Below are 55,429 nucleotides of genomic sequence, written 5' to 3' on the forward strand. Positions count from 1 at the left end.
GCTGGGCGCCACGCGCCTCATCGACAACCTCGAGATCTGACGCCCGCGGGACGGCCGCGCCGCCCCGCTGTCACCCGATCCCGCCAGATTCCGCTTACCCGCGGCGGGCCGCGCGCCCGCTCGCCTGAGGAGACCCTCCATGCAACGCCATATGCTCAAGTCGAAGATCCACCGCGTCGCCGTCACGCACTGCGAACTGCACTACGAAGGCTCGTGCGCCATCGACGAAGACCTGCTCGAAGCGGCCAACATCGTCGAAAACGAGCGTATCGACATCTGGAACATCAACAACGGCGAGCGCTTCACGACCTACGCGATCAAGGGCGAACGCGGCAGCGGCATGATCTCGCTGAACGGCTCGGCCGCGCGCCGCGCGCAACTGGGCGACCTCGTGATCATCGCGGCCTTCGCGAATGTGGAAGAGGAAGAGCTCAAGGCCGGCTGGAAGCCGGACCTCGTGTTCGTGGACGAGAACAACCGCATCAAGGGCAGCCGCGACCACGTGCCCACGCAAAGCTGGAGCTAAGGCGCGAGTGCGGCCGGCGCGGCTCATCAGGCCCGCGCCGCCGTATTTGCCCGCTTATTTGCCCGCTTATTTGCCCGCTTGTTTGCCGTCCACCCAACCGATAATCGACTGCCACTGGTCAAGGTCCTTCTCGACCCGGCTCTTCGCGACGTCCCATAGCGTGAGGCCGTGCGCGGCGAGCTGCACGTAGTTCTGGGTGTCGCGCAGATAGCCCAGCACCGGCAGCTCCAGCCCCTCGACGAAGCGCTGCAGCTGCTCGGCCGAGCGCGTGCGCGCATCGACCCGCATCCCCACGACGCCTACCTGGATGGCGCCCTTGCGCACGGCCTTTTCCTTGGCGAGGCGGTTCAGGAAGTCCTGGGTGGCGAGAATATCGAACATCGAAGGCTGCAGCGGCACGATCACCTTGTCCGCCAGTTCGATGATCGCCCCAAGCCGGTTGCCGTGCAGGCCGGCAGGCGTGTCGATGACGGCATGCTCGAGTCCCTTGGGCGGCTTCGCCGGGTTGTCCAGATCGACCTGCCAGCTTTCGATGGCCGGCAGCGTCGCGGGCCGCAGATCGAGCCAGGCGTGCGAGGATTGCTGCCGATCGAGGTCCGCGAGCGCCACCCACTCGCCTTGTGCGGCGAAATAGCCGGCCAGATTGGTGGACAGCGTGCTCTTTCCCACGCCGCCCTTGGGATTCGCCACCACGATTACCGTCATGAATGCTCCCGTCAGGATGGCTGGCGCATTGGCCAGCCGGATTGCCGTGATTTTTGCCCGATGCGTTGTTCGATACCTTGCAAGGCGACTTGCAGACGAGCCAGCGCCCCGAATCAACCGTCCGATATTATCGGCAAATTGCGCGCCGCCGAAGTCCCCCACGTGCGCGCACCCGCATTGTTCATATCAAATCAAGGAGACTGACCGACCATGAGCACGCTACGCCACGACATCACGATCGAAACCCTGCTCGAACGGCAACGCGGCCGCCTGCCCGATCTGCTGGGCTTTCGTCCGATCGCCCTCGAGCAAGGCCGGCTGCGCGCCGAACTCGACGTGCGCAGCGACCTGCTCGCCCCGAATGGCTTCCTGCACGCCGCCACGGTGATCGGTCTCGCCGATACGGCCTGCGGCTACGCCTGCCTCGCCCACCTGCCGCCCAACGCAAAGAACTTCACGACCATCGAGATCAAGAGCAACCATCTCGGCACCGCGCGCGAAGGCACGATCTCCGCCGTGGCGACGGGCGTACACCTTGGGCGCAGCACGCAAGTCTGGGACGCTACAGTGAGCGGCCCGGACGGCAAGACCATCGCGCTGTTCCGCTGTACGCAGATGGTGCTCTACTAAGCCGGTCAGCCGCGCTTTTAGCCAATCACGCCGAACATCTTCTCCAGATCGAGGCTCGCCGCGAGCGTATCCGCCAGCCGCTCCAGCGACGCCTCGCGCAGCGCCGGATAGTCCACCGTGCGCGCCTGCGCGAGCCCGGCCCAGCGCACGAGCGCCGCGCATGCCTCGGGCGTGTCAAAGAGGCCATGCACGTAGGTGGCGAGAATCTGGCCATCCGCCGAGCGCGCGCCGTCCGGGCGCGTTGCCCCCTCGTCTCCCACAGCGAGCCTCAGCGCAGGGAAATCGAGCGAGCGCCCGCGCGTCTCGCCCATATGAATTTCGTAGCCCGCCACGCGCGCCGGGGCCGCGTCCGCACCTTCCAGCGCGAGCGCGCCCGTCACGTTCTTCAGCGTCTTCTCGCGCGTGAGCACGGTCTCGTAGTCGAGCCAGGCGAAGCCCTCGACGTCGCCCGGTTCGCCCTCCACGCCATGCGGATCGGCAATCGCGCGCCCGAGCATCTGCATGCCGCCGCAAATGCCGATCACACGCCCGCCATACCGTAGATGCCGCGCGAGCGCCTTCTCCCAGCCGTGGGCGCGCAGCCACGCGAGGTCGTCGCGCACGTTCTTCGAGCCCGGCAGGATCACGAGATCGGCGGCGGCCGGCGCCTCGCCCGTGCGCACATACGTGAAATCGACCTGCGGATGGGCGCGCAGCGCGTCGAAGTCGGTGTGGTTGCTGATGTGCGGCAGCGCCGGCACAACGACGCGCAGCGTCTCGCCCTCGGCCTGTGCGCCGCTGTGCGCCGCGCCCGGCAACATGTCTTCGGCGTCGAGCGTGAGACCGTGCAGATACGGCACCACGCCCAGCACCGGCTTGCCCGTTTGCTGCTCGAGCCAGGCGAGACCGGGTTCCAGCAGCGTGCGGTCGCCGCGAAAGCGGTTGATGACGAAGCCTTTGACGCGCGCGCGCTCGCTCTGCGAAAGACAGGCCAGCGTGCCGATCAGATGCGCGAACACGCCGCCACGGTCGATGTCGGCCACGAGCACGACCGGGCAATCGACCGCCTCGGCGAAACCCATGTTCGCGATGTCGTTGGCGCGCAGGTTGATTTCGGCGGGACTGCCCGCGCCTTCCACGAACACCGTGTCGAAGCGCGCGCGCAAACGCGCATAGGACTCGAGCACGGCCTCGCGCGCGAGCGGCTTGTATGCCTGGTACGCGCGCGCGTTGAGATTCATGCGCGCCTTGCCGTGGATGATGACCTGCGAGCCGAGATCGCTATTGGGTTTGAGCAGCACCGGATTCAGGTCGGTGTGCGCCTCGATGCCGGCGGCGACAGCCTGCAGCGCCTGGGCGCGGCCGATCTCGCCGCCATCCACGGTCACGGCGCTGTTGAGCGCCATGTTCTGCGGCTTGAACGGCGCGACGCGCGCGCCCGCGCGGCGCGCGAGGCGGCACAGGCCGGCGACGAGCGTGCTCTTGCCGGCGTCGGAGGTCGTGCCCTGGATCATCAGCGTGCCGGTGGGTACGCGAGGCACGGCGGGTAGCGTGGCGGTCATGAAGCGGATGGGTGGCCTTGGGTGAGCCTGATAGACGCGGGAAGGCGAACGCGCATTATCCCATCGCCCCGCCCCATCCTGCAGGACCCGGGCGCGACGTTGGCCGAACGGATGACGGTACGGCTAACGGCAGCCGTTACAATCACGCGATGAATTCGCGCGATCTCACTTTCATCGTCGGCGGCGCGCGCTCAGGCAAGAGCGCGCACGCCGAACGCCTCGCCGCCGCGAGCGGCCTGCCGGTCACCTATATCGCCACCGCGCGCGTGACGGGCGATACCGAGTTCACTGAGCGCATCGGCCACCATCGCGCGCGCCGGCCCGCGCACTGGGCGCTCGCCGAAGCGCCACTCGATCTCGCGGGCGCACTCGACGCGGCGGCGGCGCCGGGCCAGTGCGTGCTGATCGACTGCCTCACGCTGTGGCTCGCTAACCTGCTTTGCCCCGCCGACTCCGACTCGCCGCTGCCCGACTGGCGCGAGCGCCTCGACGCCTTCGCCGCCGCCTGCGAGCGCGCGCAAGGCACGGTGCTCGTGGTGAGCAACGAGATCGGCATGGGCGTCGTGCCGATGGGCGCGGTCACGCGTCTTTATGTGGACGAGCTCGGCCGCCTCAATCAGCGCATCGCGGCGCTCGCCGAGCGCGCCACGCTCGTCGCCGCGGGCCTGCCTCTGGTGCTCAAGGCGCCGCCCGAGACCTCATGATGCTCACGCTACCCGTTACCGCCGCGCTTGCCGTGGCCGGCGTCGCCGTGGACCGCTGGCTCGGCGAGCCACGCCGCGCGCATCCGCTCGTCGCCTTCGGCCGCTACGCGAACCGCATCGAAGCGCGCCTGAACACGGGTCGCCGCGGTCGTCCGCTCGGCCTGCTCGCATGGCTCGCCGCCGTCGCGCCGACCGTCGTCGTCGCCGCGCTGCTGTGCGCGCTGCTGCCCTGGCCGCTCGCCTGGGCGTTGCATGTCGCGCTGCTATGGTTCGCGCTCGGTGCGCGCAGTCTCACCGAACACATCGCACCGATCGGCGCCGCCCTGGCACGGCGCGACCTCGCAGCCGCGCGCGAGCTGACTGGCCGCATCGTCTCGCGCGACACAGGCGAGGCGGACGCCACTGCGCTTTCGCGCGCCGCTGTGGAATCGGCGCTCGAAAACGGCAACGACGCGATCTTCGGCGCGCTGTTCTGGTTCGCGATCGCGGGCGGCCCGGGTGCACTCGCGTTCCGTCTCGCCAACACACTCGACGCAATGTGGGGCTACCGCACGCCGCGCTTCCTGCGCTTTGGCTGGGCGGCCGCGCGCATCGACGACGTGCTCAACTGGATTCCCGCGCGCCTTACCGCCGCGAGCTACGCGCTGCTCGGCGACACGCGCATGGCGCTGCGCTGCTGGCGCGAGCAGGCGCATCGCTGGGAGAGCCCGAACGCAGGCCCGGTGATGGCCGCAGGCGCGGGCAGCCTGAACGTGCTGCTGGGCGGCGCGGCCGTTTATCACGGCAAGCTGGAGGAACGCCCGGCGCTCGGCGCGGGCTCGCCGCCGCGCGCGCAACACGTGGACGCGGCGCTGCGGCTCGTCGAGCGCACCACTATCCTGTGGCTCGCGGCGCTGCTCGCACTGGCCTTCGTAAGCGTGGCGACCCATGTCTGAGAATCCAACCGCTCTAGTCGCACACGGCGGCAATCTGCACGAAGCCGCCGTGCGTTACGGCATCGCCTGGGACACGTGGGTCGATCTCTCCACCGGCATCAACCCGCATGGCTATCCCGTGCCGCCCGTGCCACCGACGGCATGGCGGCGCCTGCCCGACGACGGCGACGCCTTCGCCGCGTGCGCCGCGCGCTACTATGGCGCGCCAGACGCGCGCCACGTCTTGCCCGTGGCGGGCAGCCAGGCCGCAATCCGCGCGTTGCCTGCGTTATTGCGGTCTGCGCGTGTAGCGATCGCGCCGCTGACCTACGGCGAATACGCGCCGGCGTTCGCGCGCGCGGGCCATGAGATCGTGCCGCTCGAGCTTACGCAGGACACGCTGCCCAATACCGTCACGCATGCCGTCGTGGTGAACCCCAACAATCCGACGGCCACGCATCTTGCTGCCGCGCGCCTGCTGCATTGGCATGCGCAACTCGCATCGCGCGGCGGCACGCTGATCGTCGACGAAGCTTTTGCCGATGCCTTCGGCCACGAGCGAGCCGAAACGCTTGCGCACGCAACCAGCCGCGAAGGACTCGTCGTGCTGCGCTCGCCGGGCAAGTTCTTCGGGCTCGCAGGCGCGCGTTGTGGCTTCGCACTCGGCGCACCCGCGCTGCTAGCGGCGCTGCGCGCGCATCTGGGCGCGTGGACCGTGAGCGGGCCCGCGCGCCACGCCGTCACCCATGCGTTCGAAGACAGCGCGTGGCAAAGCGAAATGCGCGTGCGCCTCGCAACCGAGAGCGCACGCCTCGTTGCGCTGTTGCGCGCTCACGGCTTCGCGCCGCACGCCACGCCGCTTTTCGCGTGGATCACCAGCCCGCGCGCCGCGGCGCTGCAGGACGCGCTCGCGCGCCGCGCGATATGGACGCGCCGCTTCGACGCGCCGGCCAGCTTGCGCTTTGGCCTGCCCGCCTCCGAAGACGAATGGCAGCGCTTCGAAAACGCGCTCGAAGAAGCCGTACGGGCAATCGGTTGACGCGCGCCGCAATCCTGGTGTTAGCGCTTGTCGTCGCGGCGCTCAGCCCATGCGCTGCAAAAGCAACCGTCGCGGCCATCGACGACGCGGGCAACACCGTCACCCTTCCCGCGCCAGCGCAGCGGGTAGTGAGCCTCGCCCCCCACGTGACCGAACTGCTCTACGCCGCGGGCGGGGGCGCGAAAGTGGTCGGCGCCGTGGCCTACAGCGATTACCCGCCGCAAGCCCAAAAGGTCCCGCGCGTGGGCGACAATCGAGCGCTCGACCTCGAACGCATCGCCGCGCTCAAGCCTGACCTCATCGTGGTCTGGCGTCACGGCAACGCGCAGCAACAGCTCGATCGCCTGCGGGACCTGCACATTCCGCTCTTTTTCAGTGAGCCGCATAAGCTCGACGATGTCGCGACCTCGCTCACGCGCCTCGGTGTGCTGCTCGGCACCGAATCCACGGCGCAGGCTGCGGCAGGCACCTACCGCCGCGACATCGCGCAGCTACGCGCCCGCTATGCGCAGCGCGCACCCGTGAGTGTTTTCTACGAAATCTGGGATCAGCCCCTGATGACCATCAACGGTTCGCACATGATCAGCGACGTGATCGCGCTGTGCGGCGGCCGCAACGTGTTCGCGACGCTCGATCCGCTCGTGCCGACGGTTTCCACGGAAGCCGTGCTCGCCGTCAATCCCGATGCGATCGTCACGGCGTCGCAAGGCGCGACTTCTCCGGACCGCCCTCTGCCGAGCCTCGAGCGCTGGCGCGTCTGGCCCGCGCTCACCGCTGTTGCACGCGGCAATCTCTTCGCCATCGACGGCGATCTGCTCACGCGCCCCGCGCCGCGCATCGCCCAGGGCGCGGCGCAGCTGTGCAAGGATCTCGATCTCGCCCGCTCGCGCAACGCCGTGGCGCATTGATTCGGTATCCGAAGTGACTTGCTAGGCATTCCAACGCGCGAGCAGCCACTGCGCGCCCAAAGCGTCATAGCGCAGGCACACGATCGCACCCATCTCCAGCGGCCAGCGCACGCAGCGCGCGAGCGGCATGCCGAGCGCGCGCGCCGTGACGGCGCGAATCACACCCGCATGCGTGAGCGCCCAAACGGTGGACTTCTCGTGCGCGTCGAGCGTGTCGAACCACCCGCTCACGCGCGCATCGAACTGCGCAACGCTCTCGCCGCCATGTTCGCGCGCGTGCTCGAAATTCGTGGCCCATGCGTCGATCTGCGCGCGCTCGATCGCGTCCCAGCGCTGCCTCTCCCACGCGCCGAAATCCATCTCCGCAAGGCGTGCTTCTGTTTGCGGCGCGTGGCCACGCATACCGGCAAGCGCCGCCGCAACGCTCGCGCAGCGCGTGAGCGGGCTCGTTTCAATCCGTTGCGGCTCGCGCACGCCGAGCACCGCGAGCCGCTCGGCGAGCAGCGCGGCCTGCTGCGTTGCGTCGCCCGCGAGCGGCACGTCGCTCGCGCCGTAGCACACGCCCGCATCCACGGCCACGGCGGGATGGCGGATCAGAACGAGATCCACGCGAGCCCCACGAGGTAGATGGCGATCTCGAACACCTGTTGCGCGAAGCCGAGACAATCGCCCGTATAGCCGCCGATGCGACGCACGAAGTAGCGCCCCAGCCCGTAGCGCAGCACGGCGAGCACGACGAGCGTCGCGACGCCCGCGCGCCAGTCAGGCGCGACGGACCCCACCGGCCAGAACAGCCACGGCAAGCCGAACACGCACGCGCACAGCCATGCGGACAGGCTCATGCGCTGCGCAACGGGCTTGGCCTTGCCTTCGGGGCGCACATACTCGAGCGAGACGAGATAGCTGATCGCACACGCGCGGCTCGCCGCGTGAGCGGCGATCATGAGCATCGCCGCGCGCGCGGGGGGCAGCGCGGCGAGCGTCTGCCACTTGAGCGCAAGCGCCACCACGAGCCCAATCGCACCGAATGCGCCGATGCGCGAATCGTGCATGATGCGCAGCACGTCCTCACGGGTGTGCGCGCCGCCGAATGCGTCGAGGCAATCGGCGAGGCCATCCTCGTGGAAGGCGCCCGTCGCGAGGAGCGTGACAGCCATCGAAAGCAACACGGCCACGCTCGCAGGAAACACGCGCAATGCGCAAAGGTAGACGAGCGCTCCGAGCGCGCCGATCAACGCGCCGACGAGCGGAAAGTATCGCGCCGCCGCATTGAGCCACGCGGGCTCGAAGCCCACCCAGCGCGGCACCGGCACACGCGTGAAATAGCCCAGCGCCGTGAAGAAATAACGCAGTTCCGCAAGCGGCTTCACGATGCGGCGCTCAGGCGTGGCGATCACTGCGAGTGTCGACGCCAGCCGACTCGAAGCTCGCCATTTCGTTCAGGAACGCCACCGCCGCGCGCAAGAGCGGCACGGCGAGCGCCGCGCCCGTGCCCTCGCCCAGACGCAGATCGAGCGCGAGCAGTTCGCGCGCGCCGAAGTGATCGAGCATGCGCCGGTGCCCCGCTTCGTTCGATGCGTGCGCAAACACGCAGTAGTCGCGCACGTTTGGCGCAAGCGAATCGGCCACGAGCAGCGCCGAGGTCGCGATAAAGCCGTCCACGAGAATCACCATGCGCGAGCGCGCCGCTTCGAGGTACGCGCCTGCCATCATCGCGATCTCGAAGCCGCCGAACGCGGCGAGCACGTCGAGCGGCTCGCGCGCGTCGGCATGATGCGCGAGCGCCGCCGCGAGCACATTGCGCTTTTTCGCGAGGCCCGCATTGTCGAGGCCCGTGCCACGCCCGACGCATTCGTCGATCGGCACGCCGCACAGCCGGCTCATCAGGCATGCTGCGGACGACGTGTTCGCGATGCCCATTTCGCCGAAGCCGATCACGTTCGTGCCGAGTGCCGCGTGATGGCGCACGCGCTCGGCGCCCGCCGCGAGCGCGGCGAGGGCTTCGTCGCGCGTCATGGCGCGCTCGCGCGCGAAGTTGCGCGTGCCGGGCGCGATGGGCACATCGACGAGCGTGGGCGACGGCGGCAGCGGTGTCGCCACGCCCGCGTTGACGACTTCGAGCGTGAGTCCCGCCACGCCGCTAAACGCGTTGATGGCCGCGCCCCCCGCCACGAAGTTCGCGACCATCTGCGCGGTCACGGCCTGCGGGTACGGGCTCACGCCTTCGGCGGCAATGCCGTGGTCGCCCGCGAACACGATCATCACCGGGCGCTCGACGCTCGGGCGCGTCGTGCCCTGGATCATGCCAAGCTGGCGCGCCAGCGCTTCGAGGCGGCCGAGACTGCCGGGAGGTTTGGTCTTCGTGTCGATGAGGCGTTGCAGTTCGTCGCGCAACGAGAGGTCGAGCGGTTCGACGGCGAGCAGTTCGGTAAGCGATGACGTCATGGTGTATTTCGTTTCGAAGTGATGCGGGAGAAGGCATCGCACTAGTGCGCGCCGTTCGGTCCCGGCGAATGCGGTGATGAAGAGGTCGACCCAAACGTGGGCACAAGCGCGGGTACAAGCGCCTCGTGCTCGCCCTCGCGTATCAGCACGAGCGGATGGCCGAATGCGGCGCTCGCGCGCTCCGGCGTGAGCACCTCGCGCACAGGGCCCGCGTGAAAGCCGCCGCGGCCGTCGAGCAGGAGCGCGTGTGTCGCGAAACGCCGCGCAAGATTGAGATCGTGGCAGGAAAACAGCACTGCGCGCGCTTCACTGCGCACCCAGCGCGAGAGCGCTTCAAGACACGCAATCTGATGATGCAGGTCGAGATGCGCAAGCGGCTCGTCGAGCAGCAGAAGCGGCGCGCCCTGACACAACGCGGCCGCAAGCGCGACACGCTGTCGCTCGCCGCCGGAGAGCGACAACACATCGCGCGCGGCGAACGCTTCGAGGCCGAGCGTGGCGAGCGCGTCGTGCGCGGCGGCGCGATCGGCGTCGCCTTCCCAGCCCCAGCCAGATAGATGCGGATAGCGATTGAGCAGTACGGTGTCGATCACGCTCGCGCTGAATGCGTCGCGCTGGTCCTGGGGCATCAGCGCGCGGCGCTGCGCGAGGCGCACCGGCGGCCAGTGCGCGAGCGCGATGCCCTCCACTTCCACGCGCCCCGCTGAAGGCTCGCGCAGGCCCGCGAGCGCGCCGATCAGCGTGGTCTTGCCCGCGCCATTCGCGCCCGCGACGCACCAGATTTCGCCAGCGGCAAACCTTTGCGTGAGCGAAACGACCAGCGTACGCGCGCCCGCGCGCAACGTGAGCGCGTGGGCAGCGAGCAGCGGCGTGCAGTGATCGTTCGTGGATGCGCCGCTCATCGTCCACGCCTCGCGAGGAGCATCCACAGGAAAACCGGCACGCCCGCGAGCGCGGTCACGACACCCACCGGCAACTGCGCGGGCGCCGCCACCGTACGCGCGACGAGGTCCGCGCCCATCACGGCCACGCCGCCGGAAAGCACAGCGGCGGGCACGAGCATACGCTGGTCGTTGCCAAACGCGAGGCGCAGCATGTGGGGCACGACGAGCCCGACGAAGCCGATGGTGCCGCCCGTCGTCACGGCCGCGGCCGCCGCGAGCGAGGCGGCAAGATAAATGCCCACGCGCAGTCGCAGCACCGGCACGCCGAGCGCCTGCGCAGCGGCGTCGCCGCGCAGCAGCACGTTGAGCATCGGCGCGGCTGGCACGACGCACGCAAGGACCACGCCAAGCATAACGAGCGCGGGCCATGGCGTGCCCGCGCCATTGAGGTCGCCCGTGAGCCAGAACAGCATGCCGCGCAGATGCGTGTCGGGCGCGAGTGTGAGCAGCAGCGTGATCACCGCGCCCCAGCCGGCCGCCGTCACAGCGCCCGTCAACAGAAGCCGCGGCGAGCTGTCCTGCGGCTCGCCGCGCCACAACTCGCGGCGTGCGAGGCCGAGCACGAGCAGGATCGAAACGAACGCCCCCGCACATGCGCTCGCCTGCACGCCCCACCACGCCACGCCCGCAATCATCGCCACCAGTGCGAACGCGGCAGCGCCGCCCGAAACGCCGAGCACGTAGGGTTCCGCAAGCGGATTGCGCAGCAGCACCTGCAACAGCGCGCCCGCTAGCGCGAGCAGCGCGCCGCATGCAAAGCCCGCCAACGCGCGCGGCAAGCGCAGCGTGCGCACGATTTCAATCGCCATGTCGGGTGCGCCGTGTGCGGGGGTGAGCGCAGCCAGCGCCTGCGCAAACGTCACGCTCACGCTGCCTGTTGCGAGCGATGCGGCGAACACCACAAGCGCCGCCGCGGCGAGCGCGCCCCAGATCATGCATGCGCGGCGCGCGCTCATCGAGCGACGCGGCAGCGCGCGCAGCGGCGGCACAGCATGGGACTCATCGCGACTCATGGAACGCATCGAGGGAACTCAGCGGCGGATCTCAATCAAGCTCACACAGAAAGACGGCAGGGATATCGCAGGGCACGACAGAGCGCAGTATTTTTGTCGCTAAAGATTCTGCATGATGCGTGGCAGAAGCGGCATGGCAAAAGCCGTTCACAAAAGCATTGGCAAAAGGCCATGAATCCGTGATGTTATAACGCGCGGAGCATGATCGAGACGACACGCTGCGCGCGCGGCCTTGGCAAATTACGTTCCCGCCCGGCCTATGCGGCACACGTATCGAGGGATTCGAGCCTGATTCGGGTAAGAAGCCGGGTTGTTACGTCTGGAAACGACACAATTATCAAAATACACGTTAATCCGCGCTAGAATGCCTGTCTTTAGAGGACGCAGCACATGCTCAACGAACTCGAAACACTCTCACAAAACATCGGGCGGCTGATCGAGATTAATCAGCGCCAACACGAAGCACGCCTCGCACTCGAAGAGCAACTCGCGCAGCTGCGTGCGCAATGCGAAGAAACACGCACCGAACTCGAACAGGTCCGCGAGGAGCGCGCCGCGCTGCAAGCAGAGCGCGATGCACTCTCGGCCAAGATCGACGATGCGCAGGTGCGTCTGAACGCGATCCTCGAAAAGCTGCCGCGCGCACGCACAGGTAATGAGCGCGACAATCAGCTCGATCTGCTTGAGCCGTCGCAGAGCAACGACGACGACAGCAACGCGGCCCGCCACGGAGAAAATGCATGACCACCAAGCAGATCGAAGCGACGATACTCGGCCAAACCTATCGCCTCGTCTGTTCGCCGGAAACGGAACAGGCGCTGCTCGAAGCCGTAGCACGCGTGGACGCCGAAATGTCGAAGATCCGCAATCACAGCAACGTGCGCGGCACCGATCGCATCGCCGTCATGGCAGCGCTCTCGCTCGCTTCGGAACTGCTGCGCCTGCAAACCAGCGTGCGACACGGAGAAGCATTCCCAGCCGAAGAAATCCGTCGTACAATGCGCCAAATGAATGAACAACTTGGCGCTGTGATTCACCAGTACGGTGTGCAATAAGCGCAGTTTCAGGCGCCAAGGTGCGGTATGATGTTGTTCATAGGTAGCGTTGATTTGTTTAGAAACGCGCGTTTCTAAACACGCTGCCAACCAGTTTAGTCAGCTTCCCTGCCTGGTTCGCCAAGGTCATATATTCCTTGAACCAATGCCATGTGCACGGTTGCGGAAATTTGTAGCACGGGCGTGCGCGTCACACAGTCTGATGTACCCGAAGTGCTGCTAACTGCGACCAATTCTGAACCCTCGGTTCAGGATGCCGGCCTAGCGGCTATGGCGGGGACCTATTCAAACGGCATCGGACCACAGTCCGATGCCGTTTTCCATTGTGCGGCCCGCATTTGCGTTTTTTCTGGCATGCACGCTCGCCCCTCTCCCCTTTCGACGTGAACTTCGACTCATGCGCTACTGGCTAATGAAGTCCGAACCCGACGAAGCAAGCATCGACGACCTCGCAAACGCGCCGCAGCGCACGCTGCCCTGGACCGGCGTACGAAACTACCAGGCGCGCAATTTCATGCGCGACACCATGCAGCAAGGCGACGGCGTGCTGTTCTATCACTCGAGTTGCCCCGAGCCCGGTATCGCGGGTATCGCGCAGGTGTCGTCCACGGCCTACCCCGACCCCACGCAGTTCGATCCGAAAAGCCCTTACTACGACGCAAAATCGACGCAAGAGAATCCGCGCTGGATGCTCGTCGACGTGGTGTTCAAGAAGAAGTGTCCGCTGATTGCTCTGGCCGCCTTGCGCGAGCACGAGGAACTCGCGGACATGCGTGTGCTCGCCAAAGGCAATCGCCTTTCGATCACGCCGGTCACCACGGCCGAGTGGAACTTCATCACGAAACATCTGATGTGATGCGGTTTCGACGCGGCCTGGCTGGGGCTGGCCGCGTCTCGCCGATTGCGGATCGGGCACGCACACAGCATCCGCGCGCGACTTCAAGCACAATCGCGCACAGTCGCGCGTCGTTCCTTCGCCATTACATGTGCCTCGCGCGCGACGCAAGTTCTGCAAGGAGCCTCAATGAACCGAAAAACCGCCGTCACGCTCGCCGCCGCATTCGCTGCCGCCCTCCCCCTCTCCATGATGCTCGCGCCGGGCGCCGCGTTCGCGCAGAGCGACGCGCGTTTCCAGCAACCCTCGGGCGTGCTTTCGCTTTCCGCGCAGGCCAGCGCCGAAGTACCTCAAGACGTCGTCAACATTACGCTGTTCTACGAACAGGAAGCGAGTGATCCCGCCTCGCTCACGGCAACGCTCAATCAGCGCGCCGACGCCGCGCTCCAACGCGCGAGAGGCGTCGCGGGCGTGACCGCGCACTCGGGCCAGTTCTCGATCTTCCCTTCCACGGATCGCGACGGGCGCATCTCAGCCTGGCGCGGCCGCACGGAAGTCGTGCTCGAGTCGCATGATTTCGCGGCGGCGTCGAAGCTCGCCGGCGATCTCTCATCGATCATGCAGGTGGGCAACGTGCAGTTCTCGCTGTCGCCCGAGGCGCAACGTGCCGCCGAGCAAAAACTGTCGGGCCAGGCCATCGCCTCGTTTCGCGACCAGGCCCTCTCGGCCACGCGCGCGTTCGGCTACAGCACTTACACGATTCGCGACGTGAACGTGGGACACTCGGGCGTGATGCCGCGCCCCATGATGATGATGAGCGCGCGCGCCGCTACGGCTGACGCGAAGATGTCGTCGCCCGTGCCGCTCGAAGGCGGCACATCCACGGTGACGGTCAATGTCTCCGGGTCGGTGCAGATGAAGTAAGGCGCGCCATACAAGCCGATCAGGCACGCAAGTAAAAAAGGCCACGGCGAAAACCGTGGCCTTTTTCATGGGCTAAAGCGCGTGGTGCGTGTGCGCGTGTCAGCTCTTCGCGCCCGCGACCTGCGCGCCGTCGTTGCCGTTCTTGCTACGCTTCGCGCGGCGATACGCCCACGCCATCAAGCCGATACCCACGATGATCATCGGCAGCGAGAGCCACTGCCCCATCGAAAGGCCGAGCGCGAGCAGGCCGAGGAAGTCGTCGGGTTCGCGTGCGAATTCGACCGTGAAGCGCGCGAGACCATAGCCGATCAGGAACATGGCCGAAATCGCGCCAACGGGGCGCGGCTTGCGCGCGAAAAGAATCAGCACGATGAAAAGCGCAATGCCTTCCAGCGCGATTTCATAGAGTTCGGAAGGATGGCGCGGCAGCAAATGGTATTGCGCGAACACGTCGTTCAAATGCCACTGCGCGGCCAGTTGCGGATGCACGGCGAGCCACGCGGCGTCGTCGTTCGCGGCGCCCGGAAACAGCATGGCCCACGGCGAGTCGGGCGACGTCACGCGACCCCACAACTCGCCGTTGATGAAGTTGCCGAGCCGGCCAAAGGCGAGCCCCGTAGGCACCATCGGCGCGACGAAGTCCGTGACCTGCAGCCACGTGCGGCCGCGTTGCCACGCGAACAGCACCATCGCGAAAGTTACGCCGAGGAAGCCGCCGTGAAACGACATGCCGCCTTCCCACACCTTGAAGATGTCGAGCGGATGCGCGAAATACCAGCTCGCCTTGTAGAAGAGCACGTAGCCGAGGCGCCCGCCCAGAATCGTGCCGAGCACACCGTAGAACAGCATGTCGTCGATGTCTTTCGCGGTCCAGCCCTGGGCAGCCACATAAGGCAGACGCAGGCGCAGACGGCCGATCACGATCGCCAGAATGAAGCCGACGAGATACATGAGGCCGTACCAGCGCACGGCGAGCGGCCCGAGATGAATGGCGACGGGGTCGAAGTTCGGGTGAATGAGCATCGTGGATGAAGTCTTGTCGGCGATATCAGTTGAAATCGGGTTGTAAGCAGTAGCGCGCCACTTGCCAAGGAGGCCAAGCGCGTTGGACGTTTGCAAAGCGGCGAGGTTCGCCGCCAGCGTGTCATGGCGTGACATTATCGCCGACGCGAGGGGGCGCGGACCAAAATGCACGCTTGGCAATGCGCCGCGTGGGTAACGGTGACAGATGAAGTACCGTGTGCGGCTAGCCCTCGCGCCTCTCCAAGCCCACCGCCGCCGCATATGCGCGCACGATCTCGATAAACGCCGCGAGAACCGGGCTCACCTCCGCCGAGCGCCAGACAAGTCCCGTCTCGATGGCCGGCACCGCCCCGGCAAGCGGCCGGTATACGACGCCCGTGCGCCGCAGATGGCGCAGCGACTGCGGCACGAGCGCCACGCCCATGCCGGCCGAGACGAGGCTCACGATCGTCTGCATCTGGATCGCCTCCTGGCCGATGAGCGGCGCGAGGCCGGCTGCGCCGTAGCAGTCCATGATGGTGTCGTAGAAACCGGGGGCCAGATGGCGCGGAAAGACGACGAGCGGCGCGTCGGCGAGATCGCGCAGCCTGACGGGCTCATCGTGCCAGTCGTCGGTGGACGGGCCGCCAAGGCGCCCCGAAAGCGCCGACGGCATGGCGACCACGAGCGACTCGCGTGCGATCGGCTGGTAAGCAAGCTGCGCCGCGTGGCGCGGCGGCACGGGTGCGATCACGAGGCCCGCGTCGATGCGACCCGCCACCAGCTCTTCCACCTGCACGTCACTCGTAGCTTCGGCGAGCTGCAAGCGCACGCGTGGATAACGCGCGCCGAAATCGCGCAGTAAAAGCGGCAACAAGCCGTAGTCGGCAGTCGTTACGAAGGCCAGCGCGAGCACGCCCGCCTCGCCGCGCGCGAGGCTCTGCGCGAGCGGCCGCAGCGCTTCCGCACTCGCCAACAGGCGCCTCACCTCCGGCAACAGATCGGCGCCCACGGTCGTCAATTCCACCGACCGGCGCGTGCGCGCGAACAGCTCCACGCCCAGCGTCTCTTCCAGCGCACGAATGGCCTGCGAGAGCGGCGGCTGCGTCATCGAAAGGCGCGCCGCCGCGCGGCCGAAATGCTGCTCTTCGGCGACGGCCACGAAATAGCGAAGCTGGCGCAGATCGGGGATAGTCGGGTTCATCGGTATCGGTCTCACGCTGGTGTCTGCTGGTGTCTTATTGATATTTTTTTCGACTCATTAGACCACGAATAATATATTGGACAGTGTTCTCGCGAAATCGCATGCTTCGACAGACGTGCCGGCGCACCCCAAACCAGAAGACACGCCCGGCATCCGAGACAAACTCCACCGGAGGTCCCCATGTCCTATAACCGTCGTTCGAAGCACATCACGCAAGGCGTCGCCCGCTCGCCCAACCGTTCGATGTTTTACGCGCTCGGCTATGAGAAGGCCGACTTCGACAAGCCGATGATCGGCGTCGCGAACGGCCATTCGACCATCACGCCGTGCAACGCCGGCCTGCAGCGCCTGACCGACGCAGCCGTCGACGCCATCAAGCGCGCCGACGCGAACCCGCAGACCTTCGGCACGCCCACGATCTCGGACGGCATGTCGATGGGCACCGAGGGCATGAAGTACTCGCTCGTCTCGCGCGAAGTCATCGCCGATTGCATCGAGACCTGCGTGCAGGGCCAGTGGATGGACGGCGTGGTGGTGATCGGCGGCTGCGACAAGAACATGCCCGGCGGCATGATCGCGCTCGCGCGCATCAACGTACCCGGCATCTACGTGTACGGCGGCACGATCCGCCCGGGCAACTGGAAGGGCAAAGCGCTGACCATCGTCTCGGCGTTCGAGGCCGTTGGCGAATTCACCGCGGGCCGCATGGCCGAAGAGGATTTCGAAGGCATCGAGAAAAACGCCTGCCCCTCCACGGGTTCGTGCGGCGGCATGTACACCGCGAACACGATGAGTTCGTCATTCGAGGCGCTCGGCATGTCGCTCATGTACTCATCGACAATGGCCAACCCTGACGAGGAGAAAGTCGACTCGGCGGCGGAATCGGCGCGTGTGCTCGTCGAAGCCGTGAAGCAGGACCTCAAGCCGCGCGACATCATCACAAAGAAGTCGATCGAAAACGCCGTGGCGCTCATCATGGCGACGGGCGGCTCGACCAACGCCGTGCTGCACTATCTCGCCATCGCGCATGCCGCGGAGATCGAATGGACCATCGACGACTTCGAGCGCATGCGCAAGAAGGTGCCGGTGATTTGCGACCTGAAGCCCTCGGGCCAGTATGTCGCGACCGACCTGCACGAGGCCGGCGGCATTCCGCAGGTGCTCAGGATCCTGCTCGACGCGGGGCTCCTGCATGGCGACTGCATCACCATCACGGGCAAGACCATCGCCGAAGAACTCAAGGACGTGCCGTCCACGCCCCGCGCGGACCAGAAGGTGATCTTTCCCATCAGCCAGGCGCTTTACAAGGAAGGCCATCTGGCGATCCTCAGGGGCAATCTTGCGACGGAAGGCGCGGTCGCCAAGATCACGGGCCTGAAGAATCCGGTCATCACGGGCCCCGCACGCGTATTCGACGACGAGCAGAGCGCGATGGAAGCGATCCTCGCGGACAAGATCAAGGCGGGTGACGTGGTCGTGCTGCGCTACCTCGGCCCGAAGGGCGGCCCCGGCATGCCGGAGATGCTCGCGCCGACTTCGGCGATCATCGGCAAGGGGCTTGGGGAGTCGGTTGGGCTCATCACCGATGGGCGTTTCTCGGGAGGCACCTGGGGCATGGTGGTGGGCCACGTCGCGCCGGAAGCGTTTGAAGGCGGCACGATCGCGCTCGTGCACGAAGGCGACTCGATCACCATCGATGCGCACAAGCTCCTGCTGCAACTGAACGTCGACGACGCCGAACTCGCGCGCCGCCGCGCGGCCTGGAAACAGCCCGCGCCGCGCTACACACGCGGTGTGATGGCGAAGTACGCAGCGCTCGCGCGCCCGGCGAACCAGGGCGCGGTGACGGGCTAAGCACGGGGCTGAACGCGGCTCAAGTCTTGACCGGCGGTTAAGCAAAGGGCGCACGTCCAGGACGTGCGCCCTTTGCTTCATAATGCGACGACACAGCCGGCGCACACGCGGGCGGAGACCAGTATGAAAAGAAAGTCGCAAGCCTGGAACAAGATGGCGACGCTCGCCGCCGCGCTCGCCATCGGCATTGCCGGCGCACTCGGGGCAGCTCCGGCCCGCGCGCAGCATGGACCCACCGGCCTCGCGCTCGCCCAGCAGCAGAACTGCATGAGTTGCCATTCGGTGACGCGCAATTTCATGGGTCCCGCCCTGCGCGATGTCGCCGCGAAATACGCAGGCAAGCCCGACGCGCAGACCTATCTCTCACACAAGATTCTGGAAGGCAGCACCGGCGTATGGGGCACGGTGCCGATGCCGGCCAACACGCAGCTCAACCCCGGCCAGGCGGCTCAGCTCGCGAACTGGATCCTCACGCTCAAGTGAGGCGAACGGTGTGATGACGCGTGGCGCTTGGTGGCCTCTCGCCGCGCGCACCCCGCTGAATCAGGCCGAAGGCGGGTGTCCCGCGCGCGCAGCCAATTCTTCACGCACGGCGGCCTTCACCCAGTTCTTGAGTTCCGTTTCGAGCGCAAGACCGATCTCGCGCGACACCTGGCCCACAAGCCAGTTCGAATGCTCCTGCATCGCGGCGCTGCAGCGCGCCTCGATCACGGCCCGGCCTTCGCCGGTGAGCCATGTGAGGCAGCGGCCGCGCAGGCGCTCGACGAGCGCGTCGGCGTCGTGCGCAAAAAGGCCCTCTTCGCGTTCGGCCACGGCGGCCTTCACGGCGGCGGCTGTTGCGCTCTTCGCCTCTTCGACGTTGTGCGCGCGCAGCGGATTGCCGGCCACCATCACCTCGCTCAAGAGCGGAATCGCGGCATCTTCCGGGTCGTGCATGCCGGACATGTCTACCTCCATCGAACGGGGCAGTCGGCCTCGCGCCGGTACGCCTCGCGCGTCCGGCCTCAGCCGCCCTGCTTGTAGTTGTTGAGCGCGTAACCGCGGTCGCGGTAGAAACGATAGCGCTCGCGGCCCGACGCGAGTTCGTCGGGCGCATCGCCAATCACTTCGAGCAAGCGCTCAAAGCGTGCGAATTGAGGCGGGACCTGCGCGCCGAGATTGAGCAGCACACGATGATGCGGCGCACGCTCGAGATCCGTTGCCAGCACGATGGGCGATTCGCCCGCATGCGGGCTCTCGGCCATGCAGTGCGGCACGAAGTCGAGCGGCGCAAAGGTCCACAACATTTCGTCGAACGCGCGCAGGCGCGCGGGCTCGGCCAGCACAACCGCCTGCTCGCCCGCCTGATACGCCTTGCGCACGAGGCGGCACGCATAAAGCAGCGAGTCGCCAACGTTCGTGTGGAAATCGATGCGCGTCATGCCCACACCACTTTACACACGGGCAGGTCTGCAGCAATCACCATGCCTGCCTTCATTGCGCCGCGCGGTCAATGAGGAACTGGGCGAGCAGCGGCACCGGACGGCCCGTTGCACCCTTCGCCGCCCCGCTCTTCCACGCGGTGCCCGCGATGTCCAGATGCGCCCACGGGTAGCTTTCGGTGAAGCGCGAGAGGAAGCACGCCGCCGTCACGCTGCCCGCCGGGCGCCCGCCGATGTTGGCGAGGTCGGCGAAGTTCGACTTGAGCTGGTCCTGATACTCGTCGTCGAGCGGCAGGCGCCAGGCCGGGTCGCCCGCTTCGCGCGAAGCGTCGAGCAGTTCGCCCGCGAGCGCATCGTCCTTCGAGAACAGGCCGCTGTTGTGATGGCCGAGTGCGATGATGCACGCGCCCGTGAGCGTGGCGATGTCGACCACGGCGGCCGGCTTGAAGCGCTCGGCGTAGGTGAGCGCGTCGCACAGGATGAGGCGGCCTTCGGCGTCGGTGTTGAGCACTTCGACCGTAAGGCCCGCCATCGTCGTGACGATGTCGCCCGGCTTCGTGGCGTTGCCCGCAGGCATGTTCTCGCAGGTCGGGATGATGCCGATCACGTTGAGCTTGAGCCCCATTTCGGCGACCGCGCGGATCGTGCCGAGCACCGAGCCCGCGCCGCACATGTCGTACTTCATCTCGTCCATGCCCTCGCCCGGCTTGAGCGAGATGCCGCCCGTGTCGAACGTGATGCCCTTGCCGACCAGCACGATAGGCGCGGCCTTGGCACTTGCGCCCTGATAGTGCAGCACGATGAACTGCGGCGGCTCGACCGAGCCCTTTGTTACGGAAAGAAACGAACCCATCTTGAGTGTCTCGATCTGGCGCTGGCCGAGCACCTCGACCTTGAGCTTCCAGTCGCGCGCGAGCTTCTTGGCCGTGGCTGCGAGATAGGTAGGCGTGCACACGTTGCCCGGCAGATTGCCGAGGTCGCGCGTGAGGTCCATGCCGTTGGCGAGCGCGACGGCCTGCTTCGCCGCGAGCTTCGCTGCCTTCTCGTCGGCGGCGTCGATGCTGAAGACCACGCGCTTCAGGGCCCGCTGCGAGACGTCGGGCTTGCTCTTCATCTGCGTGAAGCGGTAGGTCTCGTTGCGCAGCGCGAGAATGGCGGCGCGCACGCCCCAGTCGCCCGTGCGCTCCTTCACCGGCAGTTGCGCGAGCGTGAACGTGACCTGGGCGATCTTCGTGCCGAGGATCGCGCGCCAGGCGGCCCTGACCGCGTCGCCGTAAGCCTTCTGACCAAATGTGTCCTGCTTGCCGAGACCCACGAGCAGCACGCGCGAGGCGCCGATGCCGCTCACTTCCGGCAGGAACAACGTGGAGCCTGCCTTGCCGTCGATGTCGCCGGCCTTGACGACGCGCGCGATTGCGCCGCCAATGGCGCTGTCGATCGCGAACGCCGCGCCCGAGAGGGTTTGCGCCTCGAACACGCCAACTACGACACAATCCGACTTGCCGGTCAGGAAGGAGCCCTCCCCGCCTTTGCTCCAGTCACAGGCTTTTATGCTAAAGTCCATCGCGCTTGTCCTCGGATAAAATCAGGGCTTAGGATGAAAGCCGCAATTATCCGCTATTTTTCCCGCGGCGGCTCCTGGGCGGTTGCGCGAGCTGCGCGCCTCCCGGCACGGGCCGCCCGCCCTGCCCATCAAGAATGATCTTCGAACGTTCCCTGCAGCGCGAACTCGCGTACACGGCCGGCGCCGTGTTCATGGTTCTGCTCACGATCATGCTGACGACGATGATGATCCGCATCGTCGGCTTCGCCGCGTCCGGTCAGATCGACCCGCGCGACGTGCTGGTGCTGATCGGACTGACCGTGATCGGCTACATGGCCGTCATGCTCATCGTCACGCTCTTCGTGTCGATCCTGTTCGTCCTCACGCGCTGGTACAAGGATTCCGAAATGGTCGTGTGGCTCTCCTCGGGAGTGAGCCTCACGCGCCTGATCAAACCGGTCGCCACCTTTTCCGCGCCGATCATCCTGCTCATCGTGTTCTTCGCGTTCATCGGCTGGCCGTGGTCGAACGCGCAAAGCAAGCTCATTCGCGCGCGCTTTCAGCAGCGCGATGAAGTGTCGCTGCTCGCGCCTGGCCAGTTCCGCGAATCGCCTACCACGCACCGCGTGTTCTTCATCGAGAGCATGAGCTCCGACCAGGCGCGCGTGGAGAACGTATTCGTCACGAGCACGGAAAACGGCAAGGTCAGCGTGATCGTCTCGAAGACCGGCCACACCGAAACCATGAAGAGTGGCGACCGCTTCGTCGTGCTCGAAAACGGCCGCCGCTATGACGGCGAGCCGGGTCACCCGGACTTTCGCATCAGCGAGTTCCAGCGTTATGGCGTGAAGATCACGAGCCAGCCGCTCGTCAACACGCCTTCGGCGAGCACCACGTCCACGCCTGGCCTCCTGCGCCACCCGAGCGACGACAACCTGGGCGAGCTCGCCTGGCGCGCCGGCCTGCCGCTCATTGCGATCAACCTGATGCTGCTCGGCATTCCGCTTGCATACCAGAACCCGCGCCGCAGCCGCACGATCAATCTCGTGATGGCGGTGCTGATCTACCTCACCTATTCGAACCTGCTCAACGTCGTGCAATCGCAAATCGAGCAAGGCAAGATGCCCTTCGGCGTCGGCCTCGTCCTGCTGCACGCCGTGGTGCTCGCGCTCGTCGTGTTCATCTTCTGGATACGCGTGCGCAACCGGCCGCTCTTCACACGTGCGATGTTCCGGCGCGCCTCTTCAGGAAACTGAGAGGGAAACTGACCGATGCGCATCTACGAAAAATACTTCGCTCGCCAGGTTTACCTGACGTTCATCTTCATTCTGTTTGCCTTCTCCGGCCTGTTCTTCTTCTTTGACCTCATCAACGAGCTGAACTCGGTCGGGCACGGCAACTACAAGTTCCAGTACGCGGTGCTGCGCGTGGCGCTCCAGGCGCCCTCCCGGCTTTACGAGATCATCCCGGTCGCGGCGCTCATCGCCGCGATCTACGTGTTCGCGCAAATGGCGGCGAATTCCGAGTACACGATCTTTCGTGTGTCGGGCCTCGCCACGAACCAGGCGCTGCGCTCGCTGCTCAAGATCGGCGTGCCGCTCGTGCTGCTGACCTACCTGATCGGCGAAGTGGTCGGCCCTTACACCGATCAGCTCTCCGAGCGCGTGCGTCTCGAGGCGTTAGGCTCGGCGGTGTCGAGCAACTTCCAGTCGGGTGTGTGGGTCAAGGACACGCTCACCGCGCGCGCCGACGGCGAGCAGGTCACGCGTTTCGTGAACGTCGGGGAGTTGCTGCCCAACGCGACCATCACGAACGTGCGCATCTACGAATTCGATTCGAAGTTCCAGCTCACCAACGTGCGCCTCGCGAAGAGCGGCACGTTCCAGCCGCCAGGCCACTGGCTGCTCAAGGACGTGACCGATACGGAACTGATCAGCGTGCCGCCGCCGCAGAACCAGCCGGTCGATGCGCTCAATCCGGTCTATCGCGCACAGCAGACCTCGGCGCCCGAATACTCGCTGCGCTCGGAGCTCACGCCGAACATCCTCTCGGTGCTGCTCGTGTCGCCCGACCGGATGTCGATGTTCAACCTGTTCCGCTACATCCAGCATCTGACCGAGAACCATCAGGACGCGCAGCGCTACCAGATCGCCTTCTGGCGCAAGCTGCTCTACCCGTTCGCCGTGTTCGTGATGCTCGTGCTCTCGCTGCCGTTCGCGTATCTGCATACGCGCGCGGGCGTCGTGGGCATGAAGGTATTCGGCGGGATCATGCTCGGCATGAGCTTCCAGCTCGTCAACACGCTGTTCTCGCACGTCGGCACACTGAACACCTGGCCCGCGCCGCTTACCGCGGCGACACCGGGGCTCATCTATCTCGTGATCGGGCTGATCGGGCTCAAATGGGTCGACCGGCATTGATGCCGGGCTCCCTCGTCCGCTAGTTCGCCGATTTCGTACAGGCTCGCCAGACATGGGCACACACGGCATGATCCTCTTCGGCCACGGCGCGCGCGACGCGCGCTGGCAAGAGCCGTTTCAGCGTCTGGCCGCGAAGCTCGCCGCCGCGCGCGGCGATGCGGGTCCGGTCAGCCTCGCCTTTCTGGAACTCATGACACCGAGCCTGCCTGATGCCATCGCCTCGCAGGCCGTGGCAGGGTGCGACACGATCACGGTCGTACCCGTGTTCTTCGGCCAGGGCGGCCACGTGCGCCGCGATCTGCCCGCGCTGATCGCGCAGTGCCAGAGCGAGCATCCGGGTGTGCGCCTGCGTTGCGCGGGCGCCGTCGGCGAGGACGACGCGGTGCTCGATGCGATCGTGCGGTATTGCATCGAAAACGAACGCGCCTAAGAACGCTCACGCATAACAAAAACGGGCTCGCTTTTCAGCGAGCCCGTTTTGCTTTCCTGGCCGGGTGTTTCTCGTAGCGCTTATGCCGCCGCGCGACGGCCTTGACGGTCGCCCTGTGCCTCATTCTCTTCCTGCACCTGTCCGGCCCGTTGCGCGAACGCCTCGCCAATCATGAGCAAGCTCGGCTGCGCCGGGTCGAGCCAGTCCTGGGCCTCCCCTGCTTCGAGGCCCGCCAGCGTCAGCGTGAGCGTGCGCTCGCGCGCGGTGCTGCAAGCTTCGACGATCGCCACCGGCGTCGCGCCCGCACGGCCCGCTTCGATGAGCTGGCGCGCGATCTCGGGCGCGCTGTCGCGGCCCATGTAGAACACGAGCGAATCGGCGTTGACCTGCTCGCGAATCTCCTCGCTGCCCGCCGCGCGCGAATACGTGGCGAGCGCAACGCTGCGGGCCACGCCGCGCAGCGTCAGCGAGCGTTGCAGCGTCGCCGCGCTGGCGAGTGCCGCCGTGATACCCGGCACGACCTCGAACTCGATGCCGGCCGCTTCGAGCGCGCGCATTTCCTCGTCGGCGCGTCCGAACAGCATCGGGTCGCCGCCCTTCAGGCGCACGACCACGGCGTGCTCGCGCGCGGCATCGACGAGTTGCTTGTTGATGAAGTGCTGCGCCGTGGAACGCTGCCCGCAGCGCTTGCCGACCGCGATGAACTTCGCGGTTTGCGGTGCGTACTCGAGCATGGCCGGCTCGACGAGCGCGTCGTGCAGCACGACGTCCGCGCTCGCGAGCAGCCGTGCGCCGCGCACCGTGATGAGGTCCGCTGCGCCCGGTCCTGCGCCGATCAGATATACCTTACCCATTTGCTTCGAATCCATTGTTGCGGCCGCGCGCGGCCGCAACCTCGCGCAACGCCTTACGCTGAAAACGCGCGGATCATGCCCGCGGCCACCGTGTGATGCGTCGCTTCGTCGATCAGCACGAATGCGCCGGTGCCAGGATTCGCATCATACAGGTCGCAGACGAGCGGCTTCTGCAGCGAGAGCGCGACTCGGCCGATATCGTTCATCGCGAGTTCGTGGCGGTCGATGGCGTGCGAAAGCGTATGCACGTCGAGCACCTGCTTGACCGCGCCGATCTTCGCGAACACCGTGCTCGTGGTCTGCTTGAGCAGGTACTTGCGCTGCGTCGAGAGCGGCTCGTCGTCGAACCAGCAGAGGTCCGCTTCGAGCTTCTTTGCGGGCTGGACATTGTCCGAAGCCGGCACGAAGGTGTCGCCCCGCGAGACGTCCACGTCTTCGGCGAGACGGATCGTGACGGTCTGGCCCGCGAACGCGCGGTCGACCTGCGCCGTGCCGCCCGGCACCGGCGCGATGATTTCGGCAACCGTTGCGCTGCGGCCTGCCGGCAGCACCGTGATGGCGTCGCCGAGCTTCACTTCGCCAGCTTCGACGCGGCCCATGTAGCCGCGGAAGTCGTCGGCGCTGGAACCGTCCTGGCGCGCGACCCACTGCACCGGGAAGCGCAGCGCTTCAGCCGTGCCCTGCGCGACCGGCAGTTGCTCGAGCACGTCGAGAAGCGGCTCGCCCGCGTACCAAGGCATGCGCTCGCTCGCGGCCACGATGTTGTCGCCCTTGAGCGCCGAGACCGGCACGAAACGCACATCGGAGAGGCCAAGCTGGCGTGCGAGCGCGACGTACGCATCGCGGATCAGGTCGAAGGTCGCTTCGCTGTAATCGACCAGGTCCATCTTGTTGATCGCGACGATCACGTGCTGCAGGCCCAGCAGCTTGACGATGGCGCTGTGGCGCTTGGTTTGCGGCAGCAGTTGCGTCACACCGTTCTCGACCGTCACGCGCGTGGGGTCGATCAGGATGATCGCGGCATGCGCCGTGGAAGCACCCGTCACCATGTTGCGCGTGTACTGCTCGTGGCCCGGCGTGTCGGCGATGATGAACTTGCGCTTGGCCGTGGCGAAGTAGCGGTACGCCACGTCGATCGTGATGCCCTGCTCGCGCTCGGCTTCGAGGCCATCGGTGAGCAGCGACAGGTCGATCTCGTCGCCCACCGTGCGCTTGTTCTTCGCGCGCGAGAGCGCCGACAGTTGATCCGAGAGAACTGCCTTGCTGTCGTACAGCAGGCGGCCGATCAGCGTGCTCTTGCCGTCGTCCACGCTGCCCGCCGTGATGAAGCGCAGCACGCCGAGGTCTTCAGGTTGATGCGTCGTAACCATGTTCAATTCTTCCTCTGCGTGCTTTTAGAAATAACCTTGCTTCTTGCGCTGTTCCATCGCCGCTTCCGACGCCTGGTCGTCCATGCGCGTGGCGCCGCGTTCCGTGATTTCGGTCACGGCCGTTTCGGCGATGATCTTCTCGACGTTGTCGGCATCGCTCGCCACCGGGCACGTGCAGCTGATGTCGCCCACCGTGCGGAAACGCACCTGCGCCATTTCGCTGACTTCGCCTTCCTTCATCGGCGTGAGCGGCGTGACCGGCACGAGCAGGCCGTTGCGGCGCACGATCTCGCGCTGGTGCGCGTAATAGATCGACGGCAGCTCGAGCTTTTCGCGCTCGATGTATTGCCACACGTCCAGTTCCGTCCAGTTCGAGATCGGGAACACGCGCAGGTGTTCGCCCTTGTGCAGGCGCGCGTTGTAGACGCTCCAGAGTTCCGGGCGCTGCGCCTTCGGGTCCCACTGGCCGAATTCGTCGCGGAACGAGAAGATGCGCTCCTTCGCGCGTGCCTTCTCTTCGTCGCGGCGCGCACCGCCGATCATCGCGGTGTAGCCGTATTGCTCGATGGTTTCGAGCAGCGTGACCGCTTGCGCGGCGTTGCGCGAATCGGTTTCGCGGCGCAGGCGCACGGTGCCCTTCTTGATCGAATCTTCCACATGGCCGACCACGAGCTGCGCGCCGATTTCGGCTGCGCGGCGATCGCGGAAGTCGATCACTTCCTCGTAGTTGTGACCCGTGTCGATATGCACGAGCGGGAACGGCAGCGTGGTCTTGCGGTTCGCGCCGAGGCCGAACGCCTTCAGCGCGAGTGCGAGCACGACGACCGAGTCCTTGCCGCCCGAGAACAGCAGCGCCGGCTTGCTGCATTCGGCGACGAGCTCACGCAGGATGTGGATCGACTCGGCTTCGAGCCAGTCGAGATGGTCCATGCGGTTCGCCGTGACCTGGAGCGGTGCGTTCACTGCTGAGTCGAGCGTGGTGCTCATATTCGGATCCTTCCTTTATTCGCACCCTTTTTACTGGGCACGCAGTACTCGGTATACGGTAGCGCGCCGGTTTTCACGACGACGCGACAAAACTCAATCTTAGTTCGCGGGGCTGATCGACGACACTTCGACGACCGGAATGGCCGACACAGACGTGATATGCAAGCCACATTCCTTCGTGTCGCGCGACTCCCACCACCAGCGGCCCGCGCGGCTGTCCTCGCCGGGACGGATGGCGCGCGTGCAGGGCTCGCAGCCGATGCTCGGGTAGCCGCGCGCGTGCAGCGGATTCACCGGCACCTCGAAGGCGCGCAGGTAGGCCCAGACATCGGCTTCGGTCCAGTCCGCGAGCGGATTGAACTTGTCGATGTTGCGCGCTTCGTCGCGCTCTTCCTCGTGCAGTTCCGCGCGCGTGACCGACTGCTCGCGGCGCTGGCCCGTGACCCAGGCGGAAACGCCGGAAAGCGCGCGGTTCAGCGGCTCGACCTTGCGGATTTCGCAGCAGCGCTTGCGCAGGTCCACACTCTCGTAGAACGCGTTCAGGCCGTGCTGGGCGACGTACTCGTCCACCGCGTCCTGTTGCGGATGAAACTGCTCGATCGCATAGCCATAGCGCTCGCGCACCGCATCGAGCATGCCGAGCGTTTCCGCGTGCAGGCGGCCCGTGTTCAGCGAGAAGATGCCGATTTTCACACTGCGCGCAAGAATCGCGTGGGTGAGCAGCATATCTTCGGCTGCGAGGCTGCTGGCCAGCTTCACGTTGGCGTGACGCGCCGCGATCGAATCGAGCAGCGCGTTCAGGCGCTCGATCTTCGCCTGCAGGTCAGCCGTGATTTCGGTCGCGAGCGTGCTCATGCTGCCGCGCCTTGGTGTGCCAGACGGCGGCGGAACAGCGGCGACGGCTCGTCGAACGCCCCCTGGTACTGCACCGTGAATTCGGTGAACGCCTTGAGCGCGTCGTGGATGTCCTTGTCGGCGCGCACCGCGAACGCGTCGAACCCGCAGCGCTCGTGAAAGCGCAGCTGGTCGCGCAGCACGTCGCCAATCGCTCGCAGTTCGCCCTTGTAGCCATAGCGCTCGCGCAACAGACGGCCGATCGAAAAGCCGCGGCCATCGCGGAACACGGGGAAGTCCACGCCGATCAGCGCGAGCTTGTCGAAGTCGGCGGCGATATCGGCCGGTTCGCTGTCCGGCGCAAGCCACACGCCGAGTTCGTCCTTGCCGCGCGAAGCGATGAGCGCGTCGCGCTGCGCCTGCCAGTAAGCGAGCGGAACCAGCACCTTGCCCGCGGGCAGCGCCGGCACCTCGGGCAATGCGCCGTCTTCGGCCGCACGCACGACTTGCCAGTTGTCTTCAACGATCTCGCGTTTTTTGATGATCAATGCCATTGCTCGAATCTCGTATCGGGTTGCGTGCTGCTTTTAAGCGTGGGCCGTCTGGCGCGATGCGTACACGCGTTCCTTGAAGGGCGCGATGCCGAGGCGATCGTACGTGTCGATGAAGCGCTCGCCGTCGATGCGCAGTTCGACGAACGTGTCGACCACCTTCTGGATCACATCGGGCATCTCTTCTGCCGAGAACGACGGGCCGATCACGCGGCCAAGGCGCGCGCCGTTAGCGCCGTTGCCCTGCTCGCCGCCGAGCGACACCTGATACCACTCCGAGCCGTCCTTATCCACGCCCAGAATGCCGATGTTGCCAACGTGGTGGTGACCGCACGAGTTCATGCAACCCGAGATATTGAGCGACAGGTCACCGAGGTCGTGGACGAAGTCGAGGTTGTCGAAACGCTCCTGGATCGCAAGCGCGATGGGGATCGACTTCGCATTGGCGAGCGAGCAGAAGTCGCCGCCCGGGCACGCGATGATGTCGGTCAACAGGCCGATATTCGCAGTCGCGAAACCTTGCGCCTTCGCCTTTTCCCACAGCGCGAACAGGTCGCGCTTCTTGACGTCGGCGAGGATCAGGTTCTGCTCGTGCGAGACGCGGATCTGGCTAAACGCGTATTCGTCGGCCCAGTCGGCCACGGCTTCCATCTGTACGTCGGTGGCGTCGCCCGGCGCGATGTCGCGCGGCTTGAGCGAGAGCGTGACCGACGCATAACCGGGCACGCGGTGCGGACGCACGTTGCGCTCGACCCAGCGCGCGAACGCGCGGTTTTCCAGCAGATGCTTTTCGTACGACGTATCCGTGTCGGCGATCTTTTCATACGCCGGCGGCACGAAGTACTGCGAGACGCGATCGACTTCTTCCTGCGTGAGCGTCGAGGGGCCGTCCTTCAGGTGCTGCCACTCTTCTTCGACCTGCTCGGCGAACTTCGCCGGCGAGAGCGCCTTCACGAGAATCTTGATGCGCGCCTTGTACATGTTGTCGCGACGGCCGTAGCGGTTGTACACGCGCAAAACGGCTTCGCAGTAGGTCAGCAGGTGCTGCCACGGCAGGTCGCGCTTGATGATGGCGCCGACGATCGGCGTGCGGCCAAGGCCACCGCCCGCGAGGATGCTCGCGACGATTTCGCCCTGCTCGTTACGGTCGAGGTAGACGCCCAGGTCGTGAATCTGCACGGCGGCGCGATCTTCCTTCGTGCCCGACACGGCGATCTTGAACTTGCGCGGCAGCCACGCGAACTCGGGGTGGAACGTCGACCACTGGCGCAGGATTTCGGACCACGGGCGCGGATCGACGACTTCGTCGGGCGCGACGCCCGCGAACTGATCGGCGGTGATGTTGCGGATGCAGTTGCCCGAAGTCTGGATGCCGTGCATCTGCACGGAAGCCAGCTTGCGCAGGATTTCCGGCGTTTCTTCGAGCTTGATCCAGTTGTACTGGATGTTCGAGCGCGTCGAGAAGTGGCCGTAGCCGCGATCGTGCTCGCGCGCGATCGTGGCGAGCATACGGAGTTGGTCGCTGCGCAGATTGCCGTACGGAATCGCGATGCGGTGCATGTAGGCGTGGCGCTGGTAGTACAGGCCGTTTTGCAGGCGCAGCGGGCGGAACTCTTCTTCGCTCAATTCGCCCGACAGGCGGCGGCGAACCTGGTCGCTATATTGCGCGACGCGTTCGTCGACGATGGTCTGGTCGTACTGATCGTATTGGTACATTCGGGGACCCCAGGGGTTGGTTCAATCGCAGCGTTCCGGTTACGCCGCGCTCCGACTTCTCGACTTCATGCTTTCCACTCTGCCTTGCCTTTCGCGAGGCGGCCGCGCCTTCAATCGCGCCGGTCATTTGCTAATGACCAAAACAGATATCCATATTGGAAAAGTTGGAGGAATGGTAATAAACTCGCCTTATATTTCAAACGACTCAAAAATTAGGTTGATATGCCAAGGGGTTATATATGAACCTCCACCAGTTCCGCTTCGTCCGCGAGGCCGTCCGCCAGAATTTCAACCTCACGGAAGCGGCCAAGGCACTGTATACAAGCCAGCCGGGCGTCTCGAAGGCGATCATCGAGCTGGAGGACGAGCTTGGGGTCGAAATCTTTACGCGCCATGGCAAGCGCGTGCGCTCGCTCACGGAGCCGGGCCGGATCATCCTCGCCTCGGTGGAGCGCATTCTGCAGGAAGTGGAGAGCCTCAAGCGCGTGGGCAAGGACTATGCCGCGCAGGACCAGGGCAACCTGATCATCGCCGCCACGCACACGCAGGCGCGTTACTCGCTGCCCGCCGCCATCGCCGAGTTCAAGCGGCGCTTTCCGAAGGTGCACCTTTCGATCCTGCAAGGCAGCCCCACGCAGGTCGCGGAAATGGTGCTCCATGACCAGGCCGATCTCTGCATCGCGACCGAGGCCATCTCCGGTTACAAGGAACTGGTGTCGCTGCCCTGCTTCACGTGGCATCACGTGGCGGTGATGCTGCCCGACCACCCGCTCCTCGAGCGCAAGCCGCTTTCGCTCGACGATCTGGCCCAATATCCGCTGATCACCTACGACAATGCCTTCGCTGGCCGCACGAAGATCAACGACGCGTTCCGCCTGCGCGCCCTCTCGCCCGACATCGTGCTGGAAGCCATCGACGCCGACGTGATCAAGACGTATGTCGAGCTGGGCCTGGGCGTTGGGATCATGGCCGACATCGCCTTCAACGCCGAGCGCGACCGGCACCTGCGCGCGCTGCCCGTGGGGCATCTGTTCGGCAGCAATGTCACGCGCGTGGCGCTCAAGCAGGGGGCCTACCTGCGCAGCTATGTGTATACGCTCGTCGAACTGCTTTCGCCGAGCCTGAACCGCAAGCTGATCGAGCAGGCGCTCAAGGGCGAGCACGAGAGTTACGAGCTGTAGCGTCGCGCGGCCGCGACCTCGGCCGCGCCGGAAGAAAAATCAGACAAAATCCGCATTACAACAACATCACTTCTCGCTTTACTTGTCGCCTGGAGACTTAACGGATGAAGCCGCATTCCTTCCTGCGCCCGCTCGTCGTGGCCGCCGCCCTTGCCGCCGCCACCTGCGCTTCTATCGCGCATGCCGACATCAAGGTCGGTATCGACCTCTCGAGCACGGGTCCGGCAGCCGCCATCGGCATCACGAGCAAGAACGCCATGCTGATGTGGCCCGACACGATCGCGGGCCAGAAGGCCGACTACATCGTGCTCGACGACGGCTCGGACCCGGGCGTCGCCGTGCGCAACATCCACAAGCTCATCAATGAAGACCACGTGGACGTGATCGTCGGGCCGAACATCACGCCGGCGGCGCTCGCGGCGCTCGACCCGGTGGCAGAGAGCAAGACGCCGATGATCACGCTGGTCGGCTCGGGGTCGGTGGTCGAGCCGCAGCAGGGCGCGCGAGTGTGGGCGTTCAAGATGGCGCAGACCGACGCCGCCATGGCCGACGTCATGACGCGCTACATGGCGGCGCACGGCGTGAAGACCGTGGGCTTCATCGGCTTTGCCGACAGCTACGGCGACAGCTGGCTCAACGAATTCACGAAGTACGCGAAGGAACGCAACATCCAGATCGTTGCGACCGAGCGCTACAACCGCACCGACGCGAGCGTGACGGGCCAGATCCTCAAGCTGATGTCGGCCAAACCCGATGCCATGCTGATTGCCGGCGCAGGCACGCCGACCGTGCTGCCGCAACGCACGCTGATCGAGCGCGGCTACAAGGGGCCGATTTACCAGACGCACGGCATCGCCACGCCCGAGTTCATCAAGCTGGGCGGCAAGGACGTGGAAGGCACCCTGTTCCCGACCCAGCCCGTGGTGGTGGCGCGCACGCTGCCCGCCGACCAGCCGGCCCAGAAGGCGGCGCTCGCCTTTGTCGATGCCTACGAGGCAAAGTACGGCCCGGGCACCGTCACGCAATTCGCGGGCGACGCGGCAGGCGTCTATCCGCGCTTGCAGGACGCGGTCGCGCGCGCGCTCAAGACCGCGCAGCCGGGCACGGAGGCTTTCCGCGTGGCGTTGCGCAGCGAACTGGAGCACGCGCACGAAGTCGTCGTGCCCAATGGCATGGTGAACACGAGCCCGACGGACCACGTGGGCCTCGACCAGCGCGCGAGCGTGATGGGCACGGTACGCGGGGGCAAGTTCGTGTATCTGGGGCAGTAAATTTCACGAGCGGCGGCAGCCTGCCGCCGCTCGCCGCATTGCGAAGTTGCCAGGCGCGACTTCGAATGGCCAGTCACGGCCGCACGATGCTGCGCCACGCGCCGCCCGCCGCGCTGCTCGCCAGCACGGCCTCGATGAAGCGCAACCCCTCCACGCCGTCGTCGACCGTCGTCAGGAGCCGGCTCTCGGGCGGCGCCGCAACGCCCGCCTCGCGCGCGTGGATCTGCGCGGCGGCGTCGCGATAGAGCTGCGCGAACGCTTCGAGATAGCCTTCCGGATGCCCCGGCGGCACACGCGTGGCGTGCAGCGCGGCGGCCCCCGTCACACGGCCACGCGTGAGGCGCTGCGCCTCGCCGCCCTGGGGCGTGAGCCACAGCAGGTTGGGCTCCTCCTGATCGAACGCGAGGCCCGCCTTCGTGCCATAGACGCGCAGCCGCAACGCGTTCTCCGCGCCGCTCGCCACCTGGCTCGCCCACAGCATGCCGCGCGCACCGTTCGCGTAGCGCAGCATCGCCTGGACGTGATCGTCCACGCGGCGGCCCGGCACGAAGGTATGCACCTCCGCTGCGAGCGATTCCGGCACGAGCGCGCTCACGAACGCCGCCAGCTGATACGCATGCGTGCCGATATCGCCCAGGCACCCCGCCGGACCCGCGAGCGCAGGATCGGTGCGCCACGTCGCCTGACGGTTTGCGCCGCCGCGCTCGACAGGATTGGCGAGCCAGTCCTGCGCGTACTCGACCTGCACGATGCGCACGTCGCCAATCTCGCCCGCCTCGACCAGTTCGCGCGCATGACGGGCGAGCGGATAGCCCGAATACGTATGGGTGAGCGCGAACACGAGATTCGCGTCGCGCGCGTGCTGCGCGAGCGCTTCGCCCTCGGCGAGCGAGACCGCGAGTGGCTTGTCGCAGATCACGTGAATGCCCGCATCCATGAACGCATGCGCAACCGGCGCGTGCAGATGGTTCGGCGTGACGATGGCCACCGCGTCGATGCCATCTTCGCGCGCGCCTTCCACGCTCGCCATCTCGCGCCAGTGGTCATAGCTGCGTGCGAGGCCGAGCGCCTCGGCGCTCGCCTGCGCGCGCGCCGCATCGGACGACAACGCGCCGGCGACGAGTTCGAAACCATCGTCAAGACGGGCCGCAATGCGATGCACCGCGCCGATGAATGCGCCCTCGCCGCCGCCGACCATGCCGAGCCTGAGTCTTCGTGTCATTGCCTTCTCTCCTGCGAGAAACGCGTTCAAAGGCCCAGCACGCCCTTCACCTGGGCCGCGTCGACGCCGCTGCCCGCAAAGTCGTCGAACGCGTGCTCCGCCACGCGGATGATGTGCCGCCTGATGAAATCGGCACCCTCGCGCGCGCCGTCGTGCGGATGCTTGAGCGCGCACTCCCATTCGAGCACGGCCCAGCCGGGATAGTCGTACTGCGTGAGCTTCGAGAAGATCGCGCCGAAGTCGATCTGCCCGTCGCCGAGCGAGCGAAAGCGCCCCGCGCGCTCCACCCATCCGCTGTAGCCGCCATACACGCCTTGTTTGCCCGTGGGGCGGAATTCGGCGTCCTTCACATGAAAGGCCTTGATGCGCGCGTGATAGATGTCGATGAACGCGAGGTAATCGAGCTGCTGCAGCACAAAGTGGCTCGGGTCGTAGAGGATATTCGCGCGCGGATGATCGCCTACGGCCGCAAGAAAGCGCTCGAACGTCACGCCGTCGTGCAGGTCCTCGCCCGGATGCAATTCGTAGCAGACGTCCACGGCCGCCGCATCGAACGCATCGAGGATCGGCCGCCAGCGGCGCGCGAGTTCATCGAAAGCGGCTTCGACGAGACCCGCCGGCCGCTGCGGCCACGGATAGAAGTACGGCCACGCCAGCGCGCCCGAAAATGTCACGTGCGCGCTGAGCCCCAGATTCTTCGAGGCGCGCGCGGCCAGCATCAGCTGCTCGATGGCCCACGCCGTGCGCGCTTCGCGATTTCCCCGTACCTGCGGCGGCGCGAAGCCGTCGAACAGCGCGTCGTAGGCGGGATGCACGGCCACGAGTTGTCCTTGCAGATGCGTGGAAAGCTCGGTGATCGTCACGCCTGCGTCGTCGGCCTGCTGGCGCAGGTCGTCGCAGTACGCCGTGCTCGACGCCGCCTGCGCGAGATCGACGAGACGCGCATCCGTGGGCACCTGGATGCCCTTGTAGCCGAGTTGGGCCGCCCACCCGGCCATGTGCCCGAAGCTGTCGAACGGTGTGTCGTCGCCGAGAAACTGCGCGAGGAATATGGCCGGGCCTTTGATCGTCTTCATCGCAAGCCCCGTCCTTAGAACGGCGAATCCGGGAAGTAGAACTGCTTCGCGTTCTCCTTCGTGATCAGCACCGAAGGGATGATCGTGGTAGCCGGCAGCGACTTGCCCTGCAAGCGCGCTTCGGCCGTGAGCTTGATCGCGTCGTAGATGAACTTCGGCGAATACGACACGTCGGCCTTGATGAGCGGATCGCCGTCCATCACGCGCTTGACCATCTCCTTCGATCCCGCGCCGCCGAACACGATCTTGATGTCGTTGCGCTTGGCCTGGTCGATCGCCTTGAGCACGCCCACGGCCATGTCGTCGTCGGCCGCCCACACGGCGTCGATGTGATTGAAGCGCGTGAGGTAGTCCTGCATCGTGCGGAACGCGTCGTCGCGATTCCAGTTCGCGTACTTCGCGTCGAGGATCTTGATGTCCGGATAGTTCTTCAGCACCGACGTGAACGCGCCCCAGCGCTCGTTGTCGAGCGTGGTGGGAATGCCGCGCAGCGCGACGATATTGCCCTTGCCGCCCAGCTGCTTCGCGAGATATTCGGCGGGGATCTTGCCGAACGCCGTGTTGTCGCCGGCCACGTAGGCGTCCTGCGCGCTCGTGTCGGTCAAGCCGCGATCGACCACTGTCACGTACACGCCCTGCTTCTTCACCTGCGCGACCGGCTGCGTGAGCGAAGCCGATTCATACGGGAAGATCACGAGCGCGTTGATCTTGTTGACGGTCACGAGGTCCTGCAACTGGTTCGCCTGATCGGGCGCGTTCGCCGCCGTCTTGACGATGACCTTGAGGTCCGGGTGCGCCTTCTCCAGATCCTTCTTCGCTTGATTCGCCCACCAGACGATGCCGCCCGTGAACCCATGGTCGGCGGTCGGAATGGCCACGCCCAGCGTGACCTTGTCGTCGGCACGCGCCGCGCCCGCGCCGAAGGTCGCCGCTACGCCAAGCGCCAGCGCGCCCGCACACATCGTTCGAATCATCTTCTTCATGGTGCCGTCTCCTTTTCGTGCGGGCCCACGCCCGTTCTTGCGTTGAGTTTTCGCTGCCTCCTTCGACTTCCCGACTGCCTTGCCAGATCTGCTTCGACATCCTTATCGTCTGCCGCGCTGCAGGAAGGCGACCGCGATGATCGCCACGCCCTGCACCGCCGCGTTCAGATACACGCTGATGATGCTCGTGAGATTGAGAATATTGGCGATGACCGAAAGCAGCACCGCGCCGACCACGGTGCCCGCCACGCGCCCCTCTCCGCCCTTGAGCGCCGTGCCGCCCACCACCACGGCGGCGATCGCCTCCAGCTCCCACAGCAAACCCGTCGTCGGCGTGGCGGAACCGAGGCGCGGCACATAGAGCACGGTCGCGACACCCACGCACACGCCCAGCAGCACGTACGTCGCGCACTTCACGCGATCGACGCGGATCGCGGCGTAGCGCGCGACCTGCTCGTTCGAGCCGATCGCCTGCACGTGCCGTCCGAACGCCGTGCGGTTGAGAATGAGCGCGCCGCCCGCGGCCGTGAGCGCGAACACCCACACGGGCACCGGAATGCCGAAGAGGCTCGCGTAATACACCGGGCCATATAGATCGACGAGATTGTTCTGCAGCGTGAGCGCGCCGCCATCGGCCAGCCAGGTGAGCACCGCACGGAAGATGCCGAGTGTGCCGAGCGTCACGATGAAAGGCTCGATGCGCCCGCGCGTAATCAGCAACCCATGCGCGAGCCCGAACAGCGCTCCCAGCACGAGCGCGATCGCCATGCCGATCGCGACGATGGCCAAAGGGGCAAATGCATGATCGCTCGCGGCCAGCGTATTCATGACCCAGATCATCACGCCCGCGATGAGCGCGGCCATCGACCCGACCGAAAGATCGATGCCGCCCGAAATGATCACGAACGTCATGCCCACGGAAATGATGCCGATGAACGAGGTGCGCGTGAGCACGTTGAGCAGGTTGCCGGGTGTGGCGAAATCCCGGTTGAGCAGCGTGCCGAGCACGCACAGCAGGATCAGGCCGATGAGCGGCCCGACGCCCGCGAGCCGATGCACGAATCGCGCTGCGGCCGAGCGCGCGCCACGGCCTTCGGTGGGCGCGTCAGTGGGTGCCGGTTGCATGAGCAATGAGCTCCTCTTCGTTCAGATGTTCGTGCCCGAGCGTGGCGACGAGGCGGCCCGCGCGCATCACGGCCACGCGATGCGCGAGCCCGATCAGCTCGATCAGTTCGGACGAGATCACGACGACCGCGCGCCCCGAGGCCGCGAGCCGCTGGATCAGGAAATAGATGTCGCGTTTCGCGCCCACGTCCACGCCGCGCGTGGGCTCGTCGAGCACGATCACGCGCGGGTCGGGCTGCAGGAATTTGGCGAGGGCGAGTTTCTGCTGATTGCCGCCTGAAAGCATGCGCGCGCGGCTGTCGAGGTCGCCGGTGCGGATGCCGAATTCGCGCACCGCTTTTTCCAGCGCGCGCCGGGCCGCCTTGAGGTCGAGCAGCGGATGGCCGTAGCGCTCGAGCGTCATGAGCGTGAGGTTGTCCTGCAGTGTGAGATTCATGTGCAGGCCGCGTCCTTTTCTGTCTTCGCTCAGGTACGTGAGGCCGTGGCGCATCGCGTCGCGCGGGTGGCGCAGCGTCACGGCGCGGCCGTCGATCTCGATCTCGCCCGCGTGCCTGTGGCGCAAGCCCACGATCGCCTCGAACGCCTCGCTGCGCCCCGCGCCCACGAGCCCCGCGAAGCCGAGAATTTCGCCCGCGCGTACCTCGAAGGAGAGATCCTCGACCCAGCCCGGCACGGCGAGATTCGTCACGCGCAGCGCGACGCGCGCATCCGCGCTCGCTGCGCCTTTCTCCGGAAACATGTCGGAGACGTCGCGGCCCACCATGAGGTTCGCCATCTGCTGGCGCGCGAGCCTGGCCGTCGCGCTCGCGGCCACGAAGCGGCCGTCGCGCATCACGACCACGTCGTCGGTGATTCTTTCCACCTCGTCGAGCTTGTGCGAGATGTAGACGAGCGTCGTGCCGGCGGCGCGCAGCTTCGTCATGAGCGCGAAAAGGCGCGCGGTTTCGGCGGGCGTGAGCGTGGCCGTGGGCTCGTCCATGATGAGCAGGCGCGCATGCCGCGAGAGTGCCTTGGCGATCTCCACGAGCTGCTTTTCAGCGACGATCAGCTCGCGCACCTTCACGTCCGGGTCGCGCGCGAGTCCCACCTGCGCGAGCAGTTCGCGCGCTTCGCGGCGCATGGCCGAGTCGTCCACCAGCCAGCCTTTGCGCTTCTCGTGGCCGAGGAAGATGTTCTGCGCGATCGTCAGGTGCTCGGCGAGGTTGAACTCCTGATGGATCAGCACGATGCCGGCGGCCTCGGCTTCGCGCGAGCCTTCGAAGCGGCGCGCCACGCCGTCCACCAGCATCTGGCCCGCGCTCGCTTCTTCGTAGCCCGCGAGGATCTTCATGAGCGTGGACTTGCCCGCGCCGTTCTCGCCCAGCAGTCCGTGAATGCGCCCCGGTGCAAGCTCGAAGCTCACGCCGTGCAGCACGCGCACGGGACCGAAGTCCTTGCGGATGTCGTTGAACTTCACGGCGACGCTCATGCGCGTGCGCTCCTCCAGTGGCCTTGTCTGCGGGTCCCGGCAGGCGGCTTGCGCCGCCCGCCTGTCGACACCGCTGGTCTCCCCTGCTATGTGTTCGCTGACGTTTGCTGACTTCACCCGCTCTCGCGCACCACCAGCCTGTGCGGCAGCAGCACGCCCGGCACGCTCGCACGCGGGTCCGCGAAACGCCGCAGCAACAGCCGCGCAGCCGTCTCGCCAAGCTCCCGCATGGGCTGCGCGATCGTCGTAAGCGGCGGGTCGATCTGTGCGGCGAGCGCGATATCGTCGAAGCCGACCACGGCGACGTCTTGCGGCACGCGCCGCCCCGCGCCGCGCAGGCCGTTGAGCACGCCCACCGCGAGCGTATCCGACACCGCGAAGATCGCGTCGGGCGCCTCGCCCGCCGGCAACTGCATGAGCGCGGCGGCGGCCTGCGCGCCCGCGTCGTAGTCGAGGCAGTTCACGTTCACGCGCCAGACGTCGCGCATCGCGATGCCCGCTTCGCCGAGCGCATCGCGCCAGCCGTCGCGCCGCTGCTGGGCGTAGAGGTAGTGCTCATCGGAGTTGATGAGCGCGACACGTCGCCGCCCCCGCGCGAGCAGATGCCGCACGGCGTCGTGCGCGGCCCGGTAGTTGTCGATCCCCACATACGGCACGCCCACGTCCGGATCGAACTCGCAGCAGGCCACCCACGGCAGCGCCGTCGATTCGGCGGCCATCACCTGGTTGGCGTGTTGCACGGTTGCCGGGTCAAGGCAGATCGCCCCGTCCGCGCGATGGCGGCGCAGCAGGTCGAAGTAGCTGCGCTCGCGGCCGGCGTCGGCGCCCGTGTCGCACAGGAGCAGGAAAAAGCCGTGCGCTCGCGCAACGCTGTCGATGCCGCGCACGATCTCCGCGTAAAACGGGTTGCCGAAGTCGGGCACCATCGTCAGGAGCAGGCGGCTTTCGGCCGTGCGCAGGTTTCGGGCCAGTTCGTTGACGCGATAGCCGCTCGTCTCGATTTCGGCGAGCACGCGCTCTCGCGTCGCGGCGCGCACGTTCGCATGGCCGTTGAGCACGCGCGAGACCGTCGCGACCGAGACGCCCGCGCGCTGCGCGACCGCCGCGATCGAGCCGCCGCGCACGGCGGCGGCGCTGGCGCCGGCGTCTTCGTGTTGCGGTTGCGTTGATCGGGACGAGCGAGCGGACATGGGCGAAGGCGATCGTGACCGGTTAGGAAAGGTGCGGCGGCTCAGGCGCGAGACCGCGAGACCGCGCGACCCCCTTTAGGCACCGCGAAATGTAATCGATTACATTTTTGGTACGAGAACCGCAAAATCGCAAGGCTCATGAAGCCAGGACAAACACCGATCCGTTAATGCCCCCGGAACCCCCTCCCGCTGCCGGCGGCGCGGCCAGGCCGGAAGCCGGTTTGCTACAATTCTCAGATTGCCCGACGCCCTTTTTGCCGGGCTTCGACACGAACCGATCCCGACCACAACGCCGAGTCACCATGAACATCGAACAAGCGCGTTTCAACATGATCGAACAGCAGATTCGCCCCTGGGAAGTGCTCGACCAGGACGTGCTGAACCTGCTCTCGATCGTCAAGCGTGAGCATTTCGTCCCCGAGGTCTATACCGCCCTCGCGTTCGCCGACCTCGAACTGCCGCTGCCGAACGGCCAGCACATGCTGGCGCCGCGCGTCGAAGCGCGCGTGCTGCAGGAACTCGCGGTGAAAAAGCATGAGAGCGTGCTGGAAATCGGCGCGGGCTCCGGCTACATGGCGGCGCTGCTCGCGCACCGGGCGCAGAAGGTGCTGACGGTGGAGATCGACACGGAACTCGCCGAATTCGCGCGCGCGAACTTCGTCAAGAACGGCGTGCTGAACGCCGAGGTCGTGCTCGGCGACGGCGCGCGCGGCTGGGCCGCGAATGCGCCGTACGACGTGATCTGCGTCTCGGGCGGCCTGCCGGTCGTGCCGCAGGAACTGCTCGAGCAACTCAAGGTGGGCGGGCGTCTCGCCGCTTTCGTGGGCGGCGCGCCGGTCATGGAAGCGCAGATCATCACGCGCATCGACGAGAAGCAGTTCCGCATTGCGGGCGTGTTCGAGACGTATGTCGAACCGCTGCAGAACGCCGTGCATCCGCCGCGCTTCAAGTTCTAAGCACGGCCAACCTGTCGCATCGCCGGGTGCCCATCACGGTGGCCCGGCCTTTTACCCGATCGAGTATTCCATGCAGAATCTGACCGCCCCCGCCCTCGCCGAATGGCTTGCCGACACCACACGCGAGGCCCCCGTGCTGCTCGACGTGCGCGAGCCGTGGGAAATCGAAACGGCAAAGATCGCCGGCAGCACGTCGATCCCCATGCGCGAGATCCCCGCGCGCAGCGAGGAACTGGACGACGAGGCGCAGATCGTCTGCATTTGTCACCACGGCGCGCGCAGCGCCCAGGTCGCGATGTTCCTCGAATCGCGCGGCCATACGAAGGTGTTCAACCTGCAAGGCGGCATCGACGCCTGGTCGCGTCAGGTCGACCCCAAGGTGCCGACGTACTAAGCAGGCGCACGCCAGCTTAGCGAAAGGGCGCGGCTCAAGGCCGCGCCCTTTGTCATTTCTGGACCGCTCGCGCAGGTTCACTTCGGTCCAGTTCACACAAGCGCTGCGCTCATGCACAACGATGCAGCGCGCCCTGCCGCACCGATCGCGGCGGCCCATGCATGCACGCACTGAGACGATGCAGCGCGCCCGAACATGCATCTCACTGCACCACAATCGCCCGCTCGCCGCGCGCGCGCCGATGCGCCCCGCATCGGCGCACGCCTTATGGGGCAAGCCTCGGGGTTTACCTTCGCGCTGGCACAACGTTTGCAGAAGGGTGTGCGCAAGACAGGCCACACACACCGGGCGGCGCGCACAAACGACCACGCGCCACGGCCCACGACTCACTCACGGACAAGAGGCACAAAAATGAAACGTCGCAGTCTGTTGAAACTCGGGACGATGTCGGGCGCACTCGCGGCAGCGGGGCGCATGCCGTTCGCGCACGCGGACACCGGCAGCGGGCCGATCAAGGTCGGTATCCTGCATTCGCTCTCGGGCACGATGGCCATTTCGGAGACCTCACTGAAAGACACCGCGTTGATGACGATTGCCGACATCAACAAGAACGGCGGTGTGATGGGGCGACAGATCCAGCCCGTGGTGGTCGACCCGGCCTCCAACTGGCCGCTCTTCGCCGAAAAGGCGCGCCAGCTCCTCACGCAGGACAAGGTGGCCTGCGTGTTCGGCTGCTGGACCTCGGTGTCGCGCAAGTCGGTGCTGCCGGTGTTCGAGGAACTCAACGGCCTGCTCTACTACCCCGTGCAATACGAAGGGGAAGAGATGTCGCGCAACGTGTTCTACACGGGCGCGGCGCCCAACCAGCAGGCCATTCCTGCGGTGGAATACCTGATGAGCGCGCAAGGCGGCGGTGCGAAGCGCTTCTTCCTGCTCGGCACCGACTATGTGTATCCGCGCACGACCAACAAGATCCTGCGCGCCTTCCTGCACTCGAAGGGCGTGAGCGACACCGATATTGAGGAGGTCTACACGCCGTTCGGCCACAGCGACTATCAGACCATCGTCGCGAACATCAAGACGTTCTCGCAAGGCGGCAAGACCACGGTGGTCTCGACCATCAACGGCGACTCGAACGTGCCGTTCTACAAGGAGCTCGGCAATCAAGGCATCAAGGCCACCGATGTGCCCGTGGTCGCGTTCTCCGTGGGCGAAGAGGAGCTGCGCGGCATCGACACGAAGCCGCTCGTGGGACACCTCGCGGCGTGGAATTACTTCATGTCGGTGAAAGGCCCGAACAACACCAAGTTCAAGGAGCAGTTCGAGGCGTGGGTGCAGACGAACAACCTGCCCGGCGGAACCAAGCGCGTGACCAACGACCCGATGGAAGCGACGTTCGTCGGCATCCATATGTGGAAGCAGGCCGTGGAGAAGGCCAAGAGCACGGACGTCGACAAGGTGCGCGTGGCCATGATCGGCCAGACCGTGGCGGCGCCTTCGGGCTTCACGCTCACGATGGACGGCAATCATCACCTGCACAAACCGGTGATGATCGGCGAGATCCGCGGCGACGGCCAGTTCAACGTGGTGTGGAAAACGAAGACCGCCGTGCGCGCGCAACCGTGGAGCCCGTTCATCGCGGGCAACGAAGGCAAGCCTGACGTGGTCACCTCGAACACGCTGCCCGCCTTCCTGCGCCGCTCGCGCGTGGCCTGACGTTGTCCTTCGCCCGCGCCGCACCGCGGCGCGGGCTTGCGTGCCCTGTCTACGGGCCGCGGCGTAACGGCCTGGCCGTCGCTGCGATCCGCACCAAAACGAAAACATCATGGCTCTCTCACTCACGAGGTACGCGCGCGCGGGCTTGCGCCACGCGCTCGCCGCGGCTGCGCTTTTCACGGCGCTATGCACTTGCGCGCACGCACTCGATGTGGCCGACGTCGCACCGCTCGCCGGCGACGACTTCGACGCGAAATCCGCGGCCATCGACAAGCTCATCGCCACGCACGACGCCGCCTCGCTCGCGCTCCTGAAGGCGCTCGCAGACGACAACGTCACGGCGACCGATTCCGGCGAAGTGCTCGTGCAGGATGGCGACAATGCGCGCGACGCCGCAACGGGCAAGCCTGTCGCCACAAACGTCGCATCGAGCGCGCAGCCCATCACGCTGAACAACCTCTTGCGCTCGAAGGTCGCGGGCGCGGTCTCGGGCCTGCAACTCGCCTCGCCCGACCTGGAAACGCGCCGCGCCGCCGTCGCGGAGCTGTTGAAGAACCCCGACCCGGCCATGAAGCCGATGATCGACGCCGCGCGCGCGACGGAAACCGACCCCGCGCTCAAGCGGCGCCTGGACACACTCTGGGCCATGACGGCGCTGCACGATCCGAACGCGGCAACGCGTCTCGAAGCGGCGAAGCTCGTCGCGGCGCGCCACGATCTCGACATGTACGAACTGCTGCGCCCGCTCGTCGCGAAGAACGCGAGCGGCGCGTACAACGAGCCCGACGCCGACGTGCGCGCTGCAGCGCTTCAGGGCATCGACGCGCTCGATTCAATTCAGCGCCGCAGCGAGATCGCCGGCACGCTGTTCGCGGGCCTCTCGCTTGGCAGCGTGCTATTGCTCGCGGCACTGGGTCTTGCCATCACCTATGGGCTCATCGGCGTCATCAACATGGCGCACGGCGAGTTCCTCATGATCGGTGCGTACGCAACCTATGTCGTGCAAACGCTCGTGCAGCGCTATGCGCCCGGCGCGTTCGACTGGTATCCGCTCTTCGCGATTCCCGCTTCCTTCGTCGCCGCGGCGCTCGTGGGCGCCGTGATCGAGCGGCTCGTGATCCGCCATCTCTACGGTCGCCCGCTCGAAACGCTGCTCACCACGTTCGGCATCAGCCTCATTCTCATTCAGGCCACGCGCATGATCTTCGGCGCGCAGAACGTGCAGGTCGAAAACCCCTCGTGGATGAGTGGCGGCGTGACCGTCATGCCCAGCCTCATCCTGCCGTACAACCGCCTGGCGATCCTCGCGTTCGCGCTCATCGTGGTGGGCATTGCGTGGACCGTCCTCACGAAGACGCGTCTTGGCCTGTTCGTGCGCGCCGTCACGCAAAACCGCCGCATGGCCGCATGCGTGGGCGTGCGCACCGCGCGCGTGGATGCGTGGGCCTTCGCGTTCGGCGCGGGCGTGGCGGGCCTCGGCGGCTGTGCGCTCTCGCAGATCGGCAACGTCGGTCCCGATCTCGGCCAGAGCTACATCATCGATTCGTTCATGGCCGTGGTGCTCGGTGGCGTCGGGCAGATCGCGGGCACCGTGATCGGCGGCTTCGGTCTGGGGCTCGTCTCCAAGGCCATCGAGCCGTTCTGGGGCGCCGTGCTCGCGAAGATCGCCGTGCTGGTGCTGATCGTGCTCTTCATCCAGAAACGTCCGCAGGGGCTGTTCGCCCTCAAGGGCCGTAGCGCGGAGGCATGAGATGACGAGCGTCACTTCCACTTCGCCGCGCCACACGCTGGGCGCGCCACCAACGCCCGGCGAGCGCGCCGAGACGTTCGCCCTCGGCTTGCCCGCGCGTCCGGCCCTCCTCTCGCCGCGCGCATGGCTCGCGCTCATCGTGCTGATCCTCGCGATCGGCGTGGGCGTGCCGCTTTGCGCGCTGGTGATGCCGCAATCGAGCGCGCTGCATCTTTCCGCCTATGCGATGACGTTAGGCGGCAAGCTCATGTGCTACGCGATTGCGGCACTCGCGCTCGATCTCGTATGGGGCTATTGCGGCATTCTGAGCCTCGGTCACGGTCTCTTCTTCGCGCTGGGCGGCTACGCCATCGGCATGTACCTCATGCGAGAGATCGGTCACGACGGCAAGTATGGCAGCGACCTGCCCGACTTCATGGTGTTTCTCGACTGGCACGCGCTGCCGTGGTACTGGCAAGGCACGGAGCACCTTTGGTATGCACTCCTGCTCGTCGTGCTCGTGCCTGCCATGGTCGCCTGGGTGTTCGGCTTCTTCACGTTTCGCTCGCGCGTGAAAGGCGTCTACCTTTCGATCATCACGCAGGCCATGACGTTCGCCGCGATGCTGCTCTTCTATCGCAACGAAACGGGCTTCGGCGGCAACAACGGCTTCACCGACTTCAAGCGCATTGCGGGCATGCCGATCACGCATCCCGGCACACGCACCGTGCTGTTCCTGCTGACGTTCGCCGTGCTCGTGCTCGCGTTTCTCGGCGCGCGGGCCATCGTCACCTCGAAGCTCGGCCGCGTCGTGACCGCCGTGCGCGACGGCGAAACGCGCCTCATGTTTCTCGGCTACAGCCCGCTCGGCTACAAGCTGTTCGTGTGGACGGTCTCGGCCGTCCTGTGCGGCATCGCGGGCGCGCTTTACGTGCCACAGGTCGGCATCATCAACCCGAGCGAGATGTCGCCCCGCAACTCGATCGAAATGGCGATCTGGGTGGCCGTGGGCGGACGCGGCACGCTCATCGGGCCGATCATCGGCGCGTTTGCCGTGAACGGCGCGAAGAGCTTCTTCACCGCGCATTTCGCCGAGTATTGGCTGTTCTTCCTCGGCCTCATGTTCGTGCTCGTGCCGCTCCTTCTGCCCAACGGCATCATGGGACTCATCGAACTCATCCGTAATCGGATCACTGCGCGGATCACTGCGCGGATCCATGACCGGACAACTGCGCGGAGCGAACGCCCATGAACGGACATATCCTGCTGAACGACCCGCTCAACCACAACCCCTTCGACGACGCCCTCAAGGACGACGAACTCGCCCTCTCGGGCGTAGCGGATCTCGGGCACGTGGTCGAGCCCGGCGCCATCGATATCTCGCACGGCACGATCCTCTATCTGGAAGACGTGACCGTGAGCTTCGACGGCTTTCGCGCGCTCAACAAGCTGTCACTCGTGATCGACGCGGGCGAGCTGCGCTGCGTGATCGGCCCGAACGGCGCGGGCAAGACCACGATGATGGATGTCATCACCGGCAAAACCGCGCCCGATTCGGGCAAGGTGTTCCTCGGCCAGACGCTCGACCTCACGCGCATGAACGAGCCTGCCATCGCGCGCGCGGGCATTGGGCGCAAGTTCCAGAAGCCCACGGTGTTCGAGCAGCATCCCGTATGGGAGAACCTCGAACTCGCGATGAAAGCCGACAAGGGCTGGTTCGCTACGCTGCGCGCGCGCCTGGGGCGCGAGGCGCAGGCGAAGATCGAGGAAACGCTCGAAGTGATCCGGCTGGAGAGCGACGCGCGGCGCCTGGCGGGCGAGCTTTCGCACGGCCAGAAGCAGCGGCTCGAAATCGGCATGCTCCTCATGCAAAAGCCGCAACTGCTGCTGCTCGACGAGCCCGCCGCCGGCATGACCGACGACGAAACCATGGAACTCGCCACGCTGCTCAACCGCCTGCGCGGCACGTGCTCGATGATGGTGGTCGAGCACGACATGGAGTTCGTCGCCGCGCTCGCGGGCGAAACGGGCCGTGTAACAGTGATGGCCGAAGGCAGTGTGCTCGCTCACGGCACGCTAGAGGACGTGAAGCGCGAGGAAGCGGTGATCGAATCCTATCTGGGCCGCTAGGGCCGCATCGACATTATCAGCCATGCTAACTATCGAATCGCTGAATCAGTACTACGGCGGCAGCCACATCCTGCGCAACGTCTCGATGACCGTGCCCGAGGGCGAACTCACCGTGCTGCTCGGGCGCAACGGCGTGGGCAAAACCACGCTGCTGCGCTGCCTCATGGGCGTCGTGCCCACGAAAAACGGCGCAATCGCCTGGCGCGGCGAGGCGCTCACGAAGCTGCCCACGCATGCGCGCGTGGCGCAAGGCCTGGCTTACGTGCCCCAAGGGCGCGATATCTTTCCGCGCTTGAGCGTCGAAGAGAATCTGCTGGTGGGCGCGGCAAGCAAGAAGCGCATGCCGTCTAGCGTACCCGCGCATATCTACGAACTCTTTCCCGTGCTCAAGGATATGAAGGCGCGGCGTGGCGGCGACCTCTCGGGCGGCCAGCAGCAGCAGCTCGCGATCGGCCGCGCGCTGATGAGCGATCCGCAGTTGCTCATTCTCGATGAGCCGACCGAGGGCATTCAGCCTTCGATCATCCAGGACATCGGCCGCACGCTGCGTCGGCTCGTGGAAGAGATGCACATGACGGTGCTGCTGGTCGAACAGTACTACGACTTCGCCAAGGCCATTGCGGACCGCTACTGGGTGATGAGCCGCGGCGAGATCGTGGCGGGCGGCGCGGGCGCGAGCATGGATGCGGATGGCGTGCGGGAGTTGATCGCGGTTTGAGCGTGGCTTGATCCCGATTTGGGCATGCTATCCTCCACGCCATTCCCCGCTTTCTCCCCTCGCCACGCATGTCGCTCCACGACGATCACGCCGCCCTCGCCAACATCACGTTTCGCAGCACCGCGCATCAGGAATGGGCCGCGAAACTCGAACTCGGCTTCGAGCGTCAGGGCGCGCGCACTGCGCTCACCCATCGTCTGCACGCGGGGCCGTTGCGCGTGCAACGGCCGCTCTACCCCGAAGGCGGCGCGATCTGTCACGCAGTAATCGTGCATCCGCCCGCGGGTATCGCGGGCGGGGACCGGCTCGACATCGACGTGAACGTGGGCGACGGCGCTCACGCCGTGCTCACCACGCCGGGCGCGACCAAGTGGTACAAATCCAACGGCCGCGTGGCGCGCCAGCGCATCAACGTACGCGTGGGCCCACGCGCGAAGCTCGACTGGCTGCCGCAGAACAACCTCGTGTTCGATCACGCCCACGCTGAACTCGAATTCGCCCTCACGCTCGGCGCGGGCGCCACGGCCATTGGCTGGGACGCGACGCAACTAGGCCGACAGGCCGCGGGCGAGCGCTGGTCGGCGGGCATGATGCGAGCGCTCACGCGCGTGACGCGCGCAGCATCGGAAAGCGACGGCGACGATCAACTGCTCTGGCTCGAACGCGCACTCATCGACGCCGACGACCCGCTGCGCGACGCACCGCAAGGCCTCGCGGGCTACCCCGCGTTCGGCGTGTTATGGGCGATCGGCCCTGCGTGCAACGAGGCGCTCGCACAAGACCTCGCCGCTATCCTGCCCTTCGACGACGCGCTGCGCTCGGGCGCGACCTGCATCGCGCCGGGCGTCCTGCTCGTGCGCGTGGTCGGGCGTTCGATGGAGCCGCTGCAGAACACGCTCACGCAGTGCTGGACGGCACTGCGTCCGTTCGTACATGGCGTGAAGGCCGCGCCGCTGCGCTTGTGGACGACCTGAACGCGCCTCACACGCACCGCAGCGGTGCGTGTGGGCACCTTCACGCACAGTAACGCAGCGCAGCAACGCCAACGCAGTGCAAAAATACCGCGCAAATGGTGCATTGACGCTGTCCCCTTCATTGGCACACACCTTGCTGTGAGCTTGCATCGATTCGTGCGCGCCGCGCACGAGGCCGCAAGCTGCCCGTAACCTGGCTCCCGTAAGCTGGATCGACAGACTTGCCCCAACCGACCCAGAACAATGAAGCTCACGCCACGCGAGAAAGACAAGCTCCTGATCTTCACCGCCGCGCTGCTCGCCGAAAGGCGCCGCGCCCGCGGCCTCAAGCTCAACTACCCGGAGGCAGTCGCGTTCATCAGCGCGGCGCTGATGGAAGCGGCCCGCGACGGCAAGACCGTTGCCGAGGTCATGCATTACGGCACCACGCTGCTCACGCGCGACGACGTGATGGAAGGCGTGCCCGAGATGATCCCCGACATCCAGGTCGAAGCGACCTTCCCCGACGGCACCAAGCTCGTCACCGTTCACCATCCGATCCCCTGAGTCGTGAGGAACCAGCCATGATCCCCGGCGAAATGCTGATCGACGACGGCGAAATCGAACTCAACGCGGGCCGCGAGACCGTCACCGTGAAGGTGGCGAACACGGGCGATCGCCCCGTGCAGATCGGCTCGCACTTCCACTTCTACGAAGTCAACGCCGCACTCTCGTTCGACCGTGAAGCCGCTCGCGGCTTTCGCCTGAACATTGCAGCAGGCACCGCCGTGCGCTTCGAGCCAGGACAAGAGCGCACCGTGGAACTCGTGGCGCTCGCGGGAGAGCGCGCCGTGTACGGCTTCAACGGCCGCGTGATGGGCCCGCTCTGAGCGCGGCCAGCGAATTCAAGCGAATTCATCAGGAATCCGACATGACATTGAAGATCGGCCGCCGCGCCTACGCGGAGATGTTCGGCCCCACCACTGGCGACCGCGTGCGCCTCGCCGATACGGAACTCATCATCGAGATCGAGCGCGACTACACCGTCTACGGCGACGAAGTGAAGTTCGGCGGCGGCAAGGTGATCCGCGACGGCATGGGGCAGTCGCAGCGCCCGCACGCGGAAGTCGCGGACACCGTCGTGACGAACGCCGTGATCATCGATCACTGGGGCATCGTGAAGGCCGACATCGGCATCAAGGACGGGCGCGTCTGGAAGATCGGCAAGGCGGGCAACCCCGACGTGCAGCCGGGCGTGACAATTCCGATTGGCGCTGCGACCGAAGTGATCGCGGGTGAAGGCCAGATCGTCACGGCAGGCGGCATCGACACGCATATCCACTTCATCAGCCCGCAGCAGATCGACGAAGCGCTCGCCTCGGGCGTGACGACCATGCTGGGCGGCGGCACCGGCCCCGCCACCGGCACCAACGCCACCACCTGCACGCCGGGCCCGTGGCATATGGAGCGCATGCTCCAGGCCGCCGATGGCTGGCCGATCAACCTGGGCTTTCTCGGCAAGGGCAACGTGAGCTTGCCAAAACCCGCCGAAGAGCAGATCGCCGCGGGCGCGATTGGCCTGAAACTGCACGAGGACTGGGGCTCGACGCCCGCCGCCATCGACAATTGCTTGACCGTTGCGGACGCAACGGATACGCAGGTGGCCATCCACACCGACACGCTCAACGAGTCGGGCTTCGTGGAAGCGACCGTGGCCGCCTTCAAGGGCCGCACGATCCACACGTATCACACCGAAGGCGCGGGCGGCGGCCACGCACCCGACATCATCAAGGTATGCGGCGAAGCGAATGTCCTGCCCTCCTCGACCAACCCCACGCGCCCATACACCATCAACACGCTCGACGAGCATCTCGACATGCTGATGGTCTGCCATCACCTCGACCCGTCGATTGCAGAAGATATTGCGTTTGCCGAGTCGCGCATCCGCCGCGAGACCATCGCCGCCGAGGATATCCTCCACGATCTCGGCGCGCTGTCGATGCTCTCTTCGGATTCCCAGGCAATGGGCCGCGTGGGAGAGGTCATCATCCGCACGTGGCAGACCGCGCACAAGATGAAGGTGCAACGCGGCGCCCTGCCCGAGGACGGGGGTGCAAACGGCGCGCGCCACGACAACTTCCGCGTGAAGCGCTATGTGGCGAAGTACACGATCAACCCGGCGCTCACGCATGGCATCGCGCACGAAGTGGGATCGCTCGAACCGGGCAAATGGGCCGACCTCGTGTTCTGGGAGCCGGCGTTCTTCGGCATCAAGCCTTCGCTCATCCTCAAGGGCGGCATGATCGCGCTCGCGCAGATGGGCGACCCGAACGCCTCGATTCCCACACCGCAGCCCGTGCATTACCGCGAGATGTTCGCCACGCGCGGCCGGGCACTTGCGCAAACGTCGCTCACCTTCGTTTCGCAGCTCTCGCTCGACAAACGCATTGCCGAGCGCTACGGTCTGCAAAAGCGCGTGGTGGCGGTACGCAACTGCCGCAGCGTGACAAAGGCCGACATGATTCACAATGCGTGGCAGCCCACGATCAGCGTCGACCCTGAAACGTACCAGGTCGTCGCCGATGGCCAGCTGCTCACCTGCGAGCCCGCCACGGTGCTGCCGATGGCCCAGCGTTACTTCCTGTTCTAAAGTTTAGCCATGCGCACGATCGATAAACGACTCAACGCGAAGCTCGCGCCGGTGCTCTTGCAGCGCGCGCCTACGCTCACGCTCCCATATGACGCGCGCTGCAAGAGCCGCTTCGCGGCCACGCTCGACTCCGGCGAGGAAGTGGGCGTGGTGCTGCCGCGCGGCACCGTACTGCGCGACGGCGATATGCTCGTGGCCGACGACGGCGGCCTCGTGCGCGTGATCGCGGCGGCCGAGAGCGTGCTGCGTGTACGCGCGGCCGATCGCCTCACGCTTACGCGCGCCGCGTACCACCTCGGCAATCGCCATACACCGGTCGAAGTGGGCGCGGAGGAACTCAAGCTCGAAGCGGACCCCGTGCTCGAAGACATGCTCAAGCGACTTGGCGCGCAAGTCGAGCGCGTGCAGTTGCCGTTCCAGCCGGAATCGGGTGCATACGGCGGCGGCCATCGCCACGGTCACGACGAAACCTTCGCCGACGACTATGCGCTAGCCCAACGCGTGTACGACGAGCACCACGGTCACGCGCATTCGCACGACCATGCGGATGGTCATGCGCAATGGCACACGCACAAGCACGCTCATGGCGAAGATCACGCGCGTGACCACGATTGCGGACACGATCACGGTCATTGCGACGGCCACGCGCACGACCACAGCCATGAACATCGCTGAACTCACTGCCCTGCTGCATCTCGCGTCGCCGGCGCTGCCGATCGGCGCGTTCAGCTATTCGCAGGGACTCGAAGCCGCAATCGATGCGCAACTCGTCAACAACGCCGACGACACCGCGCATTGGATAGCGGGTGGCCTCGCGAACGTGCTCGCGTGCGGCGAACTGCCCTTTCTAGCGCACCAGATGGAACGCTGGCGCACGCATGAAGCCCACGCGCTCATCGTGGCGAACGAGGAATTCATCGCGAGCCGCGAATCATCGGAACTGCGACGCGAAACCGCGCAGATGGGCTGGTCGCTGCGTCAGCTCTGCGCACAGCTCGAATGGGGCGACATAGAGCGGCGTGCCACGTTGGAGCGCATGACGCCCATTGCGCAACCCACAGCCTTCGCATTCGCGGCGTGGGCCCACAAGGCCGCGCCCGAAGCCGCGCTCGCCGCCTACGCGTTCAGCTGGATCGAGAATCAGACGGCCGCCGCCCTCAAGGCGGTGCCGCTCGGCCAGCTCGCGGGGCAGCGCATCATCGTCGCGCTGCGGCCCGAAATCGAAAAAGCCGTGGCGCGCGCACTCGCCACGCCGCCCGAGGCGCTCAACACGTTTGCGCCGCAACTCGGCGTGCTCTCCGCGCGCCACGAATCGCAATACTCGCGGCTTTTCCGCTCCTGAATCCCGCACCTCACACACGAACCATGAATTCGCACGCACCCAGCAAACGAACGAAGAAACTGCCGCCGCTGCGCGTCGGCGTGGGCGGCCCGGTCGGCTCCGGCAAGACGACCTTGCTCGAAATGCTCTGCAAAGCCATGCGCGAGCGCTACGACCTCGTCGCCATTACCAACGACATCTACACGAAGGAAGATCAGCGCCTCCTGACCGTAGCGGGCGCGCTGCCCGCCGAGCGCATCATGGGCGTGGAAACAGGCGGCTGCCCGCACACGGCGATCCGCGAAGACGCGTCGATCAACCTCGAAGCCGTCGACCAGATGCTCACGCGCTTTCCCGATGCGGACATCGTCTTCATCGAATCGGGCGGCGACAATCTCGCGGCAACCTTCAGCCCCGAGCTTTCGGACCTCACGATTTACGTGATCGACGTGGCGGGCGGCGAAAAGATCCCGCGCAAGGGCGGCCCCGGCATCACGAAGTCGGACCTGCTCGTCATCAACAAGACCGACCTCGCGCCGCTCGTGGGCGCCAACCTCGACGTCATGGCCTCCGACGCGAAGAAAATGCGCGGCGAGCGGCCCTTCGTGATGTGCAACCTGAAGGCGCTCGAAGGGCTCGGCGAGGTCATCGCTTTCATCGAAAAGAAAGGATTGCTGATCGGATGAGTCGCCAGCACGCGCCAGTCAGATTTCAATGACACGCACGCCGCTCGTACAGCGACCAGTTCGGCACCGACTTCACTAGCGCGACTTCGCATTCGTCGTTGCGCAGGAAGTTCGCCGGCAATGGCTCGGTATGGCGCACAAAAAAGTAGCGATAGATCCGGCCATCCACCTTGTGCCAGTCGAACGTGCCGGGCTCGTCCATCCAGGGACCGGGGCGCACCGGCGGAATATGGTCGTGCTTGAAGCGGACGACGTCCGGCAGGAAGAATGCGAAGTTGAAATCGACGAAGCCTTTGTTTTCCGCCTGATACCAAAGCGCGTAGGTGTGATATGTCCACCGGTTGTGGACGATATCGCTTTCGGGCGAATAGATAAGGCCAAGCGCGCGCTGCTCCGGCTGCGCGAGCGCGAGCAGCGCCTCGAACGGCTCGTTCTCGGCGGCGAAACGATACTCGCGCACAGCGAGCGTGCCGAAGTAGCCCCAACAGAACAGCACGAGCAGCATTTCGACTACGCCGATGCGCGCGGCGGGTAGGGTCCATCGCTCGCCAGTGCTTGCGGAGCGGAACAGCAGGACATACACCGGCAGCAGGAAGATCGCGAAGCGCTGGTAAAGCAGGTCAATGCCGAGCGCGTTCGTCGGGGCGACGAACCAGACGACGAGAATCGCCAGCATGGGCACCCACGCGCTCGGATCACGACGGTTGAGCTTCGCACCCATGAACCACGGTGCGGCCAGTAGAAACACCTCGCCGAGTAGTGAGTACCAGTCGCGCGTTTCAGTGGCGAGTGTGTAGAGCACAAAGTTATACGCGCGATGCCATCCGTAAGGCCCCATCCAGTCCCAGACCGCCACTGGATCCGCGGCGCCCGGATCGTTCGGGATCACGAGCGCGTTGCGCTTGACGAACCACAGGTACCCAACGATCAGCAATCCGAGCAGCACATAAGGCAGCAGGATTCTCGCAATCGCGCCTGCCCGGCGCGTGAAGCAAGGAATGAATGCGACGCCTACCGCGCATGCGAACAGAAACACGAGTCCATGCGCAAAGAACAGCACGACGCCGGCGGCGAAGATGCCGAGCGCGTGCACCGCCGTCGGTGCAGCGGCGTAACGGCGCGCGAGGACCATGAACAACAGACCCAGCGGCACCGCCACGATGTACGGATAGAAGCCGTATTGCCAGGCCAGGCCGAAGAAGCCTGGCATGAGAAGCCAGTCGAGCCGCTCGTCCGCCTCGAAGGTCTTGCGCAGCGCTACGCCCCCCGCCACGAAGCCAAAGTACGCGAGCATCATGACGAACTTGACCGCAGCGAGCACTGGCATCACGAACGACAGCGCTAACGCGAATACATACGGCAGCAGATAGGGCGTAAACCAGTTGATCCACACGATATCTGCCCACGGCGAGGTGCCAGTCACGAGATCGCGAAGTAGCGCGATCTGCGCGACGTGCTGCGCGATATCCCCCATCGGCGGTCGCGGTGCGATCCAGAACAATGCTCCGCCAAAGAGCGTCGTCGTGACGAGCAAAATCAACCTCACGCGCGCGGCTCCGCTGGCTGCATGGCTCGCGTCAAGTGGGAGATTGAGAGTGGTACTCATGGGCAATCAGCCTCCGGTCCGGCAGGTTATTTCGAACGCTTGAGCAACCCAGCCACGGGTCATGTCGGGCTGGTACAACAGCAACATCGCGACGATCAATAAAGCCCCGTCATCGAGCGGCCGCTTAGGAACGCCATATTCGGCAGGCGAATCCACGACACATGAAAGCTATTATTAATAAGCGTGGAAGTATGTTCGGCTGATCACGTTCCGAATGCCTCCCACGTAGGCCCTAATACTTGTCGTGACTGCCCGAGCGAACACTCGAACGGCTGGGCAAAGGGAGACCGCCGCCTTCTGAGCGTCGTGGGTGCGCTGGGCGCCGAGGTTTCGGACTTGACGATCTACGTGATCGGGGTGGCGGGCGGCAAAAAAATTCCGCGCAAGGGCGGCCGCGGCATCATGCAGTCGGACCTATTCGTCATCAATAAGGCCGACCTCGCGCCGCTCGCGGGCCTCGACCAGATCGTCGCTTTCATCGAAAAGAAAGGCACACGGATCGAGCGGGCAACCGGCGCGAACCGCAGTGAACTTTCAATGACACGCGCGCCGCTCGTATAGCGACCAGTCTGGCACGGACTTCACGAGCACGACTTCACACTCGTCGTTGCGCAGGAAGTCCGGCGGCAACGGCTTGGTGTGACGTACAAAAAAATATCGATAGATGTGCCCGTCCGCTTTGTGC

Annotated in this window: 59 protein-coding genes and 1 other RNA gene (2 of these 60 only partly in view); 34 read left to right on the forward strand and 26 right to left on the reverse strand. The window is 65.9% G+C overall.

Features of this window, described 5'->3' with window-relative positions:
- Positions 1-40 carry the 3' end of a pantoate--beta-alanine ligase gene (panC, locus tag JMY28_RS00995; RefSeq protein ID WP_201693688.1) on the forward strand. The gene continues 803 nt to the left of window position 1, outside the view, so only the last 40 of its 843 coding nucleotides appear in the window; its start codon lies beyond the left edge, outside the window; its stop codon occupies positions 38-40.
- 99 nt (positions 41-139) lie between these two features.
- Positions 140-526 carry an aspartate 1-decarboxylase gene (gene panD, locus JMY28_RS01000; protein WP_201693692.1) on the forward strand — a complete coding sequence of 129 codons (387 nt, stop codon included), beginning with the start codon at positions 140-142 and terminating at the stop codon, positions 524-526.
- A 66-nt stretch (positions 527-592) separates the two neighbouring features.
- On the opposite strand, the gene JMY28_RS01005 is transcribed toward panD, so the two are convergent.
- Positions 593-1,231: a ParA family protein gene (locus JMY28_RS01005; RefSeq protein WP_201693693.1), complete on the reverse strand. Its 639-nt coding sequence runs from the start codon at positions 1,229-1,231 to the stop codon at positions 593-595.
- Between the two features lie 210 nt (positions 1,232-1,441).
- Between JMY28_RS01005 and JMY28_RS01010 the strand changes: the two genes are divergently transcribed.
- On the forward strand, positions 1,442-1,861 hold the full coding sequence (locus JMY28_RS01010; protein WP_201693694.1) for a PaaI family thioesterase: 420 nt from the start codon (positions 1,442-1,444) through the stop codon (positions 1,859-1,861).
- Between the two features lie 17 nt (positions 1,862-1,878).
- On the opposite strand, the gene JMY28_RS01015 is transcribed toward JMY28_RS01010, so the two are convergent.
- Positions 1,879-3,402, reverse strand: coding sequence for a cobyric acid synthase (locus tag JMY28_RS01015; protein WP_201693695.1), 1,524 nt, complete (start codon positions 3,400-3,402; stop codon positions 1,879-1,881).
- Between the two features lie 149 nt (positions 3,403-3,551).
- On the opposite strand from JMY28_RS01015, the gene cobU reads away from it, so the two are divergent.
- The 4 genes from cobU to JMY28_RS01035 are packed head-to-tail and all read left to right on the forward strand — an operon-like array spanning position 3,552 to position 6,967.
- Positions 3,552-4,106, forward strand: coding sequence for a bifunctional adenosylcobinamide kinase/adenosylcobinamide-phosphate guanylyltransferase (gene cobU, locus JMY28_RS01020; protein ID WP_201693703.1), 555 nt, complete (start codon positions 3,552-3,554; stop codon positions 4,104-4,106).
- Positions 4,103-5,041, forward strand: coding sequence for an adenosylcobinamide-phosphate synthase CbiB (gene cbiB, locus JMY28_RS01025; protein ID WP_236596644.1), 939 nt, complete (start codon positions 4,103-4,105; stop codon positions 5,039-5,041). The genes cobU and cbiB overlap by 4 nt, the downstream gene beginning before the upstream one ends.
- A complete protein-coding gene (gene cobD, locus JMY28_RS01030; RefSeq protein WP_201693704.1) occupies positions 5,034-6,059 on the forward strand; it encodes a threonine-phosphate decarboxylase CobD in 1,026 nt (341 codons plus the stop codon). The genes cbiB and cobD overlap by 8 nt, the downstream gene beginning before the upstream one ends.
- The gene (locus JMY28_RS01035; protein WP_201693707.1) at positions 6,008-6,967 is read left to right on the forward strand and encodes a cobalamin-binding protein; all 960 of its coding nucleotides are present in this window, start codon (positions 6,008-6,010) and stop codon (positions 6,965-6,967) included. Before cobD ends, JMY28_RS01035 begins: the two co-directional genes overlap by 52 nt.
- 21 nt (positions 6,968-6,988) lie before the next feature.
- Here the strand turns inward: JMY28_RS01035 and cobC are convergent, their stop codons facing one another.
- Genes cobC through JMY28_RS01060 form a run of 5 tightly spaced genes read right to left on the reverse strand, consistent with a single transcriptional unit; the run spans position 6,989 to position 11,369 of the window.
- The gene (gene cobC, locus JMY28_RS01040) at positions 6,989-7,576 is read right to left on the reverse strand and encodes an alpha-ribazole phosphatase (RefSeq protein WP_201693709.1); all 588 of its coding nucleotides are present in this window, start codon (positions 7,574-7,576) and stop codon (positions 6,989-6,991) included.
- Positions 7,561-8,337: an adenosylcobinamide-GDP ribazoletransferase gene (locus JMY28_RS01045; RefSeq protein WP_201694580.1), complete on the reverse strand. Its 777-nt coding sequence runs from the start codon at positions 8,335-8,337 to the stop codon at positions 7,561-7,563. Before JMY28_RS01045 ends, cobC begins: the two co-directional genes overlap by 16 nt.
- Positions 8,338-8,347: 10 nt before the next feature.
- Entirely contained in the window at positions 8,348-9,412 is a 1,065-nt protein-coding gene (gene cobT, locus JMY28_RS01050; RefSeq protein ID WP_201693711.1) for a nicotinate-nucleotide--dimethylbenzimidazole phosphoribosyltransferase, read from the reverse strand.
- A gap of 41 nt (positions 9,413-9,453) precedes the next feature.
- The gene (locus JMY28_RS01055; protein ID WP_201693713.1) at positions 9,454-10,314 is read right to left on the reverse strand and encodes an ABC transporter ATP-binding protein; all 861 of its coding nucleotides are present in this window, start codon (positions 10,312-10,314) and stop codon (positions 9,454-9,456) included.
- On the reverse strand, positions 10,311-11,369 hold the full coding sequence (locus JMY28_RS01060; RefSeq protein WP_201693715.1) for a FecCD family ABC transporter permease: 1,059 nt from the start codon (positions 11,367-11,369) through the stop codon (positions 10,311-10,313). Before JMY28_RS01060 ends, JMY28_RS01055 begins: the two co-directional genes overlap by 4 nt.
- A gap of 390 nt (positions 11,370-11,759) precedes the next feature.
- On the opposite strand from JMY28_RS01060, the gene JMY28_RS01065 reads away from it, so the two are divergent.
- From JMY28_RS01065 to JMY28_RS01085, 5 genes are all read left to right on the forward strand, one after another.
- Complete coding sequence (locus JMY28_RS01065; protein ID WP_201693717.1) at positions 11,760-12,113, forward strand: ATPase; 354 nt, start codon at positions 11,760-11,762, stop codon at positions 12,111-12,113.
- Positions 12,110-12,424, forward strand: a complete 315-nt coding sequence (locus JMY28_RS01070) for a cell division protein ZapA (protein WP_042268772.1) — start codon at positions 12,110-12,112, stop codon at positions 12,422-12,424. The genes JMY28_RS01065 and JMY28_RS01070 overlap by 4 nt, the downstream gene beginning before the upstream one ends.
- Positions 12,425-12,526: 102 nt before the next feature.
- Positions 12,527-12,708, forward strand: a non-coding RNA gene (gene ssrS, locus JMY28_RS01075) — 6S RNA.
- Between the two features lie 113 nt (positions 12,709-12,821).
- Positions 12,822-13,280 carry an EVE domain-containing protein gene (locus JMY28_RS01080; protein WP_201693722.1) on the forward strand — a complete coding sequence of 153 codons (459 nt, stop codon included), beginning with the start codon at positions 12,822-12,824 and terminating at the stop codon, positions 13,278-13,280.
- A gap of 168 nt (positions 13,281-13,448) precedes the next feature.
- Positions 13,449-14,183, forward strand: coding sequence for an SIMPL domain-containing protein (locus JMY28_RS01085; RefSeq protein WP_201693730.1), 735 nt, complete (start codon positions 13,449-13,451; stop codon positions 14,181-14,183).
- A 99-nt stretch (positions 14,184-14,282) separates the two neighbouring features.
- On the opposite strand, the gene lgt is transcribed toward JMY28_RS01085, so the two are convergent.
- Together lgt and JMY28_RS01095 are read right to left on the reverse strand one after the other, a co-directional pair.
- Complete coding sequence (gene lgt / locus JMY28_RS01090; RefSeq protein ID WP_201694581.1) at positions 14,283-15,206, reverse strand: prolipoprotein diacylglyceryl transferase; 924 nt, start codon at positions 15,204-15,206, stop codon at positions 14,283-14,285.
- Positions 15,207-15,429: 223 nt separating this feature from the next.
- Complete coding sequence (locus JMY28_RS01095; RefSeq protein ID WP_201693732.1) at positions 15,430-16,389, reverse strand: LysR family transcriptional regulator; 960 nt, start codon at positions 16,387-16,389, stop codon at positions 15,430-15,432.
- Between the two features lie 180 nt (positions 16,390-16,569).
- Here JMY28_RS01095 and ilvD point away from each other — a divergent pair, with 180 nt between their 5' ends.
- Together ilvD and JMY28_RS01105 are read left to right on the forward strand one after the other, a co-directional pair.
- Complete coding sequence (ilvD, locus tag JMY28_RS01100; protein WP_201693734.1) at positions 16,570-18,243, forward strand: dihydroxy-acid dehydratase; 1,674 nt, start codon at positions 16,570-16,572, stop codon at positions 18,241-18,243.
- A 123-nt stretch (positions 18,244-18,366) separates the two neighbouring features.
- A complete protein-coding gene (locus tag JMY28_RS01105; protein WP_201693736.1) occupies positions 18,367-18,726 on the forward strand; it encodes a c-type cytochrome in 360 nt (119 codons plus the stop codon).
- 60 nt (positions 18,727-18,786) lie between these two features.
- Here the strand turns inward: JMY28_RS01105 and JMY28_RS01110 are convergent, their stop codons facing one another.
- The 3 genes from JMY28_RS01110 to JMY28_RS01120 are packed head-to-tail and all read right to left on the reverse strand — an operon-like array spanning position 18,787 to position 21,228.
- Positions 18,787-19,188, reverse strand: coding sequence for a DUF2486 family protein (locus tag JMY28_RS01110; RefSeq protein ID WP_236596645.1), 402 nt, complete (start codon positions 19,186-19,188; stop codon positions 18,787-18,789).
- Between the two features lie 59 nt (positions 19,189-19,247).
- Positions 19,248-19,664 carry a DNA polymerase III subunit chi gene (locus tag JMY28_RS01115; protein ID WP_201693740.1) on the reverse strand — a complete coding sequence of 139 codons (417 nt, stop codon included), beginning with the start codon at positions 19,662-19,664 and terminating at the stop codon, positions 19,248-19,250.
- A gap of 52 nt (positions 19,665-19,716) precedes the next feature.
- A complete protein-coding gene (locus tag JMY28_RS01120) occupies positions 19,717-21,228 on the reverse strand; it encodes a leucyl aminopeptidase (protein ID WP_201693742.1) in 1,512 nt (503 codons plus the stop codon).
- Positions 21,229-21,362: 134 nt separating this feature from the next.
- Between JMY28_RS01120 and lptF the strand changes: the two genes are divergently transcribed.
- From lptF to JMY28_RS01135, 3 genes are read left to right on the forward strand one after another with little or no spacing between them, the layout of a single operon-like run.
- Entirely contained in the window at positions 21,363-22,463 is a 1,101-nt protein-coding gene (lptF, locus tag JMY28_RS01125) for an LPS export ABC transporter permease LptF (RefSeq protein ID WP_201693744.1), read from the forward strand.
- Between the two features lie 15 nt (positions 22,464-22,478).
- Positions 22,479-23,627, forward strand: a complete 1,149-nt coding sequence (gene lptG / locus JMY28_RS01130) for an LPS export ABC transporter permease LptG (protein ID WP_201693746.1) — start codon at positions 22,479-22,481, stop codon at positions 23,625-23,627.
- 52 nt (positions 23,628-23,679) lie between these two features.
- On the forward strand, positions 23,680-24,057 hold the full coding sequence (locus JMY28_RS01135; RefSeq protein ID WP_201693748.1) for a sirohydrochlorin chelatase: 378 nt from the start codon (positions 23,680-23,682) through the stop codon (positions 24,055-24,057).
- A gap of 80 nt (positions 24,058-24,137) precedes the next feature.
- Here the strand turns inward: JMY28_RS01135 and cobA are convergent, their stop codons facing one another.
- The 6 genes from cobA to JMY28_RS01165 form a co-directional block, all read right to left on the reverse strand.
- A complete protein-coding gene (gene cobA, locus JMY28_RS01140) occupies positions 24,138-24,911 on the reverse strand; it encodes a uroporphyrinogen-III C-methyltransferase (protein WP_201693750.1) in 774 nt (257 codons plus the stop codon).
- Positions 24,912-24,964: 53 nt separating this feature from the next.
- On the reverse strand, positions 24,965-26,281 hold the full coding sequence (locus JMY28_RS01145) for a sulfate adenylyltransferase subunit 1 (protein ID WP_201693756.1): 1,317 nt from the start codon (positions 26,279-26,281) through the stop codon (positions 24,965-24,967).
- 24 nt (positions 26,282-26,305) lie between these two features.
- Positions 26,306-27,268: a sulfate adenylyltransferase subunit CysD gene (gene cysD, locus JMY28_RS01150; RefSeq protein WP_201693758.1), complete on the reverse strand. Its 963-nt coding sequence runs from the start codon at positions 27,266-27,268 to the stop codon at positions 26,306-26,308.
- Positions 27,269-27,367: 99 nt separating this feature from the next.
- On the reverse strand, positions 27,368-28,123 hold the full coding sequence (locus JMY28_RS01155; RefSeq protein ID WP_201693760.1) for a phosphoadenylyl-sulfate reductase: 756 nt from the start codon (positions 28,121-28,123) through the stop codon (positions 27,368-27,370).
- Positions 28,120-28,656, reverse strand: coding sequence for a DUF934 domain-containing protein (locus tag JMY28_RS01160; RefSeq protein ID WP_201693762.1), 537 nt, complete (start codon positions 28,654-28,656; stop codon positions 28,120-28,122). Before JMY28_RS01160 ends, JMY28_RS01155 begins: the two co-directional genes overlap by 4 nt.
- Positions 28,657-28,689: 33 nt before the next feature.
- On the reverse strand, positions 28,690-30,369 hold the full coding sequence (locus JMY28_RS01165) for a nitrite/sulfite reductase (RefSeq protein ID WP_201693764.1): 1,680 nt from the start codon (positions 30,367-30,369) through the stop codon (positions 28,690-28,692).
- Positions 30,370-30,608: 239 nt separating this feature from the next.
- Between JMY28_RS01165 and JMY28_RS01170 the strand changes: the two genes are divergently transcribed.
- A complete protein-coding gene (locus JMY28_RS01170) occupies positions 30,609-31,550 on the forward strand; it encodes a CysB family HTH-type transcriptional regulator (RefSeq protein ID WP_201693766.1) in 942 nt (313 codons plus the stop codon).
- 104 nt (positions 31,551-31,654) lie between these two features.
- The gene (locus tag JMY28_RS01175; RefSeq protein WP_201693768.1) at positions 31,655-32,821 is read left to right on the forward strand and encodes an ABC transporter substrate-binding protein; all 1,167 of its coding nucleotides are present in this window, start codon (positions 31,655-31,657) and stop codon (positions 32,819-32,821) included.
- A gap of 73 nt (positions 32,822-32,894) precedes the next feature.
- On the opposite strand, the gene JMY28_RS01180 is transcribed toward JMY28_RS01175, so the two are convergent.
- The 6 genes from JMY28_RS01180 to JMY28_RS01205 form a co-directional block, all read right to left on the reverse strand.
- Positions 32,895-34,043 carry a Gfo/Idh/MocA family protein gene (locus JMY28_RS01180; protein ID WP_236596646.1) on the reverse strand — a complete coding sequence of 383 codons (1,149 nt, stop codon included), beginning with the start codon at positions 34,041-34,043 and terminating at the stop codon, positions 32,895-32,897.
- Between the two features lie 26 nt (positions 34,044-34,069).
- Positions 34,070-35,119, reverse strand: coding sequence for a sugar phosphate isomerase/epimerase family protein (locus JMY28_RS01185; protein WP_201693770.1), 1,050 nt, complete (start codon positions 35,117-35,119; stop codon positions 34,070-34,072).
- A gap of 14 nt (positions 35,120-35,133) precedes the next feature.
- Complete coding sequence (locus tag JMY28_RS01190) at positions 35,134-36,102, reverse strand: substrate-binding domain-containing protein (RefSeq protein WP_201693772.1); 969 nt, start codon at positions 36,100-36,102, stop codon at positions 35,134-35,136.
- A gap of 102 nt (positions 36,103-36,204) precedes the next feature.
- Complete coding sequence (locus JMY28_RS01195; RefSeq protein WP_201693774.1) at positions 36,205-37,227, reverse strand: ABC transporter permease; 1,023 nt, start codon at positions 37,225-37,227, stop codon at positions 36,205-36,207.
- A complete protein-coding gene (locus JMY28_RS01200; protein WP_201693776.1) occupies positions 37,208-38,695 on the reverse strand; it encodes a sugar ABC transporter ATP-binding protein in 1,488 nt (495 codons plus the stop codon). Before JMY28_RS01200 ends, JMY28_RS01195 begins: the two co-directional genes overlap by 20 nt.
- 113 nt (positions 38,696-38,808) lie before the next feature.
- Positions 38,809-39,885, reverse strand: coding sequence for a LacI family DNA-binding transcriptional regulator (locus JMY28_RS01205; protein ID WP_201693777.1), 1,077 nt, complete (start codon positions 39,883-39,885; stop codon positions 38,809-38,811).
- A gap of 302 nt (positions 39,886-40,187) precedes the next feature.
- Between JMY28_RS01205 and JMY28_RS01210 the strand changes: the two genes are divergently transcribed.
- From JMY28_RS01210 to ureG, 14 genes are all read left to right on the forward strand, one after another.
- A complete protein-coding gene (locus JMY28_RS01210) occupies positions 40,188-40,841 on the forward strand; it encodes a protein-L-isoaspartate O-methyltransferase family protein (RefSeq protein WP_201693779.1) in 654 nt (217 codons plus the stop codon).
- Between the two features lie 70 nt (positions 40,842-40,911).
- Entirely contained in the window at positions 40,912-41,235 is a 324-nt protein-coding gene (locus JMY28_RS01215) for a rhodanese-like domain-containing protein (protein WP_158757209.1), read from the forward strand.
- Positions 41,236-41,646: 411 nt separating this feature from the next.
- Positions 41,647-42,951, forward strand: a complete 1,305-nt coding sequence (urtA, locus tag JMY28_RS01220) for an urea ABC transporter substrate-binding protein (protein ID WP_201693781.1) — start codon at positions 41,647-41,649, stop codon at positions 42,949-42,951.
- 109 nt (positions 42,952-43,060) lie between these two features.
- Entirely contained in the window at positions 43,061-44,701 is a 1,641-nt protein-coding gene (urtB, locus tag JMY28_RS01225; RefSeq protein WP_201693783.1) for an urea ABC transporter permease subunit UrtB, read from the forward strand.
- Between the two features lies 1 nt (position 44,702).
- On the forward strand, positions 44,703-45,932 hold the full coding sequence (urtC, locus tag JMY28_RS01230) for an urea ABC transporter permease subunit UrtC (RefSeq protein WP_201693785.1): 1,230 nt from the start codon (positions 44,703-44,705) through the stop codon (positions 45,930-45,932).
- The gene (urtD, locus tag JMY28_RS01235) at positions 45,929-46,810 is read left to right on the forward strand and encodes an urea ABC transporter ATP-binding protein UrtD (RefSeq protein WP_201693787.1); all 882 of its coding nucleotides are present in this window, start codon (positions 45,929-45,931) and stop codon (positions 46,808-46,810) included. The genes urtC and urtD overlap by 4 nt, the downstream gene beginning before the upstream one ends.
- A 22-nt stretch (positions 46,811-46,832) precedes the next feature.
- The gene (urtE, locus tag JMY28_RS01240) at positions 46,833-47,528 is read left to right on the forward strand and encodes an urea ABC transporter ATP-binding subunit UrtE (protein ID WP_201693789.1); all 696 of its coding nucleotides are present in this window, start codon (positions 46,833-46,835) and stop codon (positions 47,526-47,528) included.
- Between the two features lie 68 nt (positions 47,529-47,596).
- Positions 47,597-48,502, forward strand: a complete 906-nt coding sequence (locus JMY28_RS01245) for an urease accessory protein UreD (protein WP_201693791.1) — start codon at positions 47,597-47,599, stop codon at positions 48,500-48,502.
- A 243-nt stretch (positions 48,503-48,745) separates the two neighbouring features.
- Positions 48,746-49,048, forward strand: a complete 303-nt coding sequence (ureA, locus tag JMY28_RS01250; protein ID WP_017773123.1) for an urease subunit gamma — start codon at positions 48,746-48,748, stop codon at positions 49,046-49,048.
- Positions 49,049-49,065: 17 nt separating this feature from the next.
- Positions 49,066-49,371: an urease subunit beta gene (locus JMY28_RS01255; protein WP_201693799.1), complete on the forward strand. Its 306-nt coding sequence runs from the start codon at positions 49,066-49,068 to the stop codon at positions 49,369-49,371.
- A gap of 41 nt (positions 49,372-49,412) precedes the next feature.
- Positions 49,413-51,131 carry an urease subunit alpha gene (gene ureC, locus JMY28_RS01260; RefSeq protein ID WP_201693801.1) on the forward strand — a complete coding sequence of 573 codons (1,719 nt, stop codon included), beginning with the start codon at positions 49,413-49,415 and terminating at the stop codon, positions 51,129-51,131.
- Between the two features lie 9 nt (positions 51,132-51,140).
- Positions 51,141-51,806, forward strand: a complete 666-nt coding sequence (gene ureE / locus JMY28_RS01265) for an urease accessory protein UreE (RefSeq protein ID WP_201693803.1) — start codon at positions 51,141-51,143, stop codon at positions 51,804-51,806.
- Entirely contained in the window at positions 51,793-52,473 is a 681-nt protein-coding gene (locus JMY28_RS01270; RefSeq protein WP_201694583.1) for an urease accessory protein UreF, read from the forward strand. Before ureE ends, JMY28_RS01270 begins: the two co-directional genes overlap by 14 nt.
- Positions 52,474-52,496: 23 nt before the next feature.
- Positions 52,497-53,138, forward strand: coding sequence for an urease accessory protein UreG (ureG, locus tag JMY28_RS01275; protein WP_201693805.1), 642 nt, complete (start codon positions 52,497-52,499; stop codon positions 53,136-53,138).
- A gap of 25 nt (positions 53,139-53,163) precedes the next feature.
- On the opposite strand, the gene JMY28_RS01280 is transcribed toward ureG, so the two are convergent.
- Positions 53,164-54,744, reverse strand: coding sequence for a hypothetical protein (locus JMY28_RS01280; RefSeq protein ID WP_201693807.1), 1,581 nt, complete (start codon positions 54,742-54,744; stop codon positions 53,164-53,166).
- 306 nt (positions 54,745-55,050) lie between these two features.
- Between JMY28_RS01280 and JMY28_RS01285 the strand changes: the two genes are divergently transcribed.
- Positions 55,051-55,305 carry a GTP-binding protein gene (locus JMY28_RS01285; protein WP_407945454.1) on the forward strand — a complete coding sequence of 85 codons (255 nt, stop codon included), beginning with the start codon at positions 55,051-55,053 and terminating at the stop codon, positions 55,303-55,305.
- Here JMY28_RS01285 and JMY28_RS01290 read toward each other — a convergent pair.
- Positions 55,279-55,429 carry the end of a hypothetical protein gene (locus JMY28_RS01290; protein WP_201693809.1) on the reverse strand. It continues 1,430 nt past the right edge of the window, so the window shows 151 of its 1,581 coding nt (coding positions 1,431-1,581); its start codon lies off the right edge, out of view; its stop codon occupies positions 55,279-55,281. The two genes, JMY28_RS01285 and JMY28_RS01290, sit on opposite strands and share 27 nt — an antisense overlap.

Source organism: Paraburkholderia hiiakae (genome assembly GCF_904848665.1).
Classification (GTDB): Bacteria; Pseudomonadota; Gammaproteobacteria; order Burkholderiales; family Burkholderiaceae; genus Paraburkholderia; species Paraburkholderia hiiakae.

Coding starts and splice junctions, on each gene's coding strand:
- panD (WP_201693692.1), top strand. CDS start 140: ATGCAACGCCATATGCTCAAGTCGAAGATCCACCGCGTCGCCGTCACG.
- JMY28_RS01005 (WP_201693693.1), bottom strand. CDS start 1,231: ATGACGGTAATCGTGGTGGCGAATCCCAAGGGCGGCGTGGGAAAGAGC.
- JMY28_RS01010 (WP_201693694.1), top strand. CDS start 1,442: ATGAGCACGCTACGCCACGACATCACGATCGAAACCCTGCTCGAACGG.
- JMY28_RS01015 (WP_201693695.1), bottom strand. CDS start 3,402: ATGACCGCCACGCTACCCGCCGTGCCTCGCGTACCCACCGGCACGCTG.
- cobU (WP_201693703.1), top strand. CDS start 3,552: ATGAATTCGCGCGATCTCACTTTCATCGTCGGCGGCGCGCGCTCAGGC.
- cbiB (WP_236596644.1), top strand. CDS start 4,103: ATGATGCTCACGCTACCCGTTACCGCCGCGCTTGCCGTGGCCGGCGTC.
- cobD (WP_201693704.1), top strand. CDS start 5,034: ATGTCTGAGAATCCAACCGCTCTAGTCGCACACGGCGGCAATCTGCAC.
- JMY28_RS01035 (WP_201693707.1), top strand. CDS start 6,008: ATGGCAGCGCTTCGAAAACGCGCTCGAAGAAGCCGTACGGGCAATCGG.
- cobT (WP_201693711.1), bottom strand. CDS start 9,412: ATGACGTCATCGCTTACCGAACTGCTCGCCGTCGAACCGCTCGACCTC.
- JMY28_RS01055 (WP_201693713.1), bottom strand. CDS start 10,314: ATGAGCGGCGCATCCACGAACGATCACTGCACGCCGCTGCTCGCTGCC.
- JMY28_RS01060 (WP_201693715.1), bottom strand. CDS start 11,369: ATGAGTCGCGATGAGTCCCATGCTGTGCCGCCGCTGCGCGCGCTGCCG.
- JMY28_RS01065 (WP_201693717.1), top strand. CDS start 11,760: ATGCTCAACGAACTCGAAACACTCTCACAAAACATCGGGCGGCTGATC.
- JMY28_RS01070 (WP_042268772.1), top strand. CDS start 12,110: ATGACCACCAAGCAGATCGAAGCGACGATACTCGGCCAAACCTATCGC.
- JMY28_RS01080 (WP_201693722.1), top strand. CDS start 12,822: ATGCGCTACTGGCTAATGAAGTCCGAACCCGACGAAGCAAGCATCGAC.
- JMY28_RS01085 (WP_201693730.1), top strand. CDS start 13,449: ATGAACCGAAAAACCGCCGTCACGCTCGCCGCCGCATTCGCTGCCGCC.
- lgt (WP_201694581.1), bottom strand. CDS start 15,206: ATGCTCATTCACCCGAACTTCGACCCCGTCGCCATTCATCTCGGGCCG.
- JMY28_RS01095 (WP_201693732.1), bottom strand. CDS start 16,389: ATGAACCCGACTATCCCCGATCTGCGCCAGCTTCGCTATTTCGTGGCC.
- ilvD (WP_201693734.1), top strand. CDS start 16,570: ATGTCCTATAACCGTCGTTCGAAGCACATCACGCAAGGCGTCGCCCGC.
- JMY28_RS01105 (WP_201693736.1), top strand. CDS start 18,367: ATGAAAAGAAAGTCGCAAGCCTGGAACAAGATGGCGACGCTCGCCGCC.
- JMY28_RS01110 (WP_236596645.1), bottom strand. CDS start 19,188: ATGTCCGGCATGCACGACCCGGAAGATGCCGCGATTCCGCTCTTGAGC.
- JMY28_RS01115 (WP_201693740.1), bottom strand. CDS start 19,664: ATGACGCGCATCGATTTCCACACGAACGTTGGCGACTCGCTGCTTTAT.
- JMY28_RS01120 (WP_201693742.1), bottom strand. CDS start 21,228: ATGGACTTTAGCATAAAAGCCTGTGACTGGAGCAAAGGCGGGGAGGGC.
- lptF (WP_201693744.1), top strand. CDS start 21,363: ATGATCTTCGAACGTTCCCTGCAGCGCGAACTCGCGTACACGGCCGGC.
- lptG (WP_201693746.1), top strand. CDS start 22,479: ATGCGCATCTACGAAAAATACTTCGCTCGCCAGGTTTACCTGACGTTC.
- JMY28_RS01135 (WP_201693748.1), top strand. CDS start 23,680: ATGGGCACACACGGCATGATCCTCTTCGGCCACGGCGCGCGCGACGCG.
- cobA (WP_201693750.1), bottom strand. CDS start 24,911: ATGGGTAAGGTATATCTGATCGGCGCAGGACCGGGCGCAGCGGACCTC.
- JMY28_RS01145 (WP_201693756.1), bottom strand. CDS start 26,281: ATGGTTACGACGCATCAACCTGAAGACCTCGGCGTGCTGCGCTTCATC.
- cysD (WP_201693758.1), bottom strand. CDS start 27,268: ATGAGCACCACGCTCGACTCAGCAGTGAACGCACCGCTCCAGGTCACG.
- JMY28_RS01155 (WP_201693760.1), bottom strand. CDS start 28,123: ATGAGCACGCTCGCGACCGAAATCACGGCTGACCTGCAGGCGAAGATC.
- JMY28_RS01160 (WP_201693762.1), bottom strand. CDS start 28,656: ATGGCATTGATCATCAAAAAACGCGAGATCGTTGAAGACAACTGGCAA.
- JMY28_RS01165 (WP_201693764.1), bottom strand. CDS start 30,369: ATGTACCAATACGATCAGTACGACCAGACCATCGTCGACGAACGCGTC.
- JMY28_RS01170 (WP_201693766.1), top strand. CDS start 30,609: ATGAACCTCCACCAGTTCCGCTTCGTCCGCGAGGCCGTCCGCCAGAAT.
- JMY28_RS01175 (WP_201693768.1), top strand. CDS start 31,655: ATGAAGCCGCATTCCTTCCTGCGCCCGCTCGTCGTGGCCGCCGCCCTT.
- JMY28_RS01180 (WP_236596646.1), bottom strand. CDS start 34,043: ATGACACGAAGACTCAGGCTCGGCATGGTCGGCGGCGGCGAGGGCGCA.
- JMY28_RS01185 (WP_201693770.1), bottom strand. CDS start 35,119: ATGAAGACGATCAAAGGCCCGGCCATATTCCTCGCGCAGTTTCTCGGC.
- JMY28_RS01190 (WP_201693772.1), bottom strand. CDS start 36,102: ATGAAGAAGATGATTCGAACGATGTGTGCGGGCGCGCTGGCGCTTGGC.
- JMY28_RS01195 (WP_201693774.1), bottom strand. CDS start 37,227: ATGCAACCGGCACCCACTGACGCGCCCACCGAAGGCCGTGGCGCGCGC.
- JMY28_RS01200 (WP_201693776.1), bottom strand. CDS start 38,695: ATGAGCGTCGCCGTGAAGTTCAACGACATCCGCAAGGACTTCGGTCCC.
- JMY28_RS01205 (WP_201693777.1), bottom strand. CDS start 39,885: ATGTCCGCTCGCTCGTCCCGATCAACGCAACCGCAACACGAAGACGCC.
- JMY28_RS01210 (WP_201693779.1), top strand. CDS start 40,188: ATGAACATCGAACAAGCGCGTTTCAACATGATCGAACAGCAGATTCGC.
- JMY28_RS01215 (WP_158757209.1), top strand. CDS start 40,912: ATGCAGAATCTGACCGCCCCCGCCCTCGCCGAATGGCTTGCCGACACC.
- urtA (WP_201693781.1), top strand. CDS start 41,647: ATGAAACGTCGCAGTCTGTTGAAACTCGGGACGATGTCGGGCGCACTC.
- urtB (WP_201693783.1), top strand. CDS start 43,061: ATGGCTCTCTCACTCACGAGGTACGCGCGCGCGGGCTTGCGCCACGCG.
- urtC (WP_201693785.1), top strand. CDS start 44,703: ATGACGAGCGTCACTTCCACTTCGCCGCGCCACACGCTGGGCGCGCCA.
- urtD (WP_201693787.1), top strand. CDS start 45,929: ATGAACGGACATATCCTGCTGAACGACCCGCTCAACCACAACCCCTTC.
- urtE (WP_201693789.1), top strand. CDS start 46,833: ATGCTAACTATCGAATCGCTGAATCAGTACTACGGCGGCAGCCACATC.
- JMY28_RS01245 (WP_201693791.1), top strand. CDS start 47,597: ATGTCGCTCCACGACGATCACGCCGCCCTCGCCAACATCACGTTTCGC.
- ureA (WP_017773123.1), top strand. CDS start 48,746: ATGAAGCTCACGCCACGCGAGAAAGACAAGCTCCTGATCTTCACCGCC.
- JMY28_RS01255 (WP_201693799.1), top strand. CDS start 49,066: ATGATCCCCGGCGAAATGCTGATCGACGACGGCGAAATCGAACTCAAC.
- ureC (WP_201693801.1), top strand. CDS start 49,413: ATGACATTGAAGATCGGCCGCCGCGCCTACGCGGAGATGTTCGGCCCC.
- ureE (WP_201693803.1), top strand. CDS start 51,141: ATGCGCACGATCGATAAACGACTCAACGCGAAGCTCGCGCCGGTGCTC.
- JMY28_RS01270 (WP_201694583.1), top strand. CDS start 51,793: ATGAACATCGCTGAACTCACTGCCCTGCTGCATCTCGCGTCGCCGGCG.
- ureG (WP_201693805.1), top strand. CDS start 52,497: ATGAATTCGCACGCACCCAGCAAACGAACGAAGAAACTGCCGCCGCTG.
- JMY28_RS01280 (WP_201693807.1), bottom strand. CDS start 54,744: ATGAGTACCACTCTCAATCTCCCACTTGACGCGAGCCATGCAGCCAGC.